The organism is Streptomyces cellostaticus, from assembly GCF_023630175.1.
GTDB classification, from domain to species: domain Bacteria; phylum Actinomycetota; class Actinomycetes; order Streptomycetales; family Streptomycetaceae; genus Streptomyces; species Streptomyces cellostaticus_A.
On record NZ_JALLIN010000015.1, the window covers coordinates 57,672 to 115,342 of the forward strand.

Here is a 57,671-nt window from a genome sequence, read left to right on the forward strand (position 1 = left end):
GCGCTGGAACTCGCCGACGCCAGGATCCCCGCCCGCTACCGCCGAGCCCTGGCCGACCACTCGAAGGTCACCGCCTGGGCCGACGAGATCGCCCGCGCCGGACGCCCCGGCCCCGGCGGGCCGGGCATCGCTGAGGGCCCGTCACTGCTGATCGCCGGCCCCACGGGCACGGGCAAGACGTACCAGGCGTACGGCGCCATCCGCACCCTGCTCGCCCGAGGGGTCCGTCTGCGCTGGGAAGCGACCACCACCGCCGACTTCCACGCGCGCTTGCGCCCCCGCGCCGGCCACGACGCCGAACGTGACCTGCAGACCCTGGCGCGCTGCCCGCTGCTGTTCCTGGACGACCTCGGCGCGGCCAAGACCAGCGAATGGACCGAGGAGCTGACCTACCGGCTCATCAACCACCGGTACGAGCACATGCTCCCAACCCTCATCACCACCAACCTTCCGATGGAGCAGCTGCGCGTCACCCTCGGTGACCGCGTCGCCTCCCGCCTCGCCGAGATGACGGAGCGCGTCATCCTCGACGGCCCCGACCGACGACGCCGCACAGCGCCCGCCGCCTGACTGGCCGCCTCAGCGCCCGCCCTCCTGACCGGCCCCGCCGCATCACCTGCGCTCACACCAGCCTGCCCGCGCCAGCCACTCGCGTAGGCGGTTGCTCAGCGCTCCGTCGATTCGCCCTTCGCCCTCAATCCTCGACGCCTTGGAGCCCCCTCCTGCCTCCTCTCAGCCCCGTCCCCCTCGCCATACGGATCAGCGGCACGCCGCTCCTCCCTGACTGGGCCACGTCCCCGGTGATGACCGTGGCACTCCTCATCCCGCCCGTGCTGCTCAGCCTGCTCGCCGGGTGGCTGATCCGCCGGCGGCATCACACCAACCGCTGGCGCGGGACTGTCGCGGTGCCGGTCGCGGCCGTGGCCGCGCTCGGCTGCACCGCATACAGCGCGGACACCAGCTGGCGGTTCGCCGCCGACTACCTCGACATGAGCGGCACCGCCGAGCGTGTCGCGATGTTCGCCGCCGCCGAGCTGGCCCTGTTCGCCACTGCCCTGATGGCCCGACAGAACCTCAACGGCCCGAAGCGGGCACCCGGCCTGCCCGGCACCCTCACCTGGGTCATCACCGCCGTCCAGGTTCTGCCCGCCTACGCCGAGTCCGGGCCGGTCGGTGGCACCGTGCGAGCCTTCGTCGGCCCCGTCATGGCCGCGATGCTGTGGCACCTGGCCATGGGCATCGAGCTGCGCCACCGCGCCCCCGACGCCGCCTCACGCGGCCTGGCCGCCGTCCTCGTCCGCCAGGCACGCGAACGCCTCCTCGCCCGGCTCGGCATCGCCGACCAGGACGCCGATGCCGCCCGCCTCATCCGCGACCGCGCGCTGAGCGAAGCCGTCGCCCTCATCCTGCGCGCCGAGTCGATGACCGACCGCCAGCGCGGCAAGCGGCGGCAACGACGCCTGGCAGGACGCCTGCACGAGGCCCTGGAGCGGGCGGGCGTCGACAGCGACCCGCTCCAGGACAAGCTGCTGCTGCACAAGCTCGCCACCCGCAAGCAGGCCCTCGACCTCGCCTCCATCTCACTGCCGCCGCGCTGGGAGGTCCCGGCCTCCAACCCCGCCCGGGAATCCGGGCACTGCAGCCCGCGCTCCGGCCGCACGGCACAACTGCCGCGGGCAGAGGAAACTGCCCACCCACACCCGTCAGATCCGGGCGACGACGAGGTCCCTCCGGCTGCCCGCCCGCAGCCTGCCCGCCCGGAGCCCGGGCTGCCCGCACGGGCAGAAACTGAAGACAGCCGGGCGCTCACGGGCAACAACTCGGGCAGCCCTTCGGACAGGCACAAGCGAAAACCGGCTGCCCGGAAAAAGCACGACGCCGGCAAAGCCCGTGCCTCCGACGAGGTCATCCTCAAGCACGCTCGCCGCATCCACGAGGAGACCGGCAGCGTCGGACGCGACCGGGTTGAGGACGCCCTGCGCGCAGCCGGCTACACCGTCTCCAGCGACGGCGTCGGACGAGTCGTCCGCGAGTTCAAAACCCAGCTCAAAACCGCAGCCGGCCATCGACCCCGCTGATCCTCGCAGCACCAGCACTCCCACCACACCCCGATCCGAAAGGCCCCATGCAGACCCCGCACCACGAAGACCCCATGGCCCCCGAGGAATCCCTGCCGTCCAACCCTGCCCCAGGCGAAGCAAGTTGGTGCAGGAGCATTGCTCCTGTCGGGAGCAATGCTCCTGCCTCTCCCGCGTCGGCAGCGGCGGGAGCGGATCGGCACCGGGAGGCGCCGATCCGTCAGGATGCGACCGAGGGCGGATCGCATCCTGAGAGGGAAGAACCGCGTTCCTGCCACAGCACCGACTGCGCTCACGCTGCCCCGTCGACGCCCCGTGTGCAGCAGCGTGAACGTCTGCGCGATGAGAAGAAGCGTGTGCACCAGCCCAGCTGCCGCATGAACGACGACGAGTACCAACTCCTCCTCCGGGCAGCTGCGGTGTGCCGTATGAGTGTGGCCGGGTTCCTTGCCCGCTCGGCTCTCAACGCTGCCCGCGACCTCGACCGCACCGCCGCGGACATCGCGGGCGAGAAAGAGATGCTGCAGGAGCTGTTCGCGCTGCGGCGGCACCTCGGGCAGATCGGCAACAACCTCAACCAGGTGGCCAAAGCGCTGAACTCCGGAGCCGACGCCCCGCAGGCCGAGGCGGTCCTCGCCGCCGTCCAGCGCGCCGCCAAGCGTGTCGACGCCTTCACCCAGCAGCACCTGGGCCACAGGACGGCTGCGTGATCCCGCGCGTCCACGCCAGGGGCACACGCACCATCGGCCTGCTCCACTACCTGTACGGGCCCGGCACGCATGAGGAGCACGTCGACCCGCACCTGGTGGCCGCCTGGGACGGTCTTGCCCCCGATCCCGGCCGAGACCCCGGCGCCACGTACGGCGATCTCCAGCGGCTGCTCGACCAGCCGGTTATGGCCCTGCCCGAGAGCCGGCGGCCCGCCGAGCACGTGTGGCACCTGTCGGTACGCGCCGCCCCCGAAGACCCGATCCTGTCGGACGAGCAGTGGGGCGAGATAGCCCGCAGGATGGTCGCCGCAACCGGTATCGCCCCCGACGGCGACGACGCCGCCTGCCGCTGGGCGGCCGTCCGGCACGCCGACGACCACATCCACATCATCGCCACCATCGTCCGCGAGGACGGCCGCCAAGCCCGCCTCCGCCAGGACGGCAAACGCTCCCAAGCCGAAACCCGCAAGATCGAGATCGACTACGGGCTGCGCCGCCTCCACGCCGGCGACGGCACCGCCGCCCAGCGGCCTACCAGCGCCGAACGCCACAAAGCAGAGCGGGAAGGCCGGGAGCGTACCGCGCGGGAGGAGCTGCGGGAAACCGTGCGCCATGCCGTTGCTGGCACGGCCTCCACGGATGAGTTCTTCGACCGCCTGGCCGCCGCCGGCCTGCTCATCCGCAAACGCGTCGCGCCCTCCGGTGAGCTACTCGGCTACAAGGTCGCGCTGCCCGACGACCGCAACAAGGACGGGGAGCCGGTCTTCTACTCCGGCTCGAAACTCGCACCCGACCTGTCCCTGCCCCGCATCCGCGAACGCTGGACGCTTCCCGCAGAGCCCGCTTCGGCAGACGGCTCCGAGCCGGAGCAGCCCGCCCTGCCGGACGTGACCGGCCCCGCGTTCGCGCGGCGCCGGGCCACCTCCGCTACCTGGCAGGCCCTGCTGATCATCGACCACGGCGACGACGGCACGGCAGCGGCCCAGATCGCCGCAGCGGGGGAAATCCTCGACGCACTCGCCAAGACATCCGCCGCCCAAACCCGCGCTGAGCTGCGCGAGGCGGCGTTCGTGTTCGAGCGGGCGAGCCGCTCCCACGTGAAGGCTGTACGTGGACACGACCGCGTCCTGCGCCAGGCCGCTCGCGACCTCGTCCGCAGCGGGCCCGCCCTGGGCCGAGGGGAAGATGGCGCCACCACCGCCATGCTCATCGACATGGCCTTCTTCCTCGCCATCGCCGCGGCGAACTGGCATGCAAAGAGGGAGCACGCGCAGCAGGCCGCCGCAGCCCAGCAGGCAGCCGAACACCTTCGGGCAGCCTACGAAACCGCCGCAGCCCAGCCTATGGCCACCCTCCGACAGCGAGGCCAGCGCCTGACTCCCCGTGTTCGGCAGCGGCAAGCCGAGCTTCTCCAGCAAGTCCTGCCGGATCTGGCCGAACGCATCCGTGCCGAGGCCGGCTGGGCCGCCTTGGCCGCCACCCTCGACGACGTCCGGAAGGCCGGCCATGACCCGGCGGTTCTGCTGAGCGACGCCGCCCGACGACGCGAACTCGATACCGCCGACTCCATCAGCGACGTCCTCGTATGGCGCCTACGCCGCAGCGCCCACCTGCTGGCCCTACCCGCAAGGCCCGACGGAACGGCCGCCCCAGGCACTCGGCGCACCGCACCCCCGGCGCCCGCCACGCGACCGGCCAACAGCGCCGTAACCGACCCCAGCCGTCGGCGCTGACCAGCGGAAAACGAACGGAACATAGCCGACGATCGGCGGTTGGGCAAACCGCCGATTCTCCGGATCATTGATGCCCCACCCACCCCACTCCTGTGAGGAGCACCCGTATGCCCACAAGCCAAGCCCGACCCGAGATCGTCGTCCTGCTCTGCGACGCGGACATCAAGCGCAAGCGTGAAACCAACACGTGGAACCACCTCGACGGGCGCCCGTTCAGCAAAGAGGAACAGGCCCTCGTCCTCAGTGCCACCCGCGTCGAATTCGAAGAGATACAGGAGCAGTTCAAGCGATACCGGGAGTACCAGCGCGCGATGGATGAAGCGCCGAAGGCCCTGCAGCGCTTCCTCGCCCCGTTCATGGAGCAGCTCACCCAGAAGAACCTCGGCAACGCCGTCGAGCTCATGAACGAGGACGAGCGGAACGAGTTCGACCGACTGCTCGGCCTCGCAACGAAGCCGGTCCGTTCCTTCGCCCCATACACCTTCTAACCGGGGCCCCTGCCCTTGCATGACCGACGTGGCGGTGACCCGCTCCCAGGACAGAGCCGGCATCTGACACACAGGCGTGGACGTTCCAAGCGGGAGCCGGTACAGCGCGCCGCGTTGAACGAAGCTCAGGGCGCAGGAACGGTCCGCTCCCAGCAGCCGCAGCCCGTCACGCCACAGAGACACCGGCCACGGCAGAGCAGCATGAAGCCGGGCCTCCCAAGGGGAGGCCCGGCTTCAATGCCTTGGACGGCCCTCAGTCGGCCGGAGCCCGCAGGAGCCGGTCGCGTGTACTCTCCGGCAGCACCCGACGCAGCACCGGCGCGCTGGAGCTGAGGGAGCCAGCGAAAGCGGCGACGAGGTCGTGCGGCACGCTGGCGCTGAACGACGCGGCCCACAGGTAGCCAGCGCCGAGCACTGGCTCGGCCCACGCCTGCCACCCCGCCAGGGCCGCCTCGTCCGCCTCAGCCACCAGCGCGAGTGGGTCGCCATCCTGGATGAGGGGCGGCACCTCGCCGAGGTGGATGTGGGAGGCGAACGTCGGATCCACCGCGCCCGACCCGGGCTGGTCGACGTCACGCAGCCACCCGTGCGCCGTTACCGCGTCGAGGACCAGCTCGGGGCCACCGCACGGCAGGGCGGGCTGACCGCGGGCGTCGAGCGCGGCCAGGAAGCCGGCGAGGATCTCCCCTGGGACCTCGGGGGTGAAGTAGGCCGACCACTGGGCGAGCGGGTTGCTCGGGTCCGCACGAGCGGACACCTGCCAGGCGATCGGCAGGTTCCCCAGGTGGAACGGCTCGTCCGGCAGGACCCACTGCGCCCACCGCAGGGAGTCGGGGCTGATGTGCAGGACGGTGCTGCGCAGGACCTGACGGTCCTCCGGCGCCTCATCAGGCTCCTGGCGCCCGCGGACGATCGTCAGGCTCGTCCACCCCAGACCGGCGAGCGTGTCAGCGACGGAGTCATACAGGCATCCGTCGTCGCCGGCCAGGTGCCGGGGACCGACCCAGTACGCGGATGGGACACCGGCCGGAGCGAGTGGATCGATCGGGAAATCGGGATACAGGGACGCCTCCAAGAGGTTGGGGGGCTTGATGCCGCCTGCGGTGCGTGAAGCCGGATGGAGGTGCCGGGCCGGCCTTGCGGCGGCCTCGGGGGCAGATGGCCGGGCTACTGCGTCTCGCCCTCACCAGGCAGACGACGGGCTCCCCCCAGGGGCGCCGACTCGTCGAGCCTCTGGGTGTCACACGCGCTGGGACGTCTCCAGCACGCGCGCGACTACGGCGGCGACGACGTCCGCCGGCGTCTCGGTGTCGAAGGACATCTGGTAGCCGCGTACCTTGGCCGTTCCGGTGACGGCGATCTTCCATCCCTCGCCGTCGGTGCCAGGGCGGCCGAGCGGGAACCATCCGAGGTAGAAGCGACCGTCCTTGGAGTTGACGTGTACGTCCGCGCGGTCGTCCACGACGACGTGGAAGTCGTCGGCGGGGAACTGATCCATCACGAGCGTGGCCTGACCCGGGCCGAGCAGCCACTCACGCAGCCGCAGGGCCTCGACGGTGGTGGAGAATCCGGGACCCGAGGACGCCGCTGTCACAGGCATTCACCTCTTTGACCTGGTGCTTTGCAAGAAGGTCGTCCAGGTTCACATGCCGCTGCGGTGTTGGCCAGTCATTCGTGGATCTTTGCTGTCTGCCGCCGGCGAACTGAGACGCAGAGCGCGAGACATCGCGGTCCAGCCGCAGAAAACGGCGTGCGCGCGGCGGGCGCAGTGCTGATAGTTGCCGCATGGATGCGATCGAGGCCGCACGCGCCGTCGTAGATGAACAGCACCCCGACGCGTGCGCCGCGTTCCTGGGCGGCAGCGTCGTGACAGGTCGCCGCACGCCGACGTCGGACCTCGACATCGTGGTGCTGCTCCACGGGGCCCCAGCTCCGTACCGGGCGAGCCTCCAGTACGCCGGCTGGCCAGTGGAGATGTTCGTTCACACCGAGGCGACGTGGCACGCCTACGTCGAAAGGGAGCTGCGCAAGCGCCGGTCACCGCTGCTGTGGATGTGTGCCGACGGGCTGCTGCTCTTCGACACCGATGGACTCGGAGCCCGCCTCGCCACACAGGCCCGGAAGCTGACCGCCGCCGGACCACCCCCGGTGTCGTCGGAAGAGATCGACGACCGCCGCTACGCGATCACCGACCTCCTCGACGACCTCGCGGGAAGCGACGACCAGAGCGAGCGCCTGTTCATCGCGACCGAGCTGGTCCGACGCACCGGTGAGCTGGCACTGGCCCTTGGCGGTTCGTGGGGTGGCGGTGGGAAGTGGCTGGCACGCCGTCTTGAGACGACCGCGCCAGGGCTCAGCGCACGCCTCCACCACGGCCTACAGGAGGTACTGGACGGGAGAATCGAGAACCTCGTGGCCGTCGTGGACGAGGTGCTCGGACAGACCGGTGGCCGGTTGTGGTTCGGCTACAAGCGTGTCGGGGCGCCCTGAGCGATCCCGCGCTGCGGACGTCGCAACGTCTGTTCTTCCACGTGTAGATCACTTGACGGAGAGCAACGCCCGAGCCTCCTCGGCGCACCCCCACGACAGCGTGACTCCAGCGCCTCCGTGCCCGTAGTTGTGCACGACCAGGGTGCCGTCCTCCCCCACCTCTTCCTCCACACGGACCGTGGCGCGGGTCGGTCGAGCGCCGACCCGGTGCTCCAGGACACGAGCCTGGGCGAGTCGGGGCTCGACCTCGGCACAGCGGGCCAGGATACCGGCCGCCGCCTTGTCGTCGGGGGCCAGATCGCCCTCGCCGTCGATCGCTGTGCCGCCTAGGACGACGGTGTCGCCGTGGGGGTAGAAGCACAGGAGGTCCGGGGAGAGGCCGGTGTCCTCGGAGAAGAACTCGGTCAGCCCGGGGTTGGTGACGACGACGTGCTGACCGCGGATGGGCCGGAGGTCAGGGTCCGGAACCAGGTCGCGTGCCCCGAGGCCCGCGCAGTTGACGATCGCCGAAGCCGGACCGGCGTCCGAGAGCGAAGTCAGCCGTCGCTGCTCGACCACACCGCTGGCATCGCGGAGCCGGCGCAGGAGGTAGTCGAGGTAGGTGGGCATGTCGATCAGTGGCACGGTGAACCGGTAGCCCGCCGTGAACCCGGCCGGGAGTTCGGCCCGCTCGCACGGTCGGAAACCCGGCAAAGTGGTGGCCCAGTCCGGCGCGGCCTCGGCCGTGCGGGACGCCTCGATGCCACTGGTGAGCCGGACGCCCGTCGCCGGGTCCTGGGCCAGCTCCCGGAAAATCTCCAAGGACCGTTGTCCCCACTGGTCGACCTTGTCCTTCGGCTCGACCAAATAGGGCCCCCACATCGCCCCGGCCGCCAGCGACGTGACCCCCGGCACCTGCTCGGCGATCACGTGCACCGAAGCCCCGTCCTCGGCGAGAACGACGGCCGTGGTGAGCCCAGCCACCCCAGCCCCGACAACGACAACGCGCTCCCCTGCGGTCATGACCCTGACCCTAACGGCCCGGTTGCGTCGATGGGGCGTGTTGGGCGAGGGCGTCCTCCAGGGCTGGCAGGAAGCCGCGCACGTGAGGGTTGCGCTGTCGGCGGCGGAGGTCGGCGGCAAGCTGGTGGAGCAGCGCCGCGCTGCGAGGCGAGCGGACGACATCAAGGCGGTCGGCGGCGATCTGGCCGATCTCGCAGGCTGCCTCCAGATCTCCGTGGGCGCTGTGGCCCAGGGCCAGCCAGGCTCCCTCGAACATGGCTCGGCGCTGGCTGGGGTCGCCGCGCGGGACGTCGTACGCCCCGGATCTGAGCATCTCGGTCCCCTGGGCGAGGAAGCGGCGGCTCTTCTTTCCGCTCTCCGCCTTCTGCTGTGCACGACCCATCTGGATGAGGCCGTAACCGGCCTGGCAGTCCAGGTGGTTGTCGGTGAGGAAGTACATCCAGCGGGGCTCTTCTTGGCGGCCGTCCCGGCTTGCGATCAGTTCGCGGGCAGCGCCACGAGTGTGGGCGAAGTCGTTGTCACGGCCGGCGGCGGCGTACGCGTAGGCGAGCCGGGACAGGACGGACGCCCGGACGGCCAGCGGGGCGGCGTCACTCGCACGGCGGGCGGCCTCTCCGAGGGCGATGGCGTCCGCGGGGTGTCCTCGACTCGCCGCCTGGAAGGAGAGGTCGCCCAGGATGTGGGCGCACAGGGGGAGATCATTGACCTGCTGCGCGGCCCGGAGCGCCGTGACGAAGTAGCGCTGCGCCAGTCCGTGGTCGGCCGCGTCGAAGGCCATCCAGCCGGCCAGCTGGCCGATCTCCGCCAGCGCGCGGATCAGACGGCTCGCGACAGCCGGAGAGTGGCCGCCTTCGCGAATCAGCAGCCCAACAGCCCGGAACTGGGCTCCGACGTAGGGCAGATGACGTGCCCCTCCGTGCTCGTCATCGAGCAACTGGAGCATGGGAAGGTGCTGCTCGACCTGGTCCACGAGTGGATCGGTGCCGAGCGACGACGTCATTCGAGGCGTGTACTGACCGCGTCCCGCGGTGCCGTCGAGGTACTGGGCGACGATCGCGAGGAGTCCTGCGCCCGAGATCGCGAGGAACCGGCGACGGTCGACAAGCCCTCCCACCACCCAGTCCTCCACGATCGCCTCCATGCCCTGCGCGGTCCAAGGCCGCGCGAGATCCGTATCCGCGGGGACCAGCGCTGACGAGTCGCCGACACGGCCCTGCCACAGTTCGGCCACCGAGACATTCCTACCCAGCTCCTGGGAGAGCACGTAGGCGGCCATCATCGGCAACGGCGAGCGCGGCAGGGAGCCGGCGTCCCGCCAGTGGTATGGCGCCGACTCGGCCACCGTCCCCGCGCCGAAGACCCGGTTGAGCTTGCGAGCGAGCGCCTTCGGGCTCCACCCGAGTTCGTCGAGGCACCCCGCCAGTACGACGTTGGGCTCACCTGTCTGCGGTGCCACGTGCGACCGCCCTTCGCTCCAGTGGTTCGTCCATCACTTCGCGGGCCCCATGGTGATGCCCCTGGACGGACGATTCACCACCGCCGCAAGGAAGTTGACCGAGTTGACCCACTGATCGGGTCCTGTCTGACCTTCCCTCTCCTGTGTTCTTGGATCCCGGCGGAGGCGCCCGTCTTCCGAGCCGACGGAGAAAGAGGTGGGCCTTGAGACAGCACACGAGCACCTCCCCAGGCCGACCGGGCGGTGTGATGGACCGTGACGCCGGACGACCAACCTCCGCCCCCGGACACGGGCTTGTCGCTGGCGACGGCACGACCACCCTGATCACGGATCTGCCGTACGGACCGGAAGCGGCCGAGGTCGCCCGGGACGCCGTGACGCTGGCGCTGCGCGGCACGGAGACGGACGTACTTGCCGATGCCCGCCTGATCGGATCGGAGCTCGCGACGAACGCCTTCGTCTCGGGCAGTCCGCCGTTGGTTCTCTGCGTCGACCGCAGGGGTCTGGCCAGCGACGGCCTGGAGATCGAGATCACCGTTACCGACGGCGGCTGTTCCCGCCCGGCACCCGCTTCTCCCACCGCTCCCGACGAGCAGGCCGAATCAGGACGGGGACTGGTCATCGTCGATGCCTTGGCCGATGCCTGGTCGCTGACGACTGGCGCCAATGGCTCTCGTGCCTGGTGCCGACTCGCCCACAGGCCGTGCTCTTCGTCCACCGGCGACTGATGTCCACGCCTGCCCTAACCCGTCCTCCGAGGAGGCACCACACAGTGCGCATTGACCATGCGACTTCCCCACCCTCACGCGCAGTTGTGCCAGAGGCCGCTCGCCCGCCCAGGGTCGTCGTCGCTCTCCACGAGGGCTTCTACGGCGCGGAGTCGGGCACCGGCTTCAGCAACCGCGCCTTCCTCACGGCACTGGCCCGGCTCCTGCCGGCAGGCCGCCTCTCAGTGATCACGCCGCACGTGCCCGAGAGCGCGGGAGCGCACGATCAGCGGTGGGCCGGCGAGGTGCGGCAGATGCTGCGACAGGCCGCAGCCGAGGTCATCACGATCCCGAAGGTCAACGCGCCGCCGGACTCGGTCCGCGGCTCGGTTCAGCTGTGCGACCTGGCTGGCGAGGCGGCCATACGCATCGCCGCGCGGGCGGGCCGGTGCCTCCTCGTCGGCCTCGACATCCCGTTCCTCGGGCTCGCGCCCTACACGTCGCCGACCACGGACCTGCTGCTCGTGCCCCGCTCCACGACCGCGCTGACGCGGCCCAAGGACGTCTCCCGCGTCCGCTGGGAGCGGGACGCCCTGCGGGCGGCGACACTCCGAGGTGCGCGCGTCGGGGCTATCTCCTCCCACATGCGAGGCCACCTCGTCGTCAACTACGCCGTCCCTCGGTCGAGCATCGTGAGCATCCCGAACGGACTGATCCGTGAGGAGATGGTCAGGCCGACCACGGCTCTGCCGCTGCCCTTCAAGGCCCGCGCCGGATTCCTTCTCGCCATGGGCCGCGCAGTCCCGACGAAAGGCTTCGAAGATCTCCTGGAGGCGTTGCGCCTGCTGAAGGAACGTGGTGTCCCCGTTCCTCACCTGCTGCTGGCCGCCGTGACCTCGGAGGAACACAAGCACCCCTCCTCGTACCAGCAGGACCTGGCGGCACACATCCGCGCGCACGATCTGGACGCGACTCTGATCACTCGCTTCACTCCCGCGATCCGTGCCTGGCTGCACAGCCCGGCCCTGCGGGCGGTCATCGTTCCCTCTCGAGAGGAACCCTTCGGCCGGATACCCCTGGAGGCGTTCGCAGCCGGTGCGGGCCCGGTGGTCGCGACCACGGCCGGCGGCCTGGCTCAGACCGTCATCGACGGCGAGACCGGCTTCACGGCCGCACCGCAGGACCCCAGGTCCCTGGCATCCGCCCTGCAACGGGCCCTGACCGTCCTGCCCCGACAACGCGATCGACTCCGGAGCGCCGGGGCGGCCTTGGTGCGATCCCGCCACGACTACGAGGCCAGCATCGGTTCCGTTATGGACCGCATCGCCCCTTTGGCGCTGACCCAGTCAGCCACCGCGGAGGGCCGAACACGATGAACCAGCCGGTGGTGCTGATCAGCCTGGAGTCCCCGCACTCCTTCTGGCGGCTGTCCTCCGAGCACGAGCGTGCGCTGTCCGCCGCCTTCCCCGGCATCGAGTTCCGCAGAGCGACCGAGGAGGCCGTGCCGCACCAGCTGGCCGACGCACACGTCTACTTCGGGTGGCGATTCGCGCCCTCGTGGCTGTTCGCCGCGCCACATCTGAAGTGGATCGCTTCCCCGGCCGCCGGCACCGACCATCTGCCCGTCGCCGAGGCGCACTCCGTCGGGGTGGCCCTGACCCGCTCGTACGGCTTCCACGGCAGGCCCATGGCCGAGCACGCAATGGGCCTGGTCCTGGGTTTCTCCCGCGGGTTGTTCATCAGCCAGCGCGTCCAGCGGAACCGTGGCTGGTGGAAGGACGACCTGGCCGAGGAGTTCTTCGACCTGGCGGGGGCGACGATGACCATCGTCGGCTGCGGCAGCGTCGGACGCCACCTCGCCCAGGTCGCTCGGGTCTTCGGCATGAACGTCATCGGAGTGCGCCGGACACCACGTGCGGCTTCCGAGGGCGTAATCACGTGGGTCCACACGACGGCGGTGCACCAGGCGGTGTCCGTCGCCGACGTAGTGGTCGATCTGCTGCCCGCGACCCCGGCGACGGACCGCTACTTCGACCATGACCTCTTCTCGGCGTGCAAGCCCCGCTCTCTCTTCCTCAACCTCGGCCGCGCGGCAACCGTCGACCAGCCGGCCCTCCTGGCTTCCCTCGACACCGGCCACCTGCGCGGCGCGGCCCTGGACGTGTTCGATCCGAAACCGCTACCCGCCCGCCATCCGCTGCGGCTCCACCCCCGGGTCGTACTCACCCCGAAAAGCTCGGTGTTCTGCCGCGCGTACATGGACGAGGCGGTGGCGTTCTTCGCCGACAACCTCCACCGCTATCTCTCGGGCCAGCCCCTCAACGGCCTGGCCGAGGCGCCCGCCACCCGCTCTCCGCTCGTAGGAGGCTGACCAATGCCCACCGCAGACCACGACGACCTGGCTGCCACCTTCGCCGCCGCAGGCCGCAACCACCCCTACCTGGCCTTCACCTTGAACTCGCTCTGCAACCTGGACTGCGTGTTCTGCAAGCCCCGGTGCATGCCGGACTACGGGCACAAGGACCGGCCCCTGACCGCCTCCGACTACGCGGCCATCGCCACCGAGGCCGGGGCCTGGAAGATCAGGAAGGCGCACTGCTCCGGCGGTGAACCGACCCTCCGAGCCGACATCCTCGACGTCATCGCGGGCCTCGCCGACGGCCTCGGGCCCGACGCCGCGATCGGCATGACCAGCCACGGCAACCTGCGCCGGGGGCTGAGCGTCGAACAGCTCCACGACGCCGGCCTGACCTACCTCAACCTCAGCCTCCACAGCCTCGACCCGGCGCGGTCCGCCGCGATCATGGGCGGCGGCGACCCGCGCACCACCCGGAGCACCCTCGACGCCGCCCTCTCCCTGGGCCTGCGAGTGAAGATCAACTGCGTTCTTCAGCGCACCTACCTGGACGACGCCTTCGCCGTGGCCGAACTCGCCCGCGACCTGCCCGTCGCCGTCCGCCTGATCGAACTCCAGAACATCGGCCCCGCCCAGGCGCTCTTCGACACCGAGTTCATCACCGAGGCAGAGGTCCGCGACCGTCTCCACGAGTGGTTCGCGAACGCCGGCGAAGTGCCCCGGAACCAGCTGGGCGTCCGAAGCCCCGGGCAGTACCTCCGTCCCGACGGCTGGGCAGGATCGATCGGCTTCATCTCCAACTCCAGCTGCGCCACCTGCTCCGACGCCAACCGGATCAAGATCACGCCCACCGGAGTGGCGCGGCCCTGCATCCTGCACAACCGCGACATCCCCCTGAAGCCCCACCTCGCCGACGGCACCCTCGGCGACGCATTCGCCCACCTCTTCCAGGCCATGCTCGACCGCAACACCAACGACGCCTGGCAGGGCTTCCATTACGTCGACTACGACCTGCGCTGGGATCGGATGGAGCGCCCCGAAGGCACACCGGTCCTACCCCTGCTCCCCGTCCTCCCCACGGGAGCGGCCGGCCCCTCCTGCGCCCGCGACTCCACCGGGGAGCGGTGATGATCGTGGTCGACGCGCCGCCTCTCTACCAGGAGCTCGGCGCTCTGTACGAACGCGAGCTGGATGCTCAAGGCGTCGGGGCCGTGATGCTCACCCACAAGTGGCAGCCGGCCGACCTGCTGGCTCCGCACTCCGACATCGACGTACGCGTCCTCCTTCCCCAGGCCCCCGCCGACTGGGAAGAGTGGAACCACCGCCTGGCCGCCGCACACGCCGCCGCGGTCGGCCGGGAAGTCTTCCATCGACGTCTCCTGGAGCACCCGCCCGGCTTCGCGTTCACCGTGACTGAAGCGGACGGGCGACTCGTCTCTGCGCCCGAACTCGCGACCTGGTCACTGATCAGCGGCAGCGCGCGGGACTTCCAGCGCTGGAAGTCCCGGGCCCAGATGGCGCCCTGGTGCGAGGTCGATGAGCGGTTCTACCGGGGAATCCTCCAGGCCCGGATGGGCGGTCGATACCAGCTGGCTGCGGACAGCACGGACAACGTGGTCGAGGACGTCGCCGCGTACCGGCGCCACTGCGTGGCGTGGCACTACCTCGCCCCGTGCTGGTTCGCTGCCGCCGCACTCGCGACACGGACGCGCTGCCCCGGAAAGACGGCGGCCCTCACCCAGTGGCGGCCGGAGGAACTGGACGGATACGCCGAGCTGTTCCTCCGGGAATCGGAGCACCGCTCCGATGTCCGACCACGGAGTCCGCGCCACTTGTTCCGCGCGGCCCATGTCGCCCTGGAGGCGGCCATGCGCCGCGTTCCCAGCGGGGACCGCCCAGAGGGCCAAGGCCAAGATCACGCCCGTACCGACTGGGTGATGACGGCCGGCATGCTCCGTGTACGCATCGCCCGCTGGCTGTACTACCTCGATCCACCACCCGGGGTAGCGACCGAGTACTTGATCCGGCGGGAGGCGAAGGAACTCCACTCCGCCACGCACACGCTGACCGCGCTCGCGGCAGACGAGGCGACTGCGGCCCAGCAGCTGGCCGCCCGGATGGCGGCGCTGATCCCCACCGGACCGACCACCGCCGACACCCTGCGCACAACGCTCGCGCGCTGGCACCAGCAGAAGACCACCCTCCAGGACTTCCTCAGCCTCACGCCCGACGACGTCCACCTCTGACCCAAGGAGTCTCGCCAATGACCGCGCGTGCGCCGGTGCCCCGCACCCTCAAAACGGCCAAGGTCAAGATCACCACGAAGTGCAACCGGCACTGCGACTTCTGCATCTTCGCCGACGGCGCCCAGGGCGAGAACATGCCCCTGGAACTGTTCTCCACCATCCTGACCCGGCTGGAGACCATCCCTTTCCAGCAGCTGCATATCAACGGCGGCGAACCCACCGTGCACCGGGACTTCCCGGCGCTCAGCGACGCCGCCCGCACGCGGCTGCCGGACAAGGTCATGGTCCTGGGCACGAACGCCATCACCCTGGCCCGCAACCAGCCGATCATGGACGCGACCCTCCGCTCCTACGACCAGATACTCATCGGCTGCGACGACGAACACGGGAACTACGACGAGGTGCACGCCGTCGTGCCCCGCCTCCGCGAAGCCGGCAAGACCGTGGTCGTCAACAGCGTCCTGGAAGGCATCAGTTCCACCCGGCTCACGCAGCTCGGGGCGCTGTGTGAGAAGTACGGCGCCATTCATGTCACCAACCACGTGCACCACGTCGACGTGGGCCAGCCGGCGAACGAGCTGCGCGGCCTCTGCGACCGCTACCTCGACCAGCACCTGATGATCGAGATGGACGGGTCCTGCTACCGCTGCTTCAACGCCATGGCGAAGGACGACAGCGAGTTCAGCATCTGGGACGAGGACTTCGCGGCCAAGGTGTTCGCGCCGCGCGCGTATCACTTCCGGTTCTGCCTGCGCTGCCACGAGTACACCGACTCCGGCGCCGCACTCGTCCCCGCCCTCACCGTCTGACCGGGAGGTACACCACCATGCCCGCAGTCCTCGGACTGAACTTCCACCACGACACGGCCGCCGCGTTAGTCGTAGACGGCCGCCTCTACGCAGCCGAAGAGGAGCGCTGGAGCGGCGTCAAGCACAACCACCCCGCCCGCAAGGGCACGCTCACCGCCCCGACCCGCGCGCTCCAGTGGTGCCTGGAGGCCGCCGACCTCGAACCGGAGGACGTGGACGCCGTCTGGGCCGCCTCCATGCGTCCCAACCCTGCGGCCGGCTGGTGGCTGGCCGAGGAGCGGGAGGAACTCGCCGCCCTCCTGCCCGCGCCGCTCGGCGAACACCTCCGCCTCCTCTCCCACCACACGGCCCATGTGCTCTCCGGCTACCTGCTCTCCGGGCACGAGCACGCCGCGGGCCTCGTCATCGACGCCGGCGGCTCCTCACTGGGCTCCGACTTCGGCCCGGGCCGGGAGCGCATCACGGGGTACGACCTGTGGCCCGATCGCATCGACCGCCTCCACCAAGGCATGCCGGCCGCCATGCCGGGCCTGGTCGGGCCCCGGCGCGTCCACTCCTCCCTCGGGCACTTTTACCGGAACCTCGCCCGGCGGGTGATCCCGCCCGGCGATGAGCCCGAGGGCAGCATGATGGCGCTCGCGGCCTTCGGCGATCCCCAGCGCTACGGAACACACATCCGCGAACTGGTCCGGCTCGGCGACGAGGGCGAGGTCCGCATCGACCACCCGTGGGGTTCCGCGGACGGCAGCACGCCGCTGCTGCTCGATGGCCGGGCCTGGACCGTCGACAACGCCGCGGAACAGCCGGAACACAAGCGTGCCGACCTGGCCGCCGCCGTCCAGGAGGTCTTCGCCGGATCGGTCGTCCACATCGCCCGCCACCTGCAACGACTCACTCGGGCCTCAGCGTTGGTGTTCTCGGGCGGATGCGCCCTGAACTCGCACCTCAACGGCCAGCTGGCCGCCGACAGCGGCTTCGACACCCTCTTCGTCGCGCCCGCCCCGCATGATGCCGGCACAGCCGTGGGCGCCGCGCTCTACGGCTGGCACTACCAGCTCGGGCAGGAACGCCTGCAGGTACCGACCGACGCGGCCTGGGGTCCCGATCCGGGCGTGCTACCGACGACAACGGTGCCGACCGGCTACTACGCCTTGCCGCACCTCGGACTCGGACTGGCGCCCACAGTGGCAGCACTGCTCGCCGAGCACAGCATCGTCGGCTGGGTGCAGGGACAGCTCGAATTCGGGCCGCGTGCCCTCGGCCATCGCTCGATCCTCGCCCACCCCGGTCACGCCGCCACACGGGACCGACTCAACGCGATCAAGAAGCGAGCCGCGTACCGCCCGTTCGCGCCAGCCGTCCTCGCCGAGCACGCCACGGAATGGTTCATGTCTGCGGGCGACCCCTTCATGAACCGCGTCGCCACCGTCCGACGGTGCCGAGCCGACCGCATCGCCGCCGTCACCCACCACGACGGCACCGCCCGCGTCCAGTCCGTCGCCGCCAACCACCAGGGCCTGCGCGACCTCCTTGAGCAGTTCCGCGACCTCACCAGACTGCCGCTGCTGCTGAACACATCCTTCAACCGCAAAGGCACCCCGATCCTGCGGACCGCTGAGCAAGCCGTGGCGGCGGCGGTGGACCTGCGCCTCGACGCCCTCGCCGTCGGGGACACCCTGCTGCTCGCCGACCACGTCCCCGATCCCCGTGCCACGTCCCTTCATACGAGGTGAGGCGGATGGACCCCATCGATCTCGACCACGTCCTGACCGTGCTCGGTGCCGCCGCGTGGAGCCCGGACGAGCAGTCCCGCGCCCGGGTGGCCGCCGGCCTCGCGCTCACGGTCTACGACGGCCACACCCGCGACCAGGGCACCCCATACTTGGAGCACCCGCTGGCCGTCGTCAGGCTCCTGCGAACGGAGATCGGCGTCCGTCACCCCGAGACCCTCCTCCTCGCCCTCCTCCATGACGCCTTGGAGGTGGCCCCTGAGTCGGAGGCACTACTCGTCCACCACTTCGGCGGCCCGTTCACCGCCCGCCTGCGTGCCATGACGGCCGACCACCGCCTCGAACAGCGCCCCAAATCCGTCGGCGACGAGACCCGCTGGCGCGCGAAACAGGCCGCGCTCCCGCCCCAGGACCTCCTCGTCCGGCTCGCCGACCGCCTGCACAACCTGCGCGACCTCGCCGCGTCCCCGAACTTCGACCGACGCCGACGATTCCTCCAGACCCTGGGCGATTTCCACCTCCCCCTCGCCGACGCCGCCCGTGACCTCGGCCCCCATCTGGAGACCATGCACGCGCGCCTGCACGCCGAGTACGTCCACCACATACAGGAGGTACGTCCGTGAAACGAGTCGTCTACTCGATGGAGCCGGTCGGCCGGACCGGCGGCCGGGTCTACCTACGGATGCTCCACGAGGTGACGGCCGACGACGTGGAATGGCGCACGGTCCCGGACCACAAGCGGACCTACCGGATCCGCCGCTGGCGCAAGCTCCGCCACCTCGCCCGCCTGGCCCCTTCCATACGGGCGCTGCACGGCACCACCGGCACCTTCGTGTGGGACGACCTCAGCCTGCTGCTGTTCACGCCCGAGATGCGCGCCCGCACGGTGTTCCTCCTGCACCACTACGAGCCGTTGCAACATGACTCCGCCCCCATCGAGGCCATGCTCTGGGAGTGGCTGTTCCGCGTTCTGCCGCAGTGCGCCGCCGTCGTGTGCGTCGCCCCGTACTGGGCCGACCAGCTTCGCGCCCGGGGTGTCCGCAACGTACGGGTAATCTACAACGCCTTCGACATGGCCGAAGTAGAGCAGGCACGCGGTTACGACCGGGCCGAGTGCCGCGCCGAGTTCGGCCTACAACCCGACGTGATCGGCGTCTACGCGGGCAAGGCCGTGCACTGGAAGGGGACCGAGGAGGTCTCCGCAGCACTGGCTGGCGTTCCCGGACTGCGGGTGATCACCAGCGGCAGCAACACCATCGGCCTCGACAGCGCGCACTACGACGTCGAACGCGAGCGGTACCTGCGTCTGCTGCGCGCCTGTGACGTCGGTGTCTTCCTCCCACGGATGCGGGAGGGCTGGAGCCGTTGCGCCGCCGAGGCTTTACTCCTCGGCCTGCCCTGCCTCATCCGTCCGGTGGCCGGCCTGAGCGACCTCGCCGCGCTGGCTGGCCAGCCGGCCCCGGACCTCCGCCGTCTCCCGGCACAGGTCCGGGAGCGTGCGGCGGCACGCCACACCGAGGCCAAGGCGGGGTACGAGGCCCTGGCCCGGTTCGACCTGACCTATTTCGGCGACGCCTGGGGCGACCTCTTGGCGCAGGTCGCCTGAGCAGCGGCTAAGCCTGCGCGGCCAGCTTCTTGCTGGCAGCTTCCAGACGGGCCAGCACGCGGTCCCGGCCGAGCAGCTCCATGGACTCGAACAGCGGGAGTCCGATCGTCCGGCCGGTGACCGCGACCCGGATGGGCGCCTGGGCCTTGCCCAGCTTCAGCCCGTGCTTCTCCCCGACGGCGAGCAGGACGGCCTTCAGGTCGTCCGCCTTCCAGTCCGCGACGTCGGCCAGCTCGGCGCGGGCGTCCGACAGGATGTCGCTGGCGCCTGCCTTCATCGCCTTGTTCCACGACGCCTCGTCCTCGACCGGCTCGTCGAGGAACAGGAAGTCCACATAGCTGGTGATCTCGGAAAGCAGCGCCAGCCGGGTCTGGGCCAGGGAAGCCGCCGCCTCGAAGACGTCCTTGTCGAACGCCTCCGGCCGCCACGGCGCGTACGGGGCGACGAGCCACGGCGCACAGGCGGCGGCGAACTGCTCCGGTGACAGGGCGCGGATGTACTCGCCGTTGAACGCCGTCAGCTTCTTCACGTCGAAGAAGGCCGGGGCGGTGTTGACGTCCTCGATCCGGAAGAGCTGCTCCAGCTCCTCGTACGGCCTGATCTCCCGGTCGTCACCCGGGCCCCAGCCGAGAAGCATGAGGTAGTTCACCATCGCCTCGGGCCGGAAGCCCTCGGCGAGGTAGTCCTCCAGCGCCACCTTGTCCCGGCGCTTGGACAGCTTCTGCCGCTTCTCGTTCACGATCACCGGCAGATGCGCCCACACAGGCGGCTTGGCACCGAGCGCCTCCCACAGCAGCTGCTGCTTCGGCGTGTTCGACAGGTGCTCCTCACCTCGGATGACCTGCGTGATTCCCTCGTTCAGGTCGTCCACGACGTTAGCGATGAGAAAAACCGGGGACCCGTCACCACGGGCGATCACGAAGTCCTCGATCGCGCTGTTCGGGAACGCCGGCTCCCCGCGGACCAGGTCGACCACGACGGTCTCCCCCTCGTCCGGCGTCCGGAACCGCAGCGCCCGCCCCTCCTCGAAGGCCAGCCCCCGGTCCCGGCAGAACCCGTCGTACCCAAGGTGCTCCGACCCCGTGCGCTCCTTCAGCTGCTCCCGGGTGCAGTCGCAGTAGTACGCCCGGCCGGCCGCGAAGAGCTGCTGAGCCGCTTCCCGGTGCCGGTCGGCGTTGTGCGACTGGAAGTACGGCCCCTCGAAGGCCGGGTCCTCGCCATGGATGCCGATCGCCGCGAGCGCGCTGATGATGCCCTCGGTCCACTCCGGCTTGTTCCGGGCCGCGTCGGTGTCCTCGATCCGCAGGACGAACCTGCCGCCGGACTGTCGCGCCACCGCCCAGTTGTAGAGAGCGGACCGTGCACCACCGACATGGAACATGCCGGTCGGGGACGGGGCGAAACGAACGCGAACCGGGGCAGTAGACATGCGCTCCAGGGTACCGACGCCGGACCTACGCCTCGGACCACTCGCCCTACCTCCGCACCGACGTTTTTCGGCCGACCCGGTACTCCCCCGCGCCCGTCGCCTTCCACTGCACGTGCGTGCACCTACCTCGGCTGACCGCTCGCCACAGCTCCAGCCGACCTCGACGGCAGCCACCCGGACACGCTCCACGCTCGCACGGATATGCGACGCCACGCCGGATACAAAGCCCCGCGACGCTGCCCTCGCATTCTCGATTGCGGACGCGATCGCGGCGTTCGTATCCTTCCAGGCAACGCGTTGACGGAGACGAGCAGCCAGGGACCACGCGAGCAGAGAGAGCCGCCGGCAGCTGGGAAGGCGGTCTCGCGCCCCGAGGCGAAGACCCTCCCGAGCGCGGGGAGGAACGGCCCCCTCTTATGGCCCAATGCCCCGCCGGCCGGCCCCCGTCACCGGGTCAGAACGAGGCCGCCACCTGGTGGCGGTGAAAGTGCGGTGGTACCGCGAGTTGCCCTTCTCGCCCGCACTCCCAAGGGATCATGACGATGTCCTTCGGAGGACCGCAATGATCCAAAGCCGCGTACACGTCTCCGACCTGCGAGAACACGTCGGCCGTACCGTCACCGTCTGCGGGTGGGTGAACACCCTGCGCCTGCAGAGCAAGATGCAATTCGTCGTCGTACGCGACGGAACCGGCATGGTGCAGGTGACCCACAAGCGTGACAACGGGCCGCTTGAGGCCCGGCTCCAAGCCCTCACTCCCGCATCCGCCGTCAACCACCCGTGCGCGATCTTGGACTCCCGCGTGGCCGACACGCTCAGAAGTACCTGCCAGTGGGACTCGCTCGGCAGCGGCGAATGGCCTGCCAGTACCTACGCCCGGTACTGCGCGCTGCTGCAGCGCTGGGCCCAGGAGGAAAACCGGCAGCTCGGGCGCCGCATTGGCGCCGACGAGATCGAGCGCTGGCTGTTCGGGACCTGACTAGGGAACCGCCAGCTCACTGCAGCCTTCTGCAGCGCTTACAGCGCCGCCCTGGCCAAGGACGCCCGCCATGCATCTGGGTCGCGGCGCGCCTTATTGCACCCCGCTCCGCAATGCGCGCAGCCTGGCCGCTACCGCGGGTATCCACAGGGAATGGCCTGCCCGCCGGGAGTAGCGATCGCCCCGGCGCGGCGCGAAGCGGGAAAAGCCACAGGTGAGCCGCGTCCGGACGGCATTCCTTTGCTTCTCATGCACAGCCGTCCGGTGAGCCCCGGTCCGCAGGCTTCCAGCCCTTTAGACTGGCCATTCCCACTGGTCGCGTTCGCGGTCAGCTGTACATCCCAGTCTCGGTGGACTTCCTGCCGCGCAGCTGGGATGTTCGTGCGACAGACGGACTCGTTCGCACGTTCGAGTCCGGCCTGCCGAGTGCAGCCGAGCAGGCGGTGGGCAGTGCGCGTGTATGGAGGACGAATGACGGATCTGCATGTGGTCGAGATCTGCGCGGGAGCGGGTGGCCAGGCGCTCGGTTTGGAGCGCGCAGGCTTCGAGCACGCCCTGGCGGTAGAGCTCGACGCGAATGCCGCCGCCACGCTTCGCCGGAACCGTCCGGCCTGGCACGTGGTGGAAGGCGATGTAGCAGATCCCGGAACGTGGACCCCTGAGGACTACCGCACGGTGAACGGCGAGCAGCTGGACCTGCTCGCAGGCGGTGTCCCATGCCCCCCGTTCACCATCGCGGGCAAGCAGCTCGGAGCAACGGACGAGCGCGATCTGTTCGCCTGGGCGGTCAACCTCGCCGAGCGGGTTCGGCCGAAGGCGCTCCTGCTGGAGAACGTCCGAGGGCTGAGCGCCAACCGCTTCGCGGCATATCGCCAGAACGTCCTGGACACCTTGCAGAGCGCAGGCTACGCAGCGCAGTGGAAGCTGCTCCATGCTTCTGACTTCGGCGTTCCCCAGCTCCGCCCGCGCTTCGTGCTCGTAGCGCTTCTCCCTGAGTACGCAGAGTATTTCTCCTGGCCGGAGGAGCTTCCCGATGCCCGTCTGACCGTGGGGGCGGCGCTTGAGGGCTTGATGGCGGCCAAGGGCTGGGAAGGTGCCAAAGCCTGGGTCAACGGAGCAGACGACATCGCGCCCACCATCGTGGGCGGATCGAAGAAGCACGGTGGCGCGGACCTCGGCCCGACCCGGGCCAAGGCAGCGTGGGCAAAGCTCGGCGTAGATGCCATGGGCGTCGCAGACGAAGCCCCCGAACCAGGCTGGAAGCCTGCCGCTGGCAAGCCCGGGCCGAAACTCACCGTCGAGATGGTCGCGCGCATCCAAGGGTGGAAGCCCGAAGACAAGTGGTTCTTCGAAGGGCGCAAGACAACTACCTACCGACAGGTGGGCAACGCCTTCCCGCCGCCCGTCGCCGAGGCTGTCGGCCGGTCCATCGCCCGAGCTCTGCGGAAGGAAGGCGAGCGGAATGAGCTCGTGGAGACGACGGAGACGGTCCACGACCCGGTGTACAAGCTGCTCCGCGGCATGGAGCGTCCTCTCGGCATCGATCAGATCATCAAGCGGCTAGAGAAGTACGGACAGCACCTGTCCGAGCCGGAAGTCGAAAGGCATCTCGCTCACTTGGAGCGGGACTTCATCATCACGCGCGTCCCGCGCTCCAGCGGGGCGCTGGGTTACCAGCTCGGTGAATTCAAAGCATTCGTCGGGCAGGAAGGCCATCAGCGGCATGAGCTCTTCGCGGTGAACCAGGCGAAGATCAGCTGACCGCTGCGCCACGCCCTTCGCCGCCCGGCGGCAGGGTCGGCTTGCCTCGGCGCTTCAGCGCCGCAGCCTCCTGCCGCCGCGTGGTGACCGCGTCGACGACAGTGCGGGCGCACGCCTCCGGGTCAAGATGCTCCCAGAAGCGGAGCACCAGCCAGCCAGCCTCGCTGAGTCGGTCGTCCGTATCGCGGTCGCGCTGGACGTTGCGGCCGATCTTGTCTTCCCAATACGGCCGGTTGGTCTTGGGCATGACGAAATGCTCCGGGCAGCCGTGCCAGAAGCATCCGTCGATGAAGACGGCCACCTTCACTGGGCGGAAAACCATGTCAGCCGTGCGGCGCATCTTCGGGAGCGGTTTGGCAGCGACGCGGTAGCGGAGCCCCGCAGCATGCACCAAGGAACGCAGAAGCAGCTCCGGCGCGGTGTCACGGTTCCGGTTGCCGAGCATGCTCCGCCGGTTCGCCGCCGACGAGGCCCACGAGCCCTCAGGGGCTTGCCACTGCGGGAGCTTTCCCGCTGCTTCCTTCTCGCTCATATCTCCGGCAGCTTCGGTACAGCCTGGTCTGGATCAGCTGGCCCGGCGAGGACCCACTCCCGCCCGTCGAGCTCCACCCGCGGAGCCGCACCGTGCTCGGGCCGCGCCTCAGCGAGTCGAGCGCTTACAGACTCGCCCGGACCGGGCACCGGCAAGCCGAGTGCTTCAGCGATCCGGCCGTGGCTGGAGTAGTGGCCAAGGATAACGATGCCGCGGGGTTGGAGCCGCGAACGCGACCCTCCGTTGTAGCGGACCCGCTTCATGTAATCCTCCTGCATGGCCACGGTCGCGACGACGGTCCGGCTGACGCGTCGTCCCTGGGCACGCAGGAAGAGCTCGTCCACCCTCCGCTGCCCGCTCTTGTGGGAGAAGATCGCGTCGATATCCGGTTCGGACAACCTCAGCAGCATGTTCTCCTGGAGCGGAGCCCGGTCGAAAAGCCACGTCACTGCCTGGCGCCCCGCTGCGTTCAGCGTCTTCTTGGCATCCCGGTTGCCGCCGTTGTTCAGCCGCTCAGGCAGGGCGCGCACCAAGCCGGCGGACCAGCTCGACCGCTCATCGCTGGCCCACACCACAAGCAACAGGTGGCCGAGCGCCTCCGGGGGGATCATCCAGGCGCCCAGGGTCTGGGAGTACTTGCAGTCGACGTCGGTCCCGGCGATCGAGTAGTCCATGTCGCGGCCGTCGGCGAACCCGAATTCGCGCTGCAGGTTGATCTCGATCAGCGTGCCGAGGTGCGCCTTCTCCGTCTTGTACAGCTGACCCCAGCGGTAGCGGCCTGTGTGCTGGCCGTCCAGCAGCATGTCGATACTCCGCCGGACCGCGGCGGCCATCCTGCGGCCGTCCGGATCGGCCGCAAGGAGGTACCGCGTTACAGCAGCCAACTCGGGGTCTGCCTCATTGCCGTCGTCGCCGGGAAGCCACAGCGGCGCCTGCGTACTCGTTCCGTCGCCATCCACGGCGGGACTCTATCCGGGCTGCGGGCAGGCAGGGCAGCCCCATCCGCCACAGCAGTGGCACACTTCGGCTGTGATTCGGGAACCAGCTGAGCTCAGCATCGACGAAGACGGGAAGGTCTCGCTGCCTATCGGACTCCTGGCGGAGGCCGGCCTTGGCACCGGGGCCCGCATCGTGGCGTTCAGCGACGGGGACGGCCGCATCGTGCTCCAACGGGAGGCAGATGCCTTGGAGAAGCTGCTGCAGGACGGGACTCTGTGAGCTGAACCCCTACAGCGCGCCGGTTTCAAGATGCTCGAGGACGGCCCGCATATCGGCCGCGTCCATCCCTGCGGCAACAGGGGCTTCTTCCTCCGGATCGCTGAGCTCGCGCACTGCCGAGTCGTCCAGGATCCTGCCCATGAATTCCAGCTTCTTCGCGAGCCTCATAGCGACGATCTCGTCGACCGTGCCCGCGGCTGCGAGCACGGTGATCCTGGTCTCGACGTCAGGACTCAACCCGAGGCGGTGGATGCGGTCCAGGCTCTGCAGAAAGCGGCCGGCCTGGAAATCGCGATCGATGTAGACGGCATCGTGGCAGTCCTGGTGCAGGCTGATGCCCTCGCCGAGGGTCGCAGGGTTCGAGATGAGGACGCAGCAGTCAGAATCCTCCCTGAACCGGCGGAGCTCTTCCTCTCGATCCTGGGTGCCACCGTGGACCACAGCAGGCTGGAAGGGCGCCAGCAGCCGCTGCAGAGACGTAATGCTGCGGACGAAGCTCGCCCAGACCAGGGTCTTCCGCCCCAGTGAGGCATTCTCCGCAACGATGGCCAAGGCTTCTTTGTACTTGGGTGGCACCTCGTACTCCGGAAGACGGTGGAGGAGTTCCGACAGTGGGGCGTTCTCCGAAGCCTGCAACGGCGGGACGCGGAACTCGAGAGGCTCGTACCTAGTGGACCCGCCCACCAGAAGGGCAGGGCTGGTCGCAGCCATCAACATGCGCAGCACTGCTTTGCCGAGAGCCTGGAAGTCCATGCAGTCGGCAGCGGCCCTCGCAGAGACCTTGTCTCCGCCCTTGAGAGCCTCGTAAATCTCTTCGTGCAGAGGCGGCATCGCAAGCCGCCGCAGTCGGAGCTCTACCGGCGGCAGCCCCAGCTCAGATTTCGTCGTGCGCGTAAACATGGGCCTCAGCACCTGGCTCGCATAGGCGAGGTCGCCACCGTCGACGGCCTGGGTCACCACCCTGCGCCCGTGGCCTGGCCACACGAAGGACAGGAGGTTCTCCAGGTCCTTGGCACCGTTCGGCGCCGGTGTGCCACTGAGGATCATCCGAACGCGGCTGAGCGGACCGAGCGCGAGGCAAGCTGCGCCCCAGACGCCGACGCCCCCCAGCTTCATCCGGTGAGCTTCGTCGACGACAAGCATGGCGGGAGCTGCTCTGAGCCAATCGGAGAGCGCAGGCAGCGCCCCGTGGAGGCGCTCGTAGTTGACGATGAGGAGATCGGCAGAGGGCGGAGCGCCCTTGCCCATCACATGCGCCTGGAGCGGCTCAGCAAAGCACGCATCGGCTTCATACCGCCACGCTTCGAAAGCCGACCTCGGGCTGACCACGAGAATGCGGGATACCTCGCCCCGCTCCCTCAGTGCTGAGAAGACGGCCAGGGAGACCCGGGTCTTCCCAGCTCCGGGCACGCTGAAGTTGGCTCCGTTGCCCATGGAGAGCAGCCGGGCCGTGTCTCGCAGCTGGAATGGGGCCAGGGGGGCTTTCCAGTTTGCCCCGAGCAGAGCGGGGATTTGGTCGGCAGTGACAGCGTCCTCACCGACCTCACCGCTGAGCAGCCTCTCGGCCGCGTCAGCGGTGTCGAGCATCTCCGTGACGAGACGCCGGAAGTCGTCCTCCCAGACAACGCTTTCCGGTTCAGGCCAGGAAGCCAACGCACTGATGCTCGCAAGGAAGCTGTCTACGGGGACTGCCGCCGACAACCGGTCTGTCATCCGTCCGCTGGGAAAGTTGGCGATCATCTGCCCGAGAGCACTGCGGCAGGCAGGCACCGTCCTCAGTGACGCCTGGGTACGCGTGATGTCGAACCCGATCGTCAGACTGGGCTCGCCAGCCATCTAGCGAGCCCTCCCGAGGGTCTCGATGAGCCAAGTCACTCCGTCGCCGGGATCCTGCACAGTGCGCTTGGCTTCAAGCGCAAGCTTCTGCAGTTTCTTCCGGAGGTCGGTAACGGCATCGTCGAAGGCATCCTCGTCAAGGCTGCTCTGAGCCCGGGACATGACGAGGTCCGTGACGCACTGATCGATGTCCCGGCCCGCATCTGCTAGGCGGGCGGGCGCTGCCTGCTTGCGCTTCTGGATGCGCGCATCACGGCCGGCATCTGTGATGGCTTCATCCATCGCATCGCGCAGCTTTTTCGCCTCCTTCTGCGCTTCATCGGCAGCATCCTGCGCAACAGATCCGCCAGGCTGGATAGCGACCCGCAAGCGCAGGACCGTGTCGGTCAGCGATTTAGCCGCACTGAGGTCGGCAGAGGGACCCTTAACCGCCCTGCCCAAACCCGGGATGGCAGTACTCGCAGCAGGCCCGGCCGGTGCGCTGACCTCAGGAAGCACCTTCGACAGGTAGCGCTTGTTGAAGTCGTGGTCGATGAAGCGCACGTCAGTCTTGGCGAACCCGAGCAGCATGGCAGCCAGCCGGTTCTCCAGCAGCAGCTCGGCCTTCTCCGGATTCGTCGCGTACTGCTTGACGTAGGCGCGCTGGAGCTCGCGGAACTTCTCCGCCTGGTCCTCGAACGCCACCAGAGACAGCTGGCCGCCAGTCGACCGGCTGCGTTCGATCAGCGACTCGATGTTCGCCAGCACCCACTGGTCCTGTCGGCACCGCTCCGCTGTTGTGCGGAAAATCGAGGCGATTACCGCCAAGGGCGTCCCCTGGTCAACGAGTTCCTGCACCGCAAGGAGCCGGTTGATGTACGAGTAGTCGCGGCGGTGCTCCTTGCGCAGCTGCAGGGACAGCTCGATTGCCGCGATGTCCTGCCAGTCGCAACTCTCTGGCAGGACGGCCACGCGCATCTCGTGCGTGGGGCCGTACAACTGCACCAGACCTGCGCGGCGGGTGTTGCCGTTGACGAGGATGCCCTCGCGGGTGATCAGGCCGGGATCTGTCTGGCCGTACTCCTTCAGGCTGGCGACCAGTTCGTCGAACTCCGGATCCGTCCTTGCCGGATCCGCGGGAAGCACCTGCAGCAGCCGGTCCAAGTACGCCTGGCTCTCGCTGCTCCAGGGGTCGTCAGCCAGTGCCGCCGCCTGCTTTGGGTCGTGGCTGGACTGAGCGCGGATGCGATGGGTGGCAGGGTTGTAGTAGAGGTTCCCCGCCGGCATCTGAATGACTTCCAGGTGCTCAGGCTGCCCGCGCCACTCCACCGTCAGCGTCTCGCGAGGACCGCTGCCGGCCTCGACTTCCCGCAAACGGGACCGGACCAGCGCCCGGTTCTCCTCAGCAATCGGCGGCAGACCGTAGTCCTGTGCCATTTCCTTGTTCCTGCTTCCCTATGTCTTGTTGTCCAGGGGCCTCTGTGTGCTGAGATCGGCCTCAGGTAGCACCGAGCTGCGAGCGCAGCTGCGCTCGCGACTCCTCAGGCAGGGAGCGGTAAGCACTCCAGAGCCGATCCAGCACGGTGAACTCCCGCTGGTCGTCATCCATCCAGTCCTCCAGGACGCGGCGATCCGAAGGGCTGAGCGCCTCCGCTGCCCTGATGACCTCGCCAAGATCCGCCACCAGCGCACGGCCACCGACTCTGCACCGCCGACACTCAGTGACCAACTCCGTCATCCGGCCTCCACCGGGCTTGACGACTTCTCTCCGAGCGATGTCGAGCTGGGCAGCTTCGTCTGTGCCGTCGTACAGCTCGCCGGGGGTGATACCGCAGGAGCGGCACATGTTCCCGTCCCTCGCCAGAACCTCCCGCCGCCGTCCAGCGCCGATGGCTGCAGTGCCGGCCCTGCGTGTTGCCCGCCCGGGCAACCAGACCGGATCGCCCTGCTCGACGAAGCGCTGCTCGTGCGAGTCCAGCGTCGCGTCCTCGCGGTTGGTGTCAATTCGCCATCCGAAGTCCCGCAGGTCCCTCATGCGGCGGTCGACCTGCGAGACACCGGGGAAGGCGGCACGGAGCTGCTCCTTGGTGAACGTCTTGCCCACTCCGACCTCGGACACGAGCCACAGCGCAGCACGCTTCATCGTCCCCAGGCCGGGATCCAGCCAAGAGGGCAGGGGTGCTTCCATTCGAGCCAAACCTCCTCGGGAGGGCAGTGAAAAGCGCCATACAACCACCCATTACTAGCACAGAAAGTGCTATCGATTCCAGTGATCAGGCATCTTTACAACCTCAGTAAAGACGGTCATCCGAATTGCCCGGAATGCGACGTTTCAGCCACTTCGATCCCTCGTTGAAAATAGTCCGCCCGATGACCGAAGAACCCGAGACCTCCCACCCCGCGGACGGATAGGCTCAGTCCGATTGATCGTCTCCGTGCGCAGCCCCGGCAACCGGAAGGGGTCCCTTCGCTGTGCCAGCTTCAGGCCATATCGGAAGTTCCTACGCGCCCGGCACCACTGGCGAGGTAAAGGAGTTCGCTGCAGCCCTGCGGATCGTTATCCAGTACGTCCAGCCGGGCGCCGCCTTGCATGTCGCAGCGGAGGCCCTGCGCATTTCACCATCCCAGCTGTCCCACTGGCTCCACGGGCGGCGGCTTCCCGGCAGGGAGGCGGTCCGCCTCATGTCCGAACTGGCACAACAGGGCGCCCACCGCATGGGAGTTGCGCTTGAACTCGAACCCGCCGAACTCCAAGCACTACTGTGTGCGGCCCGGCGGTCGAAGGGGCGCCCTTCAGTCGACTGCACCTGTTCGGAGGGGGACCGGCGCAACGGCGCGGCATCCAGAAAGGGGGACCGGCGCAACAGTCACAGCGCTTCACCGGCGGGTGCCGACCGGCTCGAAGCACCTCCAGACCTCCTCGGACTGCTGGCCGAAATGAAGGCCGACCAGAGGATCGCCCTACTTGCCGACCTGGCCGCCTCATGGGGAGAATCCGAGATCGCCCACGCAGCTGACAAACTGGCACGCGCCGGGATGGAGGCGGAAATGGAGGCACTTATCCGTTACGCGAGACGGGCGGGAAAGGATTCGACGGAGGTTGCGGTCGCCCTCGCCATGCGTCGCGTTCAGCTAGGATGATCTGCGTCGCAAATCCTCACAGGTGACAAAATGGGTCCGAGTACGTTTTCATTCGGTTCCACCGCTCCGTGCTACGCCATTGCATATCGTCAGTCACAACACGGGAAAGGCCCGGCCGCCTGGCTACCAACCTGAGCCGGTGCCTTCCCCGCGGAAACATCCCGACTAGTTCACTGATCAGGAGCTTCGCGTGAAGTGTAAGGCTGTCCTGGCACTCCTTGCCAGGAAGATCAAGGCTGCCCTGCACCGCCCTCCCTGCGTCGGCGACGCCTCCGAAGGGGCGGGACAGGGGTGGCCATCGCCGCGGGCGCGGCGCCGGCTGCGGTTCCTCCGCTGGGTGCTCACCGTCCAGGCGCTCAAGGGCGCGGTGTCAGCAGTAGCGGGTGTAACGGCCCTCTGGCTGCTGCGGTTTTCCATCGATTGGATCCTGCACCTCTGACCGGAGGAGGGGCAGGAAGGGCGGACTGCCGGCAGCGGCAGACGCCTGATGCTGGCGGCGGTATTCCCGGGAGCCATCTGGGAGCCGACCCGCTCCCCAAGCCCCTCCCAAACCCTCCGAGGCCACCCCACGCCAGCCTCCTGACCAGGCAAAATATCAAGGCAGCAGGCGCGAGCCGCGCCCGAACCTCATTCGGGACGAAGAGGTCGTGGGTTCAAATCCCGCCACCCCGACAGCCGAAACAGCAGGTAGACCACCTAGGAACGTTCCTAGGTGGTCTACCTGTTTCTGCCTGCGTGTCTATCTGAGTGACTACCGCTTTCTGCGTGCCTACGGCCGCCGTTCCTGCGTGCCGAAGATGCCGTCCATGACCACGGCGCCGGTCTGGATCACGGGCCGGATCTGCTTCCGGTAGACCTCCTCAGTCACAGCCGTCCCGGAGTGCCCGACGAGCCGCGAGATCTCCTCCAGGGGGACACCCCGGTCGGAGAGCAGCGAGACGAAGCTGTGCCGCAGTTCCCGCGGAGTCCACTCGTCGGTGTTGATCCCAGCGATGCCCTTGAGCGCTTGGCGGAAGGCACGGCGGACGTTGGCGGCATCGAGCGGCTTGCCCACGGCCGACGAGAAGACCAGGCCGTGTTCCTCCCACTCCTCATCAGCGGCGAGCCGGTCCCACCCCTGATCCTCGAACTGCTGCCAGAGGGCATCCACGCAGCGCGCCGGCAGAGCGAGCGTGCGCCGGGACTTCCGGGTCTTGGTGTCCCCGCTCCTCCGCACCGACCGCCAGACCGCTATGTGCGGAGGCTGCGGCGGGTCGAGGTCCGGCCGGCCTTTCAGGAAGACGTGGTCCCAGGTGAGTGCCCGGAGCTCTTCCGTACGGGCACCAGTCAGGAGCGCGAGGACGATGTACGCATACATCGAGGTCCCCTCCGCACCCTTGAGCACGGCCTCAGCCTGGGCGAAGGTGAGCGCCTTGGACGGGCGCCCGCCCTGCCCCTGGGGCACCGAGCACAGCTCGACGACATTGCGCTTCACCTTGTCCCGCGCCATGGCCCGCTTGACCGCGCGGTTTAGGCAGGAGTGAATCCCCTGAAGCGTGCGGGTGCTGAGCGTCTCGGCCTTGGTGGCCAGCCAGCGATCCACGTCCTCCGCACTCAGGTCACGCAGCTTGCGCGCGCCAAGAGACGGGATGACGTGGTTCCGGCTCAGGAGCGTGACGGTCTCGACGGTGCTGGGGTCGAGGCCCGCCAATCCGAACTCCAGCCAGTCAGCCGCGGCGTCCTTGACCGTGTAGTTGGTGGGCGCGATAGCAAGGCCGTCTTCGTGGTCCCGCAAGACCTCCTTGAGCTTGCTCTTCGCCTCTGTCTTGGTCTTGCCACTCCCCCGCTTCACGATCCGCTTGCCGCTCGGATCGAAGCCGAGGTTCGCCGTGGCGATCCACCGCTGTCTCTTCTCGTCCCAGTGCAGGCCGCCGTCACCGCGGCTACGGCGCTTGGTCATCAGGCCGCGCGCTCCAACTGTCCGGCGATGAAGTCACCCAGTGCGGATGCGGGGATGCGCCGGCACCGACCGATAGTCACCGAGCGCAGCCGCCGTGTACGGATCAGGTCGTACACCGTGGACCGGCCAAGCCTGAGACGGGCCATCGCCTCGGCAACGGTGAGCAGTTCGTCATCACGCATGGTCGGGTTCTCCTTCTACGTCGAGGGAAGTGGAGCGCGAGGACGCGAAGAGGGCTTCGGCGTCCGTCAGACCGGTGCCGGCGAAACGCCAATGGGAGAGGACGAGGACGGCGTCCGGGTCGGGCAGCGGATGGCCCGCTACAGCCGCGCGTTCGCGGGCCAGGGCTTCGTTGTGGTCGGCGCGTTCCTGGCGGAGGGCGCCGAGGGTGACGGAGTAGGTGCGGGACTTGGTGGAGAAGTGGCCGCGGAAGCCGAGCATGTGGGCCCACTTGCGCAGGCGCAGTTCCTCGAGTTCGGGGAGGGCGCCGAGGTGCCAGCAGGTGAGGATCATCTGCCGGGCGTGGTCGGAGGCGCGCGTCTTCGATCGGTGCAGCCCGGGAGCAAGTCGGCGGCACGGCGACCATTGGCATGCTCTTCACGCACGCGGACCGCCAGAAGCGTGGGCAGTACCGCTTCAACCTCACATGGGACAAGCCAGACATGAACATCGAGCGCTTCGAGGCAACGATCGCCTGACCAGCCTCATCGCTGTCACGTCAGGTCTTCACCTCGTACGGGCGCCGTCCTCACCGTGGGGCGGCGCCCATCGCTTTGACTCGTGAGACTCCGCCGACCGCGTGATCAAGGTCACGGACGTGCCACGAGCGTGCCAGAACGAGCGGGGAACCACGGGGAGCGAGGGGGCAGAGAAGTGAGCAGAAACGAGATCGGCCCCTGACCAAAGTCGCTGGTCAGGGGCCGAATCCCACTTGCGTGGCGGCGCCAGGATTCGAACCTGGGAGGGCTGAGCCAGCAGATTTCAAGATTGCTCACTGTGCGTCGAGCGGCGCTCGAAGCCGAGGATGTCGTATAGCCAGCGGTCGAAGTAGCGCGCCTCAGCTTCTTGATCGCCCTCGACCGCCAGCCACTCACGGGCGGCGGTGACCATATGTGCCTCGGCCTGACCTGCTTCCTCAGGCCGTAGCTCGGCCCAATCGGTCAGTTCGCCGAAGATGGACACGAGTCCGGTGTCCGCTTCGTCGCCGTCGTCGACTGGGTGCCCGCCACTGGCCAGGCCCATGATCTCTAGAGCCGGTTCGTACGGCGACGCGTCGTCCCTCAAGATGACCTCTGCACACGCCCTCACCGCGGCACGGAAGGCCTCCGAGTCGTTCATGGGTATGAGAATAGGCGACGCGGTCCGCCCGCTCCGGAACGTCGCGTAGGGCCTTCCCGTACAGCAGCGAAGTACAGCAACCCCAGCAACCGACCTCGTTCGGTAGCGTCCCTCCAGTGCCTTGAAGCGCCCGGTACGACCGTCCGCAACCGATCCACATAGAGCTACGGATCAGAGGGTCACTCCACCCGTGTCGGCAACGGCTGAATTTGGGTTCTGGATCACATTTGGTGCCCGAGCCACGGAGGGTCACCGGCTCCGCGATCATGAACGGTCGTGACCCACGACCTGCTCCAGAAACTCTGGCTCCACCAGACCACCGACGTCGCGGTCAGCGCCGTCACCATCAGCGCCAACAGCATCACCGTCCACGCCGCCACGACCAGCCTCATGCCGCGTGGAGGACGCGTTTGCGCAGCAGGTCGAAGTTGGCGCGGCCGAACATCTGACGCTTGATCATCTTGATCTTGTTGTTGTGGCCCTCGACCGCGCCGGAGCTGTAGCGCAGGGTCAGCCCGGCAACCACGGCGTCGAGGTCCTGCAGGAGGCCGGTGGCGAAGCTCTGCAGCGCAGGGACCTGGTCCTGTTGGACGCGGGCGATCCAGTCTTTGAGCTGGTGGCCTCGGCGGTCGTTCATCAGCTCGGCGAATGCCCTGACGTGCTCGGCGGTGCTGGCGAGCACCGGGACGCGCGCGAGGATCTCCTTGAGCTGTAGAGCGTCGTCGTCGGCCAGCTTCTCGGGGTGGCGGGTGATCCACCCGGTCACGTCCCGGACGGAGGGCTTGCGGCGGGGTGGATCCTGGTGCGGGAACGCCTCCCGCAGCTGCCGCACGTAGACGCGGACGATCTGCTCCTGGCCTGGGAACCCGCGCTGCCGGATCTCCTCGAACAGCCGCCGAGCGACGGTGAAGCCTTCGGCGTACCGCTGGTTGAGGTAGGGCTTGTAGGGGTCGAGGATGCTGGTGCGTCCGGTCCAACGGCCGACTAGCAGTTCGTCCGGATCCGAGGCGTGGGCCAGGCGGCGGACGGTGCCGCGGGCCAGCCCCAGTCGCCGGCCGATGGCGCGCAGGCTGACGTCCTCGCGGATCAGGGCGTGGACGGCCGCGTGCTGCTCGCGGACACGGTCCGACAGGCGCCCGGTCCGGCGGGGCTCAGCAGCGGTAACCGGCACAGACACCGATTGGGTGGGACCGGCGGGCGGCGGTGGTTCGGGCAACAGAGCGCGGTGCTGGAGCACGGTCTTCTCGACGGCGTCGGCGAGGTTCTGCCAGAGGTGGAACCGGTCGGCGACGTGGATGGCGCCCGGGGCGCCGAGCCGCCCGGCCTCGGCATAAGCGGCGGAGCGGTCACGGCAGATGACCTTCACACCCGGATGGGCAGCCAGCCAGGAGCGGACGGTCTCGACGGTTCGGTCGGGCAGCAGGTCGATCGGACGGCGGGTCTCGATGTCGACCAGGATGGTCGCGTAGACGTGCCCCTTACGCAGGGCGAACTCATCGATCCCCAGCACACGTGGCGTCGGCGAGGCTTCCTCAGGCAGCGCGCGTATCAGGCGGAGGAGCGTGGAGCGGCTGACCGGGACAGCGAACGCTTCGGCCAAGCGGGAGCCGGCCCGGCCGGCGAGCATCAGCCCGAGCCGCTGTAGCGCCGTCTGAAGCTGTTGGCTTCGCCGTCCGTACCGGAAGGTGACGCCCTCGACCTGTTCGACGAACGTCGCCCGCTCGCACGCTGGTTGACGGCACCGGAACCGGCGGACCCGTAACTCGACCACGACCCGGCGCTGGCCCGCGGCGCTGTCGTCGAGCCTCCGCATATAGCTGCTGTGGACGCGACCCGAGGACGTTCCGCACGACGGACACTCCGCACTCGCCCTGGTCGTGGCGGCGTGGACGGTGATGCTGTTGGCGCTGATGGTGACGGCGCTGACCGCGACGTCGGTGGTCTGGTGGAGCCAGAGTTTCTGGAGCAGGTCGTGGGTCACGACATTCATGATCGCGGAGCCGGTGACCCTCCGTGGCTCGGGCACCAAATGTGATCCAGAACCTCGTTTCACCCGTTGCCGAGACACCCGCAAGACGGTTCGGCTACAGGCAGGGCCGTCTCAGTCTCGTCTCACTCGGCCCTGTTCATGGCTGTTCCATGGGACCGGAGGCGGTAGCCGCGAAGATGACCACCCGCCCGTGAACGCAGGTGAACGCCGCCCGGCCGCGGCGGCGTTCGCAGGACAAGCTTCGAGGCCTCCGTGAACTGTCTCCGCGCCTGGTGTGCCCGAGTCATCAGCGTCGGCCATGAGTGCCAGTCCCGCTCGAACGGCTCATCCGGGTTCGACTGATGGTTGAGATACCCAGACGCAGCATCAAAGGCGTTGTCCATCGCGCTGACCGCTGCATCCACCGATGCTGGGCCCAGGATGGCGGCGCGATCTAACGGCTTAGACAAGCCCTGCCGGGCGTCTACAAGGTCTTCCTCTACGGCTTTCTCCAGCTCATAAGGTTCACCGCCCTGGCCGTGTAGCCACTCCTCTCGCTCAGGCCACACGTCCACTGTGTGTCCAAGTTTGCTGACGGCGGTGTCCCACGCGTCGAGAAGAGCCACGTAAGCCTCTTGCCGCTGTCCGCGCAGCCATTGCTCATGCTCGACAGCGGCTTGGTCCGTGGTCTGTCGGCGATTTCCGTGGATGCCGATGTAGGCGACAACGACGGTCCCAGCCACGCCGAGAGCTGCGGTGAGGATGACAGGCCACTGATCGCTCATGTGGGTCATCGTGCCGTAGCGGGGCCACGCGCATCAGGCCGAGGGTGCGAAGCCGGCGGACTGATCGAGGTGGATGACGGAGCCCAGAACCGTCGGAGTCTTCCAGGCAGGGCAAGCCGAATAGCCGCGACCGCGACACCAGACGGCAGTACAGGCTCAGCCTCACGACCGATTCAGTGAGCTCGTTCAGTGGCCACTCTGAAAGAGCGCAGTTACTCGAGTGCGGCTGGTCGGTGGTGACCACAAGCGTCATGCCGGGGGTGCCCGCATGCTCGACCACGAACGTGCACGGCGACCAGGCCAGCCCCCTGCAAGTAAATCGGCCTGCCCCGCAACTGCCAGCGGTTGGCCGTGCTGTCGAAGACGATCCGTCGCGCTCCCCACGGACCAGTGCCCGGGCAGCTACAACGTCGAGTGGGGTCATACTCACCCTGTGCCGTCGTCTAGCAGAGCTTCTGCAGCTTGACGACGGAAGCCACTCATGTCTTCTTCGATCGTCCGAGTCGACTCCAAGAAACTACCTACCGCTTCAGCGTCGAATTGGTCAGATGATGCTGACCGTTCGAGATGTCGGGCACCGTCCTTGACGAAGGTTAGAAGTGCGAGTGCCTTCTCCTTGACGGCCGTTGCATGCTGAAGAACCTCAACTGGGCCGTTCAATACGACCTCGCGCCATGCACTATCGAGAGCTCGGTACAGCTCCTCGCTGCGGCTGACGAGCCCCGGCGTGAACAGATGTAGCGGTACACCCGAAAGGCAATGGAAGTTTGCCACCATCTCCTCCACCGGCTCGGCCGCTGCGAGGAAACTGCGGTAGGCGGTCCGTCGTACCTCACGCACGTCCCGACGATGTTCAGCCCGTACGGTGATCAGAGTCCCAGCTCGCTGCGACCAGCCGGTCACAAGGGATGCGAGCAGGGTGCCGACAGACCCCGTCACGGCCCCGAGGACGGCTGCTAGGCCTGCGTCCAAGGGTCCTCCTCGGCGAGCCGGTCACAGTAAGAGGCGCCGGACCAATGCCGCAGGACAGGCGAATCGCCATCACACCCCAATTGGCGCCTGCGCAGCGCATACTCCACATTGGATGCTATCCAAATCATCGCGTTGGAACACGACTTCGTCAAACAAGCAGCACCCCATCAGAGATCCTGAATCCCCAGCAGGCAGGCTTTCGCACGTCGTAGCGGCAGCGCTTGCCCAGGCTCAGAGAAGCCTCCCCATCGTTTGTTCCACCGGACCCGGCCACCGTCTGGGCGGCAAACCACCGGACCGCCCGCTGATCTATAGAGACGACAAGCCGCGGAAGCATCCCGTCCGTGGGACGGCACGGCAGATGGACTCGGCGACCAGGCCAGCCACTGGAAGTACGTCGGTCGGGTCCCGCAGCCGCCAGCGTTACGCCGTCCCGTCGACGACGATCCGTCGTGATCCAAAGGTCGCAACTGGCGCACCTGCTCGTCCTGGCCACGTCAGAATCGGTTCATGGGGCGTTGCGTTGGCGTGACACGGCAAGGGCAAGCATGCCGCAACTCTGCGGGCTGGAACGGCTTCTGCCACCTACACGGCGGTAGCGGGCGAAGTCGGGCGCCCCGGCTTGGCCGACCTCCGGCACCCGCAGGTGTGACGCGCAGTTTGGGGTCTCAGCGCCTGAGGCGGCGGAGAGGCTGGTGGTGGAGGCTACGGTATCTCTGCGTGAGCTGGTTCGAAGTGCTGTGCAGCGTTATCGGTCGGCGCCGGCGACGTTAGAGACTGGGGCGGAGCTTCGGCGGCTGGGCCGTCCCTGGGCCGTCCGAGGCCGCTCGGCAGTGGCCAATGACGACCAACGACGACCACTAGGCGCACGTGCCCACCGCCTCTGAGCAGCGGAAACGCAGCTCACCAAGATCCCCGGCAAGACCCAGGACAAGAAGACAGAGCATGCCTGCCCGTCGAGGCCCGCCGTTAGCGGTTGCAGAGGTGTTGGCTGGTGGGCTTCAACGATCGAGGCTAAGTACCGGAGACCGTGGTGCACATCGCGCTTCCGTTGACGAGCACATTGGTGTCGTAGGACGCGCTACCCTCGATCTTGAACGATGCCCCTCCGGCGATGTTCGCGGTGAGCTTGCCGATCGTCCCGTCCTTCGCTGATTCCTCGACCGCGGCGGCATGCTCCTGCGTCAATCGCAGGCGCACCTCCCGGCCGACTTTGGTCTGACTGTCTCCCGAGGCGAATTGGAGAGTGATGGTGCTGCACGTGGTCGAGGCCATGCCCATCACGATTTTCCAGCCCGTGCTGTGATCGTTTGGGTTCGTCTCTCCAACGTAGTTGAAGGTGTGGTCCCCCACACTGACGGTCCTCGGGTTGTTGAAGCCGCCGCAGTCGAACACGTCGTTGTTTGACTGGCAGAGGGTCCAGAGGGACACGCTCTCCGGACGGCTGGGCCGGGTCGGGGGGGCATCAGTCGACTGGTCACTGTCCGTCGAGCTGTCCTGTACAGCCGATCCGGAGTCAGGGCTGTCACTCGTGGCCTCGACGGAGGGCGTTTCGCTGTCGGCAGGCGTGCTCGCGTCCGGCGAATCCTCGGAGTCGCTGGAAGCCGAAGCGTCGGAGCCAAGCGAGTTGTGGCCATTGTGATTACCGCAAATGGCCTGGTCGTGACAGACGTTGTCCGTGCAGCCAGCCGTGGTCAGGCCCATCAGACAAGTTGCCACGATCACGGCAGCAGCTAGGCGGCGGCTCACTTCTTCCCGTTGCTGTTGCTGCTGTTGTTGCTGTTGTTGCTGTTGCCGACAGTGTTCCCATCGTTGTGTTCACCGCAGACCGCCGTCCCGTGGCAGCTGATGTTGTGGCCGCCACCGTCCTCCGGGGCGAAGGCCTTCCAGGCTCCGAAGCCGGCTGCGGCAACTGCAGCTAACGCGGCCAGCGCCTTGATCCAGACAGCTTGTCGCTGCGCGCCATTCATCTGCTGCGGCATGTGTGGCTCCAGGACGGAAGTGGTACGGAAGACCACCGCGATGGTCGATTACTGCCAGATTTACCAGCCGTTACGCATTCCTCCGCATGACTTCAAACCCAAGCATGCAGAAAGCGGAAAATGATCAGACGTACCGCTCAGCGACGTTCATCAGATGAACGAGTTCCAACTACGACATCCGCTTAGACGGGGGCATGCCAGCGCCTTAGCCTCGATCTTGCATGACGGTCCGCCGACGGAGTCGGTGGACGGTTTTGCTTTCGGTGGCTGATCTCGGGCATTCCGACGGCCCGAGTGTTGCCTCGGGTGGGCACCGGGTTCCACTGCTCCGGGCTGGTTCCTCTTCTCGTAGGGGCAGGTGAATCCGCTGGTCAGCCGGGGTTCGGCAGGAGCGCAAGCCGTTCAAGGGCGCCGGTGATCTCGCTGGTCCAGGGCCAGTGACGGGCGAGGCGGAGGATGCGGCGCCGACCGGTGGTGACGAGCTGGCCGGCCGCAGAGAACAGGCGGAATCGCAGCCGGCGGGGCTCGAAGAGCCGGGCGTGGCCGGTCAGGGCGAGCATGGGCATCCAGGCCAGGAGGTCGAGCGCGATCTGGACGATCTCCAGCCAGACCTTGTTCTGGGCGGTGTGGTGCAGGGGCAGGTTGCGCAGTCCGGTCGCACGGGCGGCCCGGATGCGGTCCTCGGCCCGGGCTCGCAGGCGGTGGCGGAGCTCGAGCTCGGCGATCGGCCGGTCAGGGGTGTTGGTGGCGAAGCAGGTGATCCGCATGCCGTCTGCGTCGGTGATCCTCAACTGGGCACCAGGATGCGGTCGTTCCTTGCGGATGATGAGCCGCATGCCCTTCGGCCAGCCTGTGAGCAGGTCGCCGGTGAGTTCGGCGACCCAGGCACCGTCGCGGACCTCGCCGTCCGTTTCGATGGCCGGGGTCCAAGCCGTTGGCGGGATCTTGTGGACGTGGCTGTGGATGGTCTCGGTGATGACCATGCCGACCGAGTAGGACAGCCAGCGTCCTCGCTTGGCAAGCCAGGCGACGAAGTCGTGGGTGCCGCCGGCGGAGTCCGTGCGGATCAGCGTCTGCCGCCCGCTCCGGTACTTCTTCGGTAGCTGGGTCAGGGCGAGGCGGGCGGTGGTGATGTGGTCGGCTGCTGTGTTGGAGCCTGCGTTGCCCGGTCTGAGCAGAGCGGCGACCGGCTCTCCGGTTCCGGCCAGGCCGTGGTCGACGAAGGCCGTCAGGGGGTGATGGCCGTAGGTCTTCTTCCAGGTCGCGGCCGCGTCCTGTTTGTCGGAGTGCGCGATCCCCAGGACGCCGTCGAGGTCGACCGTGACCTGTCCGTCGGTGTCCGGGGCGCTCTTACCGGCCAACGACCAGACGCGCTGCCGGACTTCGGACCGTGCGGACCGGATGGCCTGCAAAGCTTTCTCGCCAGAGGCGGCGAGGGCGTCGATCAGGCGGGAGACGGTCGGGTCGGAGGCGACCGGGCCGAAGACGGCCGGCTCACACCGCAGCATCGCGACGTCCGCGAGGCAGTCCCCGCCCAACGCGACCGCCAGGGCGACGTCCAGCAGGACCTTGCCCGGGTCGTGGACGGCCCGCGGTTTGCGCCACGGCGCCAGAGCCTGCGATATCGCCTGATCCAGACCGGTCTTGCGGACCGTTTCGACCAGCAGGACCGATCCGGCCTGCGAGACAACGGCTCGGCCGTCATCCTCGACACGGACATGGGGGTAGGACCCGGTAGGCTGCTTCACCTGGAAAGTGCCTCCGAAAGGAGCGGGAACAAGGACCTCAGCAATCCGCATTCTCGCTGGTCAGAGGCACTCTCTGCTGTCTCGATCACCTGCTGGACAGCCCACTTCCTGAAAGCGCGAGGTTAGCCCCAATCATGCGTAAGTCCTCGTCGGTTTGCCTACGGGGGCTCTGTGTTTGCGTCGGTGCTGTCACCGTCCCGTCCGCATCTGGCGCTTTCCGGTCGGCCAACCGCCAGATTCGTCGGCGGACTTCAGCCCACACGGCACGAATGGCCCGCAGGGCGTTCTTCCCGGAGGCCGCGAAGGTGTCAATGAGCCGGGAGACCGTCGGGTCGGAGGCTCCGGCCCGAACACGGCCGGCTCGGCCCGCAGCATGGCGACATCCGCGAGGCAGTCCCGCCCCAGCGCGACCGCCAGGGCCACGTCCAGCAGGACCTTGCCCGGATCGTGCACCGCCTGCAGCTTCCGCCACGGCGTCAGCGCCGCTGATAAGCCGGCCTTGCGGACGGTCTCGACCAACAGCACGCCTCCGGACTGCGAGACCACCGTCCGGCCGCCGCCCTCGATGCAGACACGCGGGTATGACCCGCTACGCTTCTTCACCCGGAGAGCGCTTCTCTCCGTGCAGCCAACAGGACCCAAGACAAGTCCCATCGTTGAAGTTCAGGAGCACTCTCTGCTTGTTTGATCAAGCCTCGGACGCCCCAACTCGTGAAAGCCCGAGCTAGGAACGCCATGGAGCTCGCCCGGCGACTGCCCGAGCCCGAAGCACCCTGAGTGTCTAACTGCGTGACAACGCCCACGAACAGCGGCGGACGAGCGCGGACGTCTGCGGACCGTCTGCGCAGGTGAGAAGCGCGCCAGCCCAAGGCACCGCCCCCACCCAAGTTGCTTCGGGACGAAGAGGTCGTGGGTTCAAATCCCGCCACCCCGACAGTGAAGTACCAGGTCAGGGGCCTGATCCGCATCGCGGGTCGGGCCCCTGAGTGGTTTCGGGGCCTGCTGGGAGAAATGTGGGAGAAGATCTTGGAACCTCGCTGCCCAACGCCCCGTTGGACGCGCCTGTGACTGCTCGCTCCGCAACGCGTCCGCCGCTGCCGTCCGAGCCTCTCTGTCAGTGAGCCCCACTACTGTCACAGAAGATCGTGGGGGCACTGATGCTGGGAGAGAGCCAACTGTGGGCGGGAGGGTCTGATGCAGGATCGGATGACAGGTTGACCTGCCTCACCTCTCAGGTTCCAGTTCTGCTGGCTAGCTGACGGCCTTCACGAAAGGCTGCCGGACATGCCCCGTACCTACCCCGCTGAGTTCCGCGCCCGCGCCATCGCGTTGGTGTGGGCAGGAAGAGGCAGCAGCAGACCGCCGTTGGCCTCGGCATCCATCAGGTCATGTCGTCGAAGTGGTTGCGCCAGGACGACATCGACAACGGCCGGCGCCCTGGCAGGGTCTCGGAGGAGTCCGCAGAGCTGCATGCAGAGCGGCGACGAATCCGCGAGCTGGAATCCGAGCTCGAAATCGTCCGCAAGGTCGCCAAGTTCCTCGGCGAGGACAAGCCGGTCCCAAAAGGCTCTACCCGGTGATCGACCGTCTCGTCGATGCCGGGGCACCGGTCGACCGATGTTGCCGGATCCTCGGGGCCGCCCAGCAGAACCACTACAAGCACAAGCGCACCCCGACCACGCCGCGGCAGCTGCGACGGGAGTGGCTGACCGGGCTGATCCGGGAGGTCCACATCGCCTCACGCGGCACCTACGGCTACCGTCGCGTCCACGCCGAGCTCTCCCTGGGCATGGGCATCCAGGTGTGCTCGAGGACCGTGTCGGTGCTGATGGCACAGGCCGGGCTACGGACTGCCCGGACCGGTGCGGATCAAGCGCCTGCGAGGTGTCGTCACCGCCGACGACCTGGTCAACCGGAAATTCCATCGGCTGCGTCCCAACGAGCTGTGGGTCACCGGCATCACGCAACACCGCACCAGAGAAGGGTGGGTGTACTGCGCGGCGGTCCTGGACGCGTTCAGCCGCAGGATCGTGGGCTGGTCGATCGACTCCAGACAGGACTCCACCCTCGTGGTCGACGCGTCAGACTTGGCCCTCCGCTACCGGACCCGAACCGGGCGGGTCCTCGATGCAGATCGAACTGTTGACCGCCAACGGTGGAATATCCGCGTCGAGTTGGCAAACGCGATCTTCGAGTACATCGAGGTCTGCCACAACCGACAGCGGCGCCACTCAGCACTGGGCTACCGCACCCCGATCGAGTACGAACTACGCTGCGAACAAGACACCATTCCCGCCGCCAGTTGGCCACCGCAGGTGGAAACCAGACTGTGGGGCAGGTCAAGATGTCACCCGATCGAGCAGCAGACCCAAAACTTCACTAATCGACTGATACCTGGAGCCTGTCGGCACCGCGGCGTAGAGTACGAATAGGTCGTCACCGAAGTTCCACGAGACTCGGGACACCCTCGTCTGATTCGGAGGGCCTGGTACCGGGCCGCATTGTTTGGAGAGGTGTGGCCTCTAGATGTCGGTGGACCGGGTTGACGTTTTGATCATCGCCGCATTGCAGGAGGAGTTAGCAGAGGCGAAGGCCGCGGGCCTCGCCGGAGTATCTGGCGACCCTGGAGTGGCGCGGTGGGAGGAGCGCGGCGCGGGGGGATCGGCCCCGTACTGGTGGGGTGAGTACTGTCGAGAGGACGGCCGACGCTTCTCGGTGGCGTTGGCACGATCGACCCACATGGGCAGCCGGGAAACGGCGCCAGTCGTGACCACGTTGACTCATCTGTTGCAGCCCGGATGCCTGGCTATGTGCGGGGTGTGCGCGGGTAACCCTGACGACATGGCTCTCGGGGATGTCGTGGTAGCCGACCCTGTCTACGAATGGGACGAGGGCAAGCAATCCGCGGCGGGGCTCAAAGGTGACAATCGGCAGTTCCGGCTGGACCACCGTTGGCTTCATGCGGTGCAGGACTTCACTCCCAGAGGGCTGCCTAGTTACCGCCCGGTAGACGATGAGGACGCGTTGCCGTGGCTGTTGGAACGGTTGCACCGGGGCCAGGATCCGCGGAGCCATCCCGCGCGTCGTCGGTATTTCCCGGAAGGCACTTGGAGGGCGCGGCTGCAGCAATGGGAACAAGGAGGATTGATCGGCCGTGCCCAAACCGGGTTGAAGTTGACCGACCATGGTGCCGAGTGGGTGCGGGGGTGGTTGTACGACGATGTGGATGGGCCACGGCGGCTGCCGTTCGAGGTGGTGGCGGCCCCGATGGCGTCGGGGAGCGCGGTGGTCGCCGATCCCAGGCTGTGGTCCCGGTTGCAGCGCATGGGGGTGCGAAAGATCGCTGCGGTGGAGATGGAGGCCGCTACCGTCGCCACGGTGGCGCACCAGCATCGGGTGCCGTACTGCCTGATCGCCAAGGGCGTCATGGATCACGCCGACAGCAACAAGGACGATCGGTACAAGCAGTTTGCGGCCCGCGCCTCGGCCGAGGTGTTGTACGCCTTGCTTGCCCAGTTGCTGCCCACCACCGAGGTGGACGGCAGTGGCCAAGTCCCGTCGATCACACCCTTCGCCCGGATCGACGATGCCGATATCTACGGCGACGGCGACCCGGCGACCATCGCCTTGCAGCGTGACGAGTACGGCGCCGCCACAACCGCCCCGCTACCCGAGTTCCACGAGGTCATCGACTACCTGAGCACGCGCCGCATCGCCCGCGTCTCCGGGGGGTCGGGCACGGGAAAGACCACGATGGCGGCCATGGTCGGACGTGACGCCGCGCGGGTCGACGGGGCCTTCTACGTCGACCTGGCGAGTCTCAACGCGCCGTTCAGCGTCACCGACACGGCTCTGCTGCTCGACCGCCTCACCACCCTCGACGAGCCAGGCAGACTGCTCATCGTCGACAACACACACCTCGATGGACGTCTGGAACGGACCATCGTCAATCACTGGCTGGCCACCTGCGGTCGCGGTTTCATGTTGCTGCTCTCCCGGCGCGACGAGCACGACAATCGCGTGCCGACCGTAAGGCTCACCGTCAGCGACAGGTCGCTGCTCGCCGTGTGGCGTCGGACAGATGCCTTCGCCCGTGCCGCCCTGGCCCTGCCGTCGGACGGCGCTCTCATGAGATGGAAGGAGACGTTCCCCGACCTGGTGACGTTCGCACTCGCGATGCGCGGAAGCATCGGTCGGCTGGCGGCCGGCGCGACCACGCTTTCCCAGCAGGACGCCGTCGCCTTCATCCGGTCGCGGTATCTCACCGGCCGCAGCGCCGAAGAGGAAGAGAACCTGCGCCGCCTGGCCACGGCCGGACGTTACGAGTTCGGCCTGAGCCCCGGCTCGCTTGTCTCCAACGGCCTGTCGAAGCTCGTCACGGAAGGTCTCATCCACTCCCGTGCGCGCTACTACACCCTGGGGCATCCGGCTGTGGCGCCGCTGCTGCTGCGTGCGCTAGGCGTATCGACCGACTCCGCGGAGCTGAATCAGATCGCGGTCACGGAGCCTTATGTCGCCTGCGGGATCGCCTCGCGACTCGTCCAGGCCGGACGCCGCACCGACGCCGCGCGGCTACTCGCGCACCTGGTCGAGAACGGCATCATCCGCAAGGACATCCTCGCGGAGTCCAATCTGTCCAACCTGTCGCGGACGACACGTCAGCTCGTCTCCCTCGGTGTCGCGGAGCTCTCGGACATCGACCACCAGCTTTCATTGGAGCAAGAGCTCCTCGCCACCAAGGTCCAGCAGTCTTCACCGCTGGACGTCATGCACTTCTTGCATTTCCTCAAGCTGCTCCCAAGAACTACCGCCTTGTTCAGCACGCTGCTCAAGCAGCCGGCGGTACGGCAGGAGTTCATAGCCTGGTCTTACGACGCGCCGGTCTGGTCCTTGCTGAACCTCGGGATGGCCACCCGCCGGTTCGACGACGAGTTGAGCGGGAAGCTGCTCGCCATCCTCTTCAACGTCCGGACCGCCGACGTGGCGGAGAAAATGAGCCGGGCCAGCTCATCCGAGCTGGGTAGCTGCTTTCGGGCCAGCGAGATCGCGGAGCGGAACGCCGAGTTCGTCGCCGTCATGTCGGAGCGGGTCGGCGCGTCGATCCCCGAGGTGGTGCGCCACTGCATACGCCGGGGACCTGGCGAGGTGATCCAGTACCACGCCTTCCTGCAGCCGAGACGCCCGGAGCTGGCGACGGCGTTTCGGGACCGGCTCGCGAGCGCTGAAACCTGGACCGAACTCGGCGACGCGCTCGCCAACAGACACGTCGGGCTCCTGGTTCGCCTGTTGGCGTGGGCGGACACCCACGGGCAGGCCGATCTGAGCGGGCACCTCGAGGCGGTCATCGGCGACCGCCTGCGAGGCGACACGCTAGCTTGGGATCTGCCGCTGCTCACCGCGAACGACTTCGCCGCCGTCTTCTCGGCGGCCGGCAACTCCCGGACGCTCAGCGGAGCACTCCCGGCGGTACGCCAGTGTCTGGGCGAGCACCTGGACATCGTGGCTCGGAACACCCTCGCGCGCGGGTTGGAGCAGTACGTGCATCTGTCCAACGTCCTTGCCTTTCATGCGGCAGAGCTGGCGCCGGACTTCCGTCGTCAGCTACTGAGTGTCGAGCTCCGTGAGCTTGCCGTAGCGCAGGGGCGGCGCGCGCCCGTGCACGTGGTTGAGACCGTCCGCAGGTGGACCGCGCTCGAGCCCTCTGCCCCGGAGGCATTCCTCCAGGGCGGAGGGCTCGCCGCGGCCTCCGCCGACCGAGGGGCGATCTCGCGCAACGACATCGGCTTGGCCTGCCGCACCTCGGACGCCATCTTCGAGCTACACGGTTTCGCCGGCAGCGAGGAATGTCGGGCCGCCCTGTCACCGGTCGGCCCCACCGCCCCAGCCGTCATCGGGCGGTACCTCGTCCTCGCCTCACGGCCAGCCTTCGCCGACCGGTCGGAGGCGCTCACCGCGTTCACCGGGCTGCCCCGGTATGAGCGTCACTTCGCACTGGTCGGCGCGATCAGAATGGTCGGTACCCATCCAGCGGACGAAAGGGCGTTCTGGGGCGCGCTGCTCTCCTCCACGGACGCCGTGCTCACGCCGCCGATCCAGCGTTCGCTGCTTGGGGCGAGCGCGGGTCGCGCGCTGGCCATCGCGAGAGGACTCGGCGGGGACGAGCCCGGGGCGAAGGAATCCGTACCGAAGCTGTGCGCGACCATCGTCCGCGACTGGTACAGCGCGAGCGCGGTGGACCTGGCAACTCCGCACTTCGAGGGCATGTTGTACGCGTACGCGCGTGATCCGGGCAGCACGTTGCCACCGCTGCTGCCGTATCAGGCGGTCTCCATGGCACATACGCTCCGAGCGATGGGTCGTGTGAACGCGGAGCTGGAGTCGAAACTGGTCACGGCGTTGCGGCGCGAGGTCATGGAGAACATGAGCGCCATCCACCGCCAACGATTCGCGGCTTGGGCCGACTACTCCGACATCGCCTCGGCCACGCTGGCTTGAGCAGGGTCGGGGACCGGCACGGTGGCCTGGGAAGGCTCCGTTTCCAGCCCTCGCCTGTCAAGCCGGGCATGCGTTGGGCAGGCCGCCAGCCAGGTGGCTGTGACCAGGCCCTTTTTATCGAACACCTCGCGGACAAGGCGGCGGGCCTGCTGAAGGTCCTGCGCGAGGCAGACCCCGACTACGTACTCCTGGACGGCACACTCGCCGAGTGCTACCGGGTCGGCGACGGGCGCGCGGACTGTTCGACCAAGCACAAGGGGCATGGTGTGAAACATGCGGGTCATCACGGACCCGGACGGCCGGACGCTGTGGCTCTCGCCCACCCTCCCGGACGGACACACGACCTGACCGCCGCCCGCACACAAGGTCGTCAGGATCTGTGAGCGCAGGGTGTCTCCATCCTTGCCGACAGGGCTTACATCGGCACGGGCGAGTGCGTCACCACCCCCAAGCGCCGGCCACCCACGGCGAACTCACCACAGCCGGGCAGACGGTCAACCGGGCCCTGTCCGCCGCTCGCGTACCCGTCGAACGAGGCATCGCCCGCCTGAAGTGCTGGAGGATCTTCCGTCACGCGCGCTGCAGCCCGACTCGAATGGTGTCAATCGCCGAAGCCGTCCTCACCTGGGAACGGCACCGCTGAAAGCGCTCACCGATCGCCTCACCGATCACTCATCAGAGCATTCCCTCTCGTGATCCTGATGCGGCAGCGGGTCGTGGCCCCATCCTCGGTCCGGCACGCCCCCCTGCCGTATCAGGATCGCTATGCATGACCAAACCGCCGGTAATATACGGCGCTTTCGCGTCATCGGCCCCGTACGCATCTGCCTTCCCCGGCAAGCTGCATGTCCGGACAATGACGGGGTGCCGGTGAGGCCGAAGATACCCGTGAGCCGACGACGTCTGTCCGGTACTTGCTCTTATTCGCAGTCCACGGACATCGCTACGGTATGGCGCGTCTCTCACCGTCAGCCGATACCGGGGCAAGCCATGGTCTTCGTCATTGCTCAACCCTGTGTGGACGTCAAGGACAAGGCGTGCCTTGACGTATGCCCCATTGACTGCATCTACGAGGGCGAACGAAGCCTCTACATCCACCCGGACGAATGCATCGACTGCCAGGCGTGCGAGCCCGTCTGCCCGGTCGAGGCGATCTTCCCCGAGGCCGAGGTCCCCGGGGAGTGGTCCGGCTACACCCGGGCCAACGCCGAATTCTTCGAGATCTCGGGGATCGGCTCGCCGGGAAGCGCTGGTGACGTCGGCCCCGCGGCGGTCGACCACCCCCTCGTCACGGCCCTGCCGCGTCCCCTGAAGGAGGGGCATGGGAATGACTGACAAGACCTGGCACAACGCTCACCCGGCCAGGCTGGAGGAACAGCTCGACGACGACGTGGTGCGATGTCACCTCAGTCCACGAAACTGTCGTATCCGGCCGGGCCAGCACGGATTCTGCATGGTGCGCGCGAATCACGACGGCCACCTCGTCAGCCTCAACTACGGCCGCTCGGTGCACGCGACCGAGGAGACCATCGAGACGGAAGCGGTCTTCCATTACGCTCCCGGCGCCCGGATCCTCTCGATGGGCAATGTCGGCTGCATGCTCAACTGCGACTACTGCCACAACTGGAAGACCTCCCAGGCACGTTACATCGACGGCAAGGACGTTTATCACTACACACCCGAGCAGGTCGTCGACATCGCCAAGCAGCATGGCATAAAGGTGATTTCGTGGACCTACAACGACCCGGTCGTCTGGCACGAGTTCGTGGTCGAGACCGCGCGCCTCGCCAAGCAGGCGGGAATCGTCAACCTGTACAAGTCCGCGTTCTTCATCAGCGGTGAGGCGATCGAGGAACTGATCCCCGTCATCGACATCTTCTCGATCTCCATCAAGTCGCTGGATCCGGCCTACTACCGGAAGATCACCAAGGGTTGGCTGGAGCCCGTGCTGGAGGGCACCGAGCAGGTCTTCCGAGCCGGCAAGCATGTCGAGGTCTCCACCTTGATGGTGACCGACCTGAGCGACGACGAGAAGACCGCCCAGGCCATGGCCGAGTTCGTGGGCGGCCGGCTGTCTCCGCGGGTACCGACGCACTTCGTGCGCTTCCACCCCGACTACAAGATGACCGACACGATCCGCACACCGATCGAGCGGCTGGAAGGCGCCCGCCGGATCGCCCTCGACATGGGGCTGCAACACGTGTACCTGGGCAACGTCTACGACACCGACTCGACGACAACGACCTGCCGCGGCTGCGGCGCCGTTCAGGTGACGCGCTACGGGCTGAACGCACAGCCCGTCGGTCTCACCTCCGAGGGCCTGTGCAGCTCCTGCGGCACCGACGCGCACTTCACCCTCTTCACCGAGACCGACCGCCGAACGACCGTCGCCCAGCTCCCCGGCCCCGGATTCGACACCGCCTCCTTCGAATGGCACGGCGACGTTCGCGCCGTCCACGTCCAGGTCCGCAACGACTCCTCCCAAGCCGAGACGGTCTACCAGCGCCGTTTCGGCGACCCGGAGATCGCCGAGTCGTGGTCCACGATCCCGCTGCGGCCGGGGGAGAGCTTCCGGTTCATCGCCGCGAAGTCCACCATCGGGGAACAGGGCGTCACGGTTGCCGTGCCCCACGGCTGCACCTCCAGCCTGCACGAGGTGTTCGACCGCGCCCACTTCCCCACCGTCGAGGTGGGAGCCGGCAGCCGCAACGCCGACGTCACCCCGCTCCCGGTCTTCCAACCCCGCGCGCGCTGACCCGCACGCCCAACAGGCCCAGAGCGGCCCCTCGTCGCGACCGAAGAAGGACTCACGTGCCATGGCGCGCCACAAACTACTGTTCGTCGTCCCGCCCCAGCAGTACGGATACGGCTACATCAACGACTTCTTCTGGCAAGAGGGGCTGCTCTACCTGGCCTCGTTCCTCCTCAAGAGGTTCGGGGCGCAGATCGAGGTCACCATCTGCGACGGGAACCACCGCTCGATGACGGAGTGCCGTGACGTCATCGCGGCCCAGCCGTGGGACCTGGTGGGCTTCCACTGCATCGACCACACGCGCGACGCGACCTTCGAGTTGCTGGACCTCGCCGCGCAGACGGGAGCGCGGCGCATCGTCTTCGGCGGAGCCGGTGCCATCTTCGGGGCCGAGCAGTATCTGCGCCGCGGCCAGTCCCTCGGCCCGGACGTGCTCGTCGGGGCATGTACGGACGCGGGCGAGCGGACCCTGGAAGCCCTTCTCACCGACGTGCCCCTCGACGAGGTCCCCAACTTCGTCTACCTCGGCACGCAGGACGGCCGGACGCGGGTCCGCCGGACCCGCAAGGCCGCCGGCCGCCCGGGTCCGGACGAGTACCTCGACGAGTTGCCGTTCGAGGTCTACACCGAGATCTTCGACTACCTCCGGCTCCAACTCGCCCGCGCCGACTACCCCTACCAGTCCCTCACCTACAGCGGCCTGAGCCACGAAGGCTGCCCCCACCGGGTCTGGCGCGACGGCGATCTGGTCAAGAGCTGTTCCTTCTGCGCCATCCCCGCCCGCAAGCTCGCCTACCGGCCGCCGGGCGAGATGTGGGAGCGCATCAGCCGACTCGACACACTGTGCCAGGACCGCCTCGGCACCGGCTTCCGCTCCATCAAGGACTGGGGCGACAGCCTCACTCCTCGCCTGCTGCGGGATCTCGTCGCGACTCGACCCCCGAGGTACGCCGAGATGCGCTACTCCGGCTATCTCAGCGTCGCGGACATGACCCCGAAAATGCTGGAGGCACTCCAGGGCATGAACTGCTGGAGCGTCTACATGGGCGTGGACGGCACAAGCGACTCCGGCCTGGAGTTCCTGGAGAAGGGCTACAGCGTCCCGACGCTGTGGGACCGCCTGCGCTATCTGCGCGACCACCACGATTTCCGCATCGAGGTGGGCGTGATCCTCGGCGTGGAGGGCGAGACACGGTCGAGCCTCGAACGCAGCGTGGCCGCGGTCCAGCGGGTCGCCGACCTGTTCCAGGACCGGGTCATCGTCGTCCAGGGCAACATGCTCGTCCCCATGCCCGGCAGCCTCGTCTTCGGCAGCCTCGCGCGACGGGCCCGAAGCGACGGCCTCGCCGACCCCTTGACCCTCGACGTCCAGGGTCGCATCGGCCAGTGGCTCGATCAGTTCACCCAGGTCACGTTCCAGGATTGCGCCGAGGCCCAGGCGGCCATCGAGCGGATATCACCGCGACGCCACAGCTACTCGATGCCGCGTCCCGCCTGACCCCGGCCAAGCACTCGGGGAGCCAGCCCTACATGACCGACGCCCTCGTCTCGGGTCTCCTCGCCGGCTACGGCATCGCCATGCCCGTCGGCGCCATGTCCGTCCTGATCGTGACCCTTGCCTCCCGAGTCTCCTTCCGGCACGCAATGGCCGCCGCCATGGGCGTGGCCACGGCCGACGGCCTCTACGCCCTCGCCGCCGTCCTCGGCGGCGCCGGACTCGCCCGGCTGATCCAGCCCGCCTCCCGGCCGCTTCAGGTCCTGGCGGCGGGGGTGCTGGCCTGCATAGCGCTGAAGGGGCTGGTCTCCGCGGTACGGACGCACCACCGCGAAGTCACCCGCCCCAGCCTGGAGGCGACTCCCCAGTCCCTGCGGCGCACCTACTCCGGGCTGGTCGGTCTGACTCTCCTCAACCCGGTGACCATCGTCTACTTCGGTGCCCTCGTCGTCGGCCACCGGGGCGGGTCTCCCTCGCCGGCGAGCGGGCTGCTGTTCGTCGTGGCGGCGTTCGTGGCCTCAGCCAGCTGGCAGGCGATGCTCGCCACCAGCGGCGCGCTCCTGCGCCGGACCCTGACCGGCCCTCGGAGCAGGCTCGTCACAGCGCTTGCGGGAAACTCGGTCATCCTGGGTTTGGCCGCGCATCTGGTCTGGTGAGCGGATTAGACGCGCGGTGCGCCGCGCCCGGGTCGGCCGGGCCCTGTACGCGCGTACGCGTCACCGGCGGCGGGCCGTTCACCGTGCGCACCTTGCCCGACGCCGCTCCCGGCTGCCATGACGGGGAGGCGTCGGCGTCGCGGATGGTGCGGGGACCGTGGCGACGACGATGGCGTCGACTCCACGGCTCGCGCCGGCTGCGCTCCGCTCCGCCGGGCGCGCTGCCGACCCCGCCCGCGCTGCGCCGCCGCGCGGCCTGCGCGTCGGGCCGGTGGCCGTGGGCCGACCACCGCCTGGTGCGGGCCCGTGGGCCGACCACCGCCTGGTGCGGGCCCGTGGACCGAGCATGCCGCCGGCCTAGCCGGGGTCTGCCAGCCACGGCTCCCCGGGCTCTCCACACACGCGCGGAGTGCCGGTCGACGGGGCACGACTACGATCGCCGGGCATGGACTGGCTGGAGCGCATGGCGAGACTGAGGCAGTGGACCAGAAGCGGGACGCGCGCTCCGCACAAGCCGTTGCTCCTGCTGTACGCCCTCGGCCGGTTCCAGCGGGACGCCGCCGGTGAACTGCGCTACAGCGCGGTGGAGGACGATCTGCAGCGGCTGCTGACCGAGTACGGGCCGCCGAACAGGACGACCCCGGCCTACCCGTTCCATCACCTGGTGAGCGACGGCGTGTGGGAGGTGCGCACCGATCGCGGACCGGGCAGCCCCGGCAGCGGGGTGCGGGAGTTGCGGGCCGCGGGGGCCGCGGGGCGGCTGGCGCCGGAGCTGCGCGCGGCGCTTCGGCGTGAGCCGGAGCTGCTCGGCCGGCTGGCACGGGTCCTGCTCGACCTGCACTTCCCTCCTTCGCTCCACGGCGACCTGTGCGAATCCGTCGGCCTGGAGCTGGAGCCGGCGGAACCCGGACGGCTCTCGGCCGCCGTGCGGAGGCGGCGGGATCCGCGGATGCGGGAGCGGGTCCTGACGGCCTACGAGTACCGGTGCGCCTTCTGCGGCTACGACGGCAGGATCGGCGCGGTGCCGGTCGGGCTGGAGGCCGCGCACGTGCGCTGGTGGGCGTTCGACGGACCGGACGACGTCGACAACGGACTGTGCCTGTGCTCGCTGCACCACAAGCTCTTCGACAAGGGCGTCCTCGGTGTCGGCGAGGGCCACCGCGTCCTGGTCTCCCAGCGCTTCGTCGGCCACAGTCCCGCCGCCCGCGAACACGTCGTCGCACTCGCCGGCCGCCCCCTGTTCGGACCGCAACCGGGCTCCCACCCCGTCGCCGCGATCCATCGCTCCTGGCACACCAGCCAGGTCTTCCACGGCAGCCCACGCCCCGCCCCGGCCGCCTGACCGCCGCGTCGTCGACCACTCCCACCCCTTCGCGAGCCGGAGGAACCCGGCGCGGCGCACACGGAGCGGCGCCGCGTGTCCGGGCGAGCCGGGCCGGAGCCGGGGGCGGGTCGAGGGGGTCGCCGCTCGGTGGCCGGTGGCCCGGGAGTGGAATGCGGGTGCGGGCAAACGGGACCATTGGGGCGTCCGGCATAGGATTCCCCGCATGAGCGATCCGATGACGGCTGCTGTGCTCACCGGCCACGGTGGCCCCGACAAGCTGGAGATCCGCCGCGACTGGCCGGTACCCGTTCCAGCGCCGCATCAGGTGCAGGTCCGGGTCACAGCCGCGGCGGTGAACAACACGGACATCTGGACGCGGGAGGGTGCCTACGGCAGCCCCGACGATCCGAACGCCGTGTCCGGGTGGCTGGGGCCGATCGACTGCCCTCGGATCCAGGGCGGCGACGTCGCGGGCGTGGTCAGCGCCCTCGGCCCGGGGGTCCCGCAGGACGTGCTGGGCCGGCGCGTCCTGGTCGATCCCGGGCTCTACCGCGACAGCAGCGCCGACAAGCCGCCGGTGGGATTCCTGGGCAGCGAGGCCGACGGCGGATTCGCCGAGTTCGTCGTCGTCGACGCTGATCATGTGCACGATATGACCGCCAGCCCCCTGACGGACGAGCAGTTGGCGTGCCTGCCCGTCGCCTACGGCACCGCCACCGGGATGCTCGACCGCGCCGGAGTGCGCTCCGGGGAGCGGCTGCTGGTCACCGGCGCCTCCGGAGGCGTGGGACTGGCCCTGGTCCAGTTGGCATCCGCACGGGGCGCCGAGGTGGTGGCCGTGACGAGCGCGGCCAACGCCGAGGCGGTGCGGGAATCCGGAGCCGCGCACGTCCTCCTGCGGGACACGGAGGATCTGGCCGGGCAGGTCAGAGACCTCGTCCCGGACGGCCTGGACGCGGTGGCCGACGTCGTCGGCGGGCCCCTGATCGGCGCGCTGCTGCCCGAGCTACGGGACGACGGCCGCTGGGTGATCGCCGGGGCCGTGGCCGGGAGGGTCGTGGAGTTCGACCTCCGCCGGCTCTACCTGCACAACATCACGCTCATCGGGTCCTCCATGCACACACGGGCGCACTTCGCCGCTCTGGCCGACGCGGCACGGGCAGGTGTGCTGGCACCGCGCATCGCCGCGCGCTTCCCGCTGACCCGGCTGCACGACGCACAGCGAGCGTTCGCCGAGACCCGCGGCGCCGGGAAGATCGTCATCGGCATGAACTGACCGGGTGGCGCCATCCGGGGAACGGGCGTGCCGACCGGGGCGCCGGCCGAAGTGAGGTCCGGCGGCTTCCCCCGGTCCGCGCGGGGCCACGGAGCCGGGGCGGCTCGGGGGCTCGCCGGGTCCGGATCGGGCCGGATGCCCCGCGGAACGCTCCCCGGGGCATCCGGCCCGGGCCATGGCGGCGGGGCCGAGGGGCACCGCCCCGCACAGCGCGGCGCGCTCGTGGTCGGCGCGCCGCGAAGGAGGCGGTGTCCCCGCGTCTCGGCGGGAGCGCGTGTCAGACGGTCGCGGCCAGCCAGCCGATGGTCTCCGTGGTGTGCTTGCCGTCGCTCTTGGTGGCGCCGGCGTACACCTCGTTCAGGCGGATCAGGAAGCCCGTGTTGGTGACGTCATGGACGCGGATCCCCGGTGTCTCCGGACCGTTGAAGGTCTGGGTCAGCGGGAGCACGACCACGTTGGAACCCGCCGGGAACGGGGTCGGGAACGTGACCCGCGTGAAGGTCGAGGTGTTGCCGCCGCTCGTCTCGATCGGGTTGTCGGAACTCAGGTCGATCTTCCCGGTCTGGATGAAGCTCATGGTCGACTTCCTTCGTGTAGGGGGTGGTTCGCTCGGCTGTCTCCGGCAACCGATGGGAGACTCGTCACCGGATCGCCCCGGTATGCCGAAGTCCCGCGGACGAGTGATCATCTTTCGGACAGCGGTGTTCCCTGCGCTTCCCGCCCGGTTCCACGGGCCGGCGGCCGTTGCGGGAGCCGCTGGGCCTGTGGCCGTGCCGTCGTCATTGTCCGGATCCGTGCCGTCTGCCCTCGGCGCGTTCCCGCGGCTCGCTCCGGCCCGGACGCACGGGCTCGCGCGGCCACGCCGGAGGGACCGCGCGGGCGCCGCCGGCCCTTCCCGGGCCGGCCGTGTCACGGGGTGACGATGGCGAAGTCGTCGTCCGGTTCGCTCAGACGGCTCAGGAGGGTGGTCAGCGCGCCGATGTCGCCGGTGACCCGCACACCTTCCCGCCGCACGAGTTCGGCGGGGCCGACGAGGCCGAGCAGGACGTCGCGCAGGTCGGTTTCGGCGAGAGCGACGGTGACGTCGGGCTCGGTGTCCGCCGTTCTCGCCCTGGTGCACGTCAGGACACCGTTGCGGAGCCGCTGGGTCACCGGCTCCGCGTCGGTGAGGTCCCACCGCACCGTGACGGCGGTGTCCCAGGCGCGGGGGCCGTCGACGCGGATGGCGAGGGCGTCGAAGAGCTGGTCCAGGGTGAGTGCCGCCAGCAGGTCGGGCCCGGCACTCCCGGTGGGAGTGCCGACCGTGCCGTGGCGCAGTTCGTGGGCGCCGGTCAGGAAGAAGTTGCGCCAGGTGCCGTTCTCGCTGCCGTAGCCGAGCTGTTCGAGGGCGTCGGCCTGCAGCGCGCGGGCCTCGGCATGGTCCGGGTCGGCGAAGACGACGTGGTCGACGACCTGGACGACCCAGCGGAAGTCGCCGTCGGCGAAGGACTGACGGGCCTGGCGCAGAACGGCGTCGGCACCGCCCATGAACCGTACGTACCGCTGGGCCGCCGCCACGGGCTCGTGCTCCCACAGATGCGCCGGGTTGCCGTCGAACCAGCCCAGGTAGCGCTGGTAGACCGCCTTGGCGTTGTGGCTGACCGAGCCGTAGTAGCCGTGGGTGTGCCAGGCCCGCTCCAGCGCCGGGGGCATCTCCATCCGTTCGGCGATCTCCAGTGCCGTCAGGCCCTGGTTGAGCATCCGGAGTGTCTGGTCGTGGAGGTAGGCGTACAGGTCGCGCTGTTCGGAGAGGAACCGGACGACCTGCTCGCCGCCCCACACCGGCCAGTGGTGCGAGGCGAAGGCCACGTCCACGGAGGCGGCGAAGAGGTCCAGGGCCTCCCCCAGGTAGCGGGCCCAGACACGGGGGTCGCGGACCACGGCGCCGCGCAGCGTCAGCAGGTTGTGCAGGTTGTGGGTGGCGTTCTCGGCCATGCACAGTGCGCGGTGGTCGGGGAAGTGGATGTTCAGCTCGGCGGGCGCCTCGGTGCCGGGGGTGAGTTGGAAGACCATCCGGACGCCGTCGACGGTCTCCGTCTGACCGGTGCGGGTGATCTCCAGGTTCGGCGGGAGCAGTCCGACCGTGCCGGTGGAGGTGGTCTGTCCCAGGCCCGCGCCGATCTGCCCGCGCTCGCCCCGGGGCAGCGCCGCCCCGTACATGTAGGCGGCGCGGCGGCTCATGGCCGTGCCCGCGTAGACGTTCTCGCTGACGGCGTGCTCGAGGAAGCCCTGCGGCGCGAGCACCGGCACCCCCGCCGCGACGTCCTCATCGGTGAGAACGCCCCGTACGCCGCCGAAGTGGTCGAGGTGGCTGTGGGTGTAGAGCACGCCCGTCACCGGCCGGTCACCGCGGTGGGAGCGGTAGAGCGCCAGCCCCGCCGCGGCGGTCTCGGCGCAGATCAGGGGGTCGATGACGAAGACCCCGCGGTCGCCCTCGACGAGCGTCATGTTCGACAGGTCGAACCCGCGTACCTGGTACACGCCGTCGGTCACCTGGAACAGCCCGTGGTCGGCGCAGAGCCTGCTCTGCCGCCACAGGCTCGGGTTGGCCGTGTCGGGGCAGTCCTGGTCCAGGAATCCGTAGGCGCCGAGGTCCCAGACCGTACGCCCCGTGG

48 protein-coding genes and 4 pseudogenes (2 of these 52 cut by a window edge) are annotated in these 57,671 nt (G+C 68.5%); 29 read left to right on the plus strand and 23 right to left on the minus strand.

Going from position 1 to position 57,671, the window contains the following annotated elements; all coding sequences use genetic code 11:
- From MXD57_RS12070 to MXD57_RS12090, 5 genes are all read left to right on the plus strand, one after another.
- Positions 1 to 570: the 3' portion of an ATP-binding protein gene (locus tag MXD57_RS12070; RefSeq protein WP_250401423.1), read on the plus strand. The gene continues 132 nt to the left of window position 1, outside the view; 570 of the gene's 702 nt are visible here — the last part of the coding sequence; the start codon falls outside the window, past its left edge; it ends in the stop codon at positions 568 to 570.
- Positions 571 to 803: 233 nt separating this feature from the next.
- Complete coding sequence (locus MXD57_RS12075; RefSeq protein ID WP_250401361.1) at positions 804 to 2,078, plus strand: hypothetical protein; 1,275 nt, start codon at positions 804 to 806, stop codon at positions 2,076 to 2,078.
- 356 nt (positions 2,079 to 2,434) lie between these two features.
- Positions 2,435 to 2,788, plus strand: coding sequence for a plasmid mobilization protein (locus MXD57_RS12080; RefSeq protein WP_250401362.1), 354 nt, complete (start codon positions 2,435 to 2,437; stop codon positions 2,786 to 2,788).
- Complete coding sequence (locus MXD57_RS12085; RefSeq protein ID WP_250401363.1) at positions 2,785 to 4,521, plus strand: relaxase/mobilization nuclease domain-containing protein; 1,737 nt, start codon at positions 2,785 to 2,787, stop codon at positions 4,519 to 4,521. Before MXD57_RS12080 ends, MXD57_RS12085 begins: the two co-directional genes overlap by 4 nt.
- 107 nt (positions 4,522 to 4,628) lie before the next feature.
- Positions 4,629 to 5,009, plus strand: a complete 381-nt coding sequence (locus tag MXD57_RS12090) for a hypothetical protein (protein ID WP_250401364.1) — start codon at positions 4,629 to 4,631, stop codon at positions 5,007 to 5,009.
- Positions 5,010 to 5,262: 253 nt separating this feature from the next.
- Here MXD57_RS12090 and MXD57_RS12095 read toward each other — a convergent pair whose 3' ends face one another.
- Positions 5,263 to 6,084: a DUF317 domain-containing protein gene (locus MXD57_RS12095; protein WP_250401365.1), complete on the minus strand. Its 822-nt coding sequence runs from the start codon at positions 6,082 to 6,084 to the stop codon at positions 5,263 to 5,265.
- Positions 6,085 to 6,249: 165 nt separating this feature from the next.
- The gene (locus MXD57_RS12100) at positions 6,250 to 6,603 is read right to left on the minus strand and encodes a DUF317 domain-containing protein (protein WP_250401424.1); all 354 of its coding nucleotides are present in this window, start codon (positions 6,601 to 6,603) and stop codon (positions 6,250 to 6,252) included.
- Between the two features lie 191 nt (positions 6,604 to 6,794).
- On the opposite strand from MXD57_RS12100, the gene MXD57_RS12105 reads away from it, so the two are divergent.
- Positions 6,795 to 7,499, plus strand: coding sequence for a nucleotidyltransferase domain-containing protein (locus MXD57_RS12105; protein ID WP_250401366.1), 705 nt, complete (start codon positions 6,795 to 6,797; stop codon positions 7,497 to 7,499).
- Positions 7,500 to 7,547: 48 nt separating this feature from the next.
- Here the strand turns inward: MXD57_RS12105 and MXD57_RS12110 are convergent, their stop codons facing one another.
- On the minus strand, positions 7,548 to 8,501 hold the full coding sequence (locus tag MXD57_RS12110; RefSeq protein ID WP_250401367.1) for an FAD-dependent oxidoreductase: 954 nt from the start codon (positions 8,499 to 8,501) through the stop codon (positions 7,548 to 7,550).
- 10 nt (positions 8,502 to 8,511) lie between these two features.
- Positions 8,512 to 9,957, minus strand: coding sequence for a carph-isopro domain-containing protein (locus MXD57_RS12115; protein ID WP_250401368.1), 1,446 nt, complete (start codon positions 9,955 to 9,957; stop codon positions 8,512 to 8,514).
- 248 nt (positions 9,958 to 10,205) lie between these two features.
- Here MXD57_RS12115 and MXD57_RS12120 point away from each other — a divergent pair, with 248 nt between their 5' ends.
- The 9 genes from MXD57_RS12120 to MXD57_RS12160 are packed head-to-tail and all read left to right on the plus strand — an operon-like array spanning position 10,206 to position 19,411.
- A complete protein-coding gene (locus MXD57_RS12120) occupies positions 10,206 to 10,685 on the plus strand; it encodes an ATP-binding protein (protein WP_250401369.1) in 480 nt (159 codons plus the stop codon).
- A gap of 44 nt (positions 10,686 to 10,729) precedes the next feature.
- Positions 10,730 to 12,040 carry a glycosyltransferase family 4 protein gene (locus tag MXD57_RS12125; RefSeq protein WP_308290714.1) on the plus strand — a complete coding sequence of 437 codons (1,311 nt, stop codon included), beginning with the start codon at positions 10,730 to 10,732 and terminating at the stop codon, positions 12,038 to 12,040.
- On the plus strand, positions 12,037 to 13,035 hold the full coding sequence (locus MXD57_RS12130) for a D-2-hydroxyacid dehydrogenase (RefSeq protein ID WP_250401371.1): 999 nt from the start codon (positions 12,037 to 12,039) through the stop codon (positions 13,033 to 13,035). Before MXD57_RS12125 ends, MXD57_RS12130 begins: the two co-directional genes overlap by 4 nt.
- Before the next feature lie 3 nt (positions 13,036 to 13,038).
- The gene (locus tag MXD57_RS12135; protein ID WP_250401372.1) at positions 13,039 to 14,148 is read left to right on the plus strand and encodes a radical SAM protein; all 1,110 of its coding nucleotides are present in this window, start codon (positions 13,039 to 13,041) and stop codon (positions 14,146 to 14,148) included.
- On the plus strand, positions 14,148 to 15,266 hold the full coding sequence (locus tag MXD57_RS12140) for a hypothetical protein (RefSeq protein WP_250401373.1): 1,119 nt from the start codon (positions 14,148 to 14,150) through the stop codon (positions 15,264 to 15,266). Before MXD57_RS12135 ends, MXD57_RS12140 begins: the two co-directional genes overlap by 1 nt.
- Positions 15,267 to 15,283: 17 nt before the next feature.
- A complete protein-coding gene (locus MXD57_RS12145; protein ID WP_250401374.1) occupies positions 15,284 to 16,075 on the plus strand; it encodes a radical SAM protein in 792 nt (263 codons plus the stop codon).
- A gap of 17 nt (positions 16,076 to 16,092) precedes the next feature.
- A complete protein-coding gene (locus MXD57_RS12150; RefSeq protein ID WP_250401375.1) occupies positions 16,093 to 17,808 on the plus strand; it encodes a carbamoyltransferase C-terminal domain-containing protein in 1,716 nt (571 codons plus the stop codon).
- Between the two features lie 5 nt (positions 17,809 to 17,813).
- Positions 17,814 to 18,428, plus strand: a complete 615-nt coding sequence (locus MXD57_RS12155) for an HD domain-containing protein (protein ID WP_250401376.1) — start codon at positions 17,814 to 17,816, stop codon at positions 18,426 to 18,428.
- The gene (locus MXD57_RS12160; protein WP_250401377.1) at positions 18,425 to 19,411 is read left to right on the plus strand and encodes a glycosyltransferase; all 987 of its coding nucleotides are present in this window, start codon (positions 18,425 to 18,427) and stop codon (positions 19,409 to 19,411) included. The genes MXD57_RS12155 and MXD57_RS12160 overlap by 4 nt, the downstream gene beginning before the upstream one ends.
- A gap of 7 nt (positions 19,412 to 19,418) precedes the next feature.
- Here MXD57_RS12160 and gltX read toward each other — a convergent pair whose 3' ends face one another.
- Positions 19,419 to 20,792: a glutamate--tRNA ligase gene (gltX, locus tag MXD57_RS12165; protein WP_250401425.1), complete on the minus strand. Its 1,374-nt coding sequence runs from the start codon at positions 20,790 to 20,792 to the stop codon at positions 19,419 to 19,421.
- Between the two features lie 610 nt (positions 20,793 to 21,402).
- Between gltX and MXD57_RS32000 the strand changes: the two genes are divergently transcribed.
- Together MXD57_RS32000 and MXD57_RS12175 are read left to right on the plus strand one after the other, a co-directional pair.
- Complete coding sequence (locus tag MXD57_RS32000; protein WP_284505436.1) at positions 21,403 to 21,819, plus strand: 8-oxoguanine DNA glycosylase OGG fold protein; 417 nt, start codon at positions 21,403 to 21,405, stop codon at positions 21,817 to 21,819.
- A gap of 471 nt (positions 21,820 to 22,290) precedes the next feature.
- Complete coding sequence (locus MXD57_RS12175; protein ID WP_250401379.1) at positions 22,291 to 23,580, plus strand: DNA cytosine methyltransferase; 1,290 nt, start codon at positions 22,291 to 22,293, stop codon at positions 23,578 to 23,580.
- On the opposite strand, the gene MXD57_RS12180 is transcribed toward MXD57_RS12175, so the two are convergent.
- Entirely contained in the window at positions 23,573 to 24,112 is a 540-nt protein-coding gene (locus MXD57_RS12180) for a very short patch repair endonuclease (protein ID WP_284505438.1), read from the minus strand. The two genes, MXD57_RS12175 and MXD57_RS12180, sit on opposite strands and share 8 nt — an antisense overlap.
- The gene (locus tag MXD57_RS12185; RefSeq protein ID WP_250401380.1) at positions 24,109 to 25,071 is read right to left on the minus strand and encodes a NaeI family type II restriction endonuclease; all 963 of its coding nucleotides are present in this window, start codon (positions 25,069 to 25,071) and stop codon (positions 24,109 to 24,111) included. Before MXD57_RS12185 ends, MXD57_RS12180 begins: the two co-directional genes overlap by 4 nt.
- A 70-nt stretch (positions 25,072 to 25,141) precedes the next feature.
- On the opposite strand from MXD57_RS12185, the gene MXD57_RS12190 reads away from it, so the two are divergent.
- Positions 25,142 to 25,330: a hypothetical protein gene (locus MXD57_RS12190; protein WP_250401381.1), complete on the plus strand. Its 189-nt coding sequence runs from the start codon at positions 25,142 to 25,144 to the stop codon at positions 25,328 to 25,330.
- Positions 25,331 to 25,339: 9 nt separating this feature from the next.
- On the opposite strand, the gene MXD57_RS12195 is transcribed toward MXD57_RS12190, so the two are convergent.
- The 3 genes from MXD57_RS12195 to MXD57_RS12205 form a co-directional block, all read right to left on the minus strand.
- The gene (locus tag MXD57_RS12195) at positions 25,340 to 27,166 is read right to left on the minus strand and encodes an SNF2-related protein (protein ID WP_250401382.1); all 1,827 of its coding nucleotides are present in this window, start codon (positions 27,164 to 27,166) and stop codon (positions 25,340 to 25,342) included.
- On the minus strand, positions 27,167 to 28,582 hold the full coding sequence (locus MXD57_RS12200; protein ID WP_250401383.1) for a transcriptional regulator: 1,416 nt from the start codon (positions 28,580 to 28,582) through the stop codon (positions 27,167 to 27,169).
- 61 nt (positions 28,583 to 28,643) lie between these two features.
- Positions 28,644 to 29,333, minus strand: coding sequence for a hypothetical protein (locus MXD57_RS12205; protein ID WP_250401384.1), 690 nt, complete (start codon positions 29,331 to 29,333; stop codon positions 28,644 to 28,646).
- A 494-nt stretch (positions 29,334 to 29,827) separates the two neighbouring features.
- Here MXD57_RS12205 and MXD57_RS12210 point away from each other — a divergent pair, with 494 nt between their 5' ends.
- Complete coding sequence (locus tag MXD57_RS12210; RefSeq protein ID WP_250401385.1) at positions 29,828 to 30,286, plus strand: hypothetical protein; 459 nt, start codon at positions 29,828 to 29,830, stop codon at positions 30,284 to 30,286.
- A gap of 190 nt (positions 30,287 to 30,476) precedes the next feature.
- Complete coding sequence (locus MXD57_RS12215) at positions 30,477 to 30,725, plus strand: hypothetical protein (RefSeq protein WP_250401386.1); 249 nt, start codon at positions 30,477 to 30,479, stop codon at positions 30,723 to 30,725.
- 330 nt (positions 30,726 to 31,055) lie between these two features.
- Here MXD57_RS12215 and MXD57_RS12220 read toward each other — a convergent pair whose 3' ends face one another.
- From MXD57_RS12220 to MXD57_RS12270, 11 genes and pseudogenes are all read right to left on the minus strand, one after another.
- Positions 31,056 to 32,225 (minus strand): site-specific integrase, encoded by a 1,170-nt coding sequence (locus tag MXD57_RS12220; protein WP_250401387.1) that lies wholly within the window; start codon positions 32,223 to 32,225, stop codon positions 31,056 to 31,058.
- Positions 32,225 to 32,407, minus strand: coding sequence for a helix-turn-helix domain-containing protein (locus tag MXD57_RS12225; protein WP_250401388.1), 183 nt, complete (start codon positions 32,405 to 32,407; stop codon positions 32,225 to 32,227). The genes MXD57_RS12220 and MXD57_RS12225 overlap by 1 nt, the downstream gene beginning before the upstream one ends.
- Positions 32,400 to 32,786, minus strand: a pseudogene (locus MXD57_RS12230) (replication initiator); the annotation flags it as partial. The pseudogene MXD57_RS12230 and the gene MXD57_RS12225, both read right to left, overlap by 8 nt.
- A 420-nt stretch (positions 32,787 to 33,206) precedes the next feature.
- On the minus strand, positions 33,207 to 33,563 hold the full coding sequence (locus tag MXD57_RS12235; RefSeq protein ID WP_250401389.1) for a hypothetical protein: 357 nt from the start codon (positions 33,561 to 33,563) through the stop codon (positions 33,207 to 33,209).
- Between the two features lie 388 nt (positions 33,564 to 33,951).
- Positions 33,952 to 35,544 carry an ISL3 family transposase gene (locus MXD57_RS12240; RefSeq protein WP_374114685.1) on the minus strand — a complete coding sequence of 531 codons (1,593 nt, stop codon included), beginning with the start codon at positions 35,542 to 35,544 and terminating at the stop codon, positions 33,952 to 33,954.
- Between the two features lie 131 nt (positions 35,545 to 35,675).
- On the minus strand, positions 35,676 to 36,317 hold the full coding sequence (locus MXD57_RS12245) for a hypothetical protein (RefSeq protein ID WP_250401391.1): 642 nt from the start codon (positions 36,315 to 36,317) through the stop codon (positions 35,676 to 35,678).
- Between the two features lie 426 nt (positions 36,318 to 36,743).
- Positions 36,744 to 37,157, minus strand: a complete 414-nt coding sequence (locus MXD57_RS12250; RefSeq protein WP_250401392.1) for a hypothetical protein — start codon at positions 37,155 to 37,157, stop codon at positions 36,744 to 36,746.
- A gap of 1,146 nt (positions 37,158 to 38,303) precedes the next feature.
- Positions 38,304 to 38,993 carry a hypothetical protein gene (locus MXD57_RS12255; RefSeq protein WP_250401393.1) on the minus strand — a complete coding sequence of 230 codons (690 nt, stop codon included), beginning with the start codon at positions 38,991 to 38,993 and terminating at the stop codon, positions 38,304 to 38,306.
- Between the two features lie 41 nt (positions 38,994 to 39,034).
- Positions 39,035 to 39,271: a hypothetical protein gene (locus tag MXD57_RS12260; protein ID WP_250401394.1), complete on the minus strand. Its 237-nt coding sequence runs from the start codon at positions 39,269 to 39,271 to the stop codon at positions 39,035 to 39,037.
- A gap of 371 nt (positions 39,272 to 39,642) precedes the next feature.
- A complete protein-coding gene (locus MXD57_RS12265; RefSeq protein WP_250401395.1) occupies positions 39,643 to 41,019 on the minus strand; it encodes an IS1380 family transposase in 1,377 nt (458 codons plus the stop codon).
- A gap of 190 nt (positions 41,020 to 41,209) precedes the next feature.
- A pseudogene (locus MXD57_RS12270) lies at positions 41,210 to 41,622 on the minus strand (transposase); the annotation flags it as partial.
- A 681-nt stretch (positions 41,623 to 42,303) separates the two neighbouring features.
- Here MXD57_RS12270 and MXD57_RS12275 point away from each other — a divergent pair.
- The 9 genes and pseudogenes from MXD57_RS12275 to MXD57_RS12315 form a co-directional block, all read left to right on the plus strand.
- Positions 42,304 to 43,286, plus strand: a pseudogene (locus MXD57_RS12275) (IS3 family transposase); the annotation flags it as partial.
- A gap of 259 nt (positions 43,287 to 43,545) precedes the next feature.
- Entirely contained in the window at positions 43,546 to 47,514 is a 3,969-nt protein-coding gene (locus MXD57_RS12280) for a phosphorylase family protein (RefSeq protein ID WP_250401396.1), read from the plus strand.
- A 116-nt stretch (positions 47,515 to 47,630) separates the two neighbouring features.
- Positions 47,631 to 48,157: pseudogene (locus MXD57_RS12285) on the plus strand (transposase family protein); the annotation flags it as partial.
- 347 nt (positions 48,158 to 48,504) lie between these two features.
- Positions 48,505 to 48,849: a ferredoxin gene (gene fdxA, locus MXD57_RS12290; RefSeq protein WP_250401397.1), complete on the plus strand. Its 345-nt coding sequence runs from the start codon at positions 48,505 to 48,507 to the stop codon at positions 48,847 to 48,849.
- Positions 48,842 to 50,269, plus strand: coding sequence for an AmmeMemoRadiSam system radical SAM enzyme (amrS, locus tag MXD57_RS12295; RefSeq protein WP_250401398.1), 1,428 nt, complete (start codon positions 48,842 to 48,844; stop codon positions 50,267 to 50,269). The genes fdxA and amrS overlap by 8 nt, the downstream gene beginning before the upstream one ends.
- A gap of 61 nt (positions 50,270 to 50,330) precedes the next feature.
- A complete protein-coding gene (locus MXD57_RS12300) occupies positions 50,331 to 51,764 on the plus strand; it encodes a B12-binding domain-containing radical SAM protein (RefSeq protein ID WP_250401399.1) in 1,434 nt (477 codons plus the stop codon).
- A gap of 32 nt (positions 51,765 to 51,796) precedes the next feature.
- Positions 51,797 to 52,417 carry a LysE/ArgO family amino acid transporter gene (locus MXD57_RS12305; RefSeq protein ID WP_250401400.1) on the plus strand — a complete coding sequence of 207 codons (621 nt, stop codon included), beginning with the start codon at positions 51,797 to 51,799 and terminating at the stop codon, positions 52,415 to 52,417.
- Positions 52,418 to 52,862: 445 nt separating this feature from the next.
- The gene (locus MXD57_RS12310) at positions 52,863 to 53,759 is read left to right on the plus strand and encodes a phosphorothioated DNA-binding restriction endonuclease (RefSeq protein ID WP_250401401.1); all 897 of its coding nucleotides are present in this window, start codon (positions 52,863 to 52,865) and stop codon (positions 53,757 to 53,759) included.
- A gap of 205 nt (positions 53,760 to 53,964) precedes the next feature.
- A complete protein-coding gene (locus MXD57_RS12315) occupies positions 53,965 to 55,017 on the plus strand; it encodes a zinc-binding dehydrogenase (RefSeq protein WP_250401402.1) in 1,053 nt (350 codons plus the stop codon).
- Between the two features lie 277 nt (positions 55,018 to 55,294).
- Here MXD57_RS12315 and MXD57_RS12320 read toward each other — a convergent pair whose 3' ends face one another.
- Entirely contained in the window at positions 55,295 to 55,594 is a 300-nt protein-coding gene (locus MXD57_RS12320) for a hypothetical protein (protein ID WP_250401403.1), read from the minus strand.
- A 332-nt stretch (positions 55,595 to 55,926) separates the two neighbouring features.
- A protein-coding gene (locus MXD57_RS12325) for an alkyl/aryl-sulfatase (RefSeq protein WP_250401404.1) crosses the window boundary here: on the minus strand, positions 55,927 to 57,671 show its 3' portion. Its footprint extends 154 nt past the window's final position; 1,745 of the gene's 1,899 nt are visible here — the last part of the coding sequence; the start codon falls outside the window, past its right edge; its stop codon occupies positions 55,927 to 55,929.

Excerpts from the sequence above, each read along its gene's own strand:
- MXD57_RS12075 (WP_250401361.1), top strand. The coding sequence starts at position 804 with ATGACCGTGGCACTCCTCATCCCGCCCGTGCTGCTCAGCCTGCTCGCC.
- MXD57_RS12090 (WP_250401364.1), top strand. The coding sequence starts at position 4,629 with ATGCCCACAAGCCAAGCCCGACCCGAGATCGTCGTCCTGCTCTGCGAC.
- MXD57_RS12105 (WP_250401366.1), top strand. The coding sequence starts at position 6,795 with ATGGATGCGATCGAGGCCGCACGCGCCGTCGTAGATGAACAGCACCCC.
- MXD57_RS12110 (WP_250401367.1), bottom strand. The coding sequence starts at position 8,501 with ATGACCGCAGGGGAGCGCGTTGTCGTTGTCGGGGCTGGGGTGGCTGGG.
- MXD57_RS12120 (WP_250401369.1), top strand. The coding sequence starts at position 10,206 with ATGGACCGTGACGCCGGACGACCAACCTCCGCCCCCGGACACGGGCTT.
- MXD57_RS12130 (WP_250401371.1), top strand. The coding sequence starts at position 12,037 with ATGAACCAGCCGGTGGTGCTGATCAGCCTGGAGTCCCCGCACTCCTTC.
- MXD57_RS12135 (WP_250401372.1), top strand. The coding sequence starts at position 13,039 with ATGCCCACCGCAGACCACGACGACCTGGCTGCCACCTTCGCCGCCGCA.
- MXD57_RS12140 (WP_250401373.1), top strand. The coding sequence starts at position 14,148 with ATGATCGTGGTCGACGCGCCGCCTCTCTACCAGGAGCTCGGCGCTCTG.
- MXD57_RS12145 (WP_250401374.1), top strand. The coding sequence starts at position 15,284 with ATGACCGCGCGTGCGCCGGTGCCCCGCACCCTCAAAACGGCCAAGGTC.
- MXD57_RS12150 (WP_250401375.1), top strand. The coding sequence starts at position 16,093 with ATGCCCGCAGTCCTCGGACTGAACTTCCACCACGACACGGCCGCCGCG.
- MXD57_RS12155 (WP_250401376.1), top strand. The coding sequence starts at position 17,814 with ATGGACCCCATCGATCTCGACCACGTCCTGACCGTGCTCGGTGCCGCC.
- gltX (WP_250401425.1), bottom strand. The coding sequence starts at position 20,792 with ATGTTCCATGTCGGTGGTGCACGGTCCGCTCTCTACAACTGGGCGGTG.
- MXD57_RS32000 (WP_284505436.1), top strand. The coding sequence starts at position 21,403 with ATGATCCAAAGCCGCGTACACGTCTCCGACCTGCGAGAACACGTCGGC.
- MXD57_RS12175 (WP_250401379.1), top strand. The coding sequence starts at position 22,291 with ATGACGGATCTGCATGTGGTCGAGATCTGCGCGGGAGCGGGTGGCCAG.
- MXD57_RS12180 (WP_284505438.1), bottom strand. The coding sequence starts at position 24,112 with ATGAGCGAGAAGGAAGCAGCGGGAAAGCTCCCGCAGTGGCAAGCCCCT.
- MXD57_RS12195 (WP_250401382.1), bottom strand. The coding sequence starts at position 27,166 with ATGGCTGGCGAGCCCAGTCTGACGATCGGGTTCGACATCACGCGTACC.
- MXD57_RS12200 (WP_250401383.1), bottom strand. The coding sequence starts at position 28,582 with ATGGCACAGGACTACGGTCTGCCGCCGATTGCTGAGGAGAACCGGGCG.
- MXD57_RS12205 (WP_250401384.1), bottom strand. The coding sequence starts at position 29,333 with ATGGAAGCACCCCTGCCCTCTTGGCTGGATCCCGGCCTGGGGACGATG.
- MXD57_RS12210 (WP_250401385.1), top strand. The coding sequence starts at position 29,828 with ATGTCCGAACTGGCACAACAGGGCGCCCACCGCATGGGAGTTGCGCTT.
- MXD57_RS12220 (WP_250401387.1), bottom strand. The coding sequence starts at position 32,225 with ATGACCAAGCGCCGTAGCCGCGGTGACGGCGGCCTGCACTGGGACGAG.
- MXD57_RS12225 (WP_250401388.1), bottom strand. The coding sequence starts at position 32,407 with ATGCGTGATGACGAACTGCTCACCGTTGCCGAGGCGATGGCCCGTCTC.
- MXD57_RS12235 (WP_250401389.1), bottom strand. The coding sequence starts at position 33,563 with ATGAACGACTCGGAGGCCTTCCGTGCCGCGGTGAGGGCGTGTGCAGAG.
- MXD57_RS12245 (WP_250401391.1), bottom strand. The coding sequence starts at position 36,317 with ATGAGCGATCAGTGGCCTGTCATCCTCACCGCAGCTCTCGGCGTGGCT.
- MXD57_RS12255 (WP_250401393.1), bottom strand. The coding sequence starts at position 38,993 with ATGGGCCTGACCACGGCTGGCTGCACGGACAACGTCTGTCACGACCAG.
- MXD57_RS12260 (WP_250401394.1), bottom strand. The coding sequence starts at position 39,271 with ATGCCGCAGCAGATGAATGGCGCGCAGCGACAAGCTGTCTGGATCAAG.
- MXD57_RS12280 (WP_250401396.1), top strand. The coding sequence starts at position 43,546 with ATGTCGGTGGACCGGGTTGACGTTTTGATCATCGCCGCATTGCAGGAG.
- fdxA (WP_250401397.1), top strand. The coding sequence starts at position 48,505 with ATGGTCTTCGTCATTGCTCAACCCTGTGTGGACGTCAAGGACAAGGCG.
- amrS (WP_250401398.1), top strand. The coding sequence starts at position 48,842 with ATGACTGACAAGACCTGGCACAACGCTCACCCGGCCAGGCTGGAGGAA.
- MXD57_RS12300 (WP_250401399.1), top strand. The coding sequence starts at position 50,331 with ATGGCGCGCCACAAACTACTGTTCGTCGTCCCGCCCCAGCAGTACGGA.
- MXD57_RS12305 (WP_250401400.1), top strand. The coding sequence starts at position 51,797 with ATGACCGACGCCCTCGTCTCGGGTCTCCTCGCCGGCTACGGCATCGCC.
- MXD57_RS12310 (WP_250401401.1), top strand. The coding sequence starts at position 52,863 with ATGGACTGGCTGGAGCGCATGGCGAGACTGAGGCAGTGGACCAGAAGC.
- MXD57_RS12315 (WP_250401402.1), top strand. The coding sequence starts at position 53,965 with ATGAGCGATCCGATGACGGCTGCTGTGCTCACCGGCCACGGTGGCCCC.
- MXD57_RS12320 (WP_250401403.1), bottom strand. The coding sequence starts at position 55,594 with ATGAGCTTCATCCAGACCGGGAAGATCGACCTGAGTTCCGACAACCCG.